We start from the raw sequence: 55,515 nt of genomic DNA on the forward strand, positions 1-55,515 counted from the left end.
CGAGTGGCGTCTGGACGCGCTGCCGGACGAGCAGCTGCGCGCTCGCCTGGTCGCGATGTACCGCGAGAGCGCCGCGCTCATGGGCGCCGACCTCGACGAGCTCTGCGGCCGCGAGGTGCGCTGAACGGCGGCTCCCGCTACCAGATGCCCCAGGGGCGTCGCCGCACGCGCCGCTCGACCGGCAGCAGCAGGCGCAGGAACAGCCGGTAGCGCGGCTCGTCGAGCACCAGGTCGTGGCTCGGCAGGTGATCGACGATCGGCCCGAACAGGCGCTTGAAGATGCCCGGCCCGTGCATGCGATGCGACTCGTCGTCGGCGGCCCACGACGGCGGCGTGGCGTAGGTGTCGTAGACCTCGCGCCCCTGCTCCTTGAACCATTGCATCGCGCTCCAGCGCATCAGGTGCGCGCCGCCGCGGATCGCGCGGTCGGGCACCGAGCCGCCGTCCTTCGCGAGCGCGTAGCGGCCGAACCCGATCATGAACGCGGATGCCTGCGGGCCGTCGTGCGCGCCGTCGTAGCCGAACCAGAAATGGCCCTGCCCGCGATCGCACAGCTCGCCCCACAGCGTGCGGTAGTAGTCGTACGACTTCATCGTGTCGACGCCCTTGCCGCCGGCGACGGTCTGCATGAGCTCATACATCTGCCGGTAGGTCGCCTCCCCCGGCTCCTGCTTCTCGACCCGGTAGCCGTGCTTCACGGCGTTGCGGATGTGGTTGCGCAGCTTCTTGTTGAAGCCGGCGAAGATGTCGTCGACGGACGGCGTGAGATCCACGAGCACGGTGTGGATGTTCTGCTGCACGGTGTTCGCGACGCGGAATCCCGCAGCGCGCAGCGCGTCGCGTCGCTCGGGCGTGTCGAGCTCGTACGGTTCCACCTTGACGGCATACACGCCACGGGTGACGTCGCCGCGCGCGGCGCGCAGGGCATCCGCGATGCCGGGAAGATCCTCGAAGCGTGCCCCGGGTCCGAGCGGCAGGTACCAGAACCTGCCTGCCAGGCTGCGGTGCTCGAGCGCGAGCACGTGCACGGTCGATGGGCCCTCGAGCACGAGGAAGACCGGCCGCAGGCGCTCGCTGGACTTGAGTCGCGCGTACGCGAGTCCCTGCGTCCACTGGCCGCCGTCGGGGTTCGCCTCAACTCGGGCATCCCAGTCGGTGAGCTCGTCCTGCCGTGCTCGGCGGATGGTCCACGGGGTGGTCATGCTGGCCTCCTCATCGCAGTGCGTCGGTGCCGGGCTTGAGGCGCCACTCGATGCGGCGCACGACACGCTCCCACAGGCGGTGCCGGACGGGGCGCAGGATCACGTCGAACGACGGCAGGTAGCTCACCACCGGCCCGAACTTCTTCTTGAACTGGCCGACGCCGTGATACCAGTGCGTCTCGTCGTCCATGTCCTCCGGCTTGGGCGTGCCGCACAGGTCGAACGCGACCTTGCCGTCGGCCGCCGCATCCTGCATCGCCCGCCACAGCAGCAGCGCCGCTCCCCCGGCGATGGCGCGCGAGGGCCGCGAGCCACCATCCTTGTAGACCGCGGTGCGGCCGGCGAGCGTCACGAAGATCGCGGCCTGCGCCGCATCGCCGTCGTCGTCGTAGCCGAAGTAGAAGCGCCCGTTGCCGGTCTTCGCGAACTCGCCCCAGAACAGGCGGTAGTAGGCGTACTCGCGCATCGCGGCGACCCCCTGCCCGCCGTTGATGGTCTTGAGCAGGTCGTAGAAGCGCTCGAAGTCGTGCTCGGTCGCGTCCTGCGCCTCAATCCGCTCGATGCGGTAGCCCTTGTTCTCTGCGCCGCGGATCGAGGAGCGCAGCTTCTTCTGGAACTCCATGATGAGGTCGTCGCCGCGCGTGAGGTCGAGCACCACCGTGTGCGTGAGCAGCTGCATGTCGCGGCTGCGCACGGCGCCCGCAGACTCCATCCGCGCGATCAGCTCCGGGGTGCGCAGCAGGTGCGGCTCGACCTTGATCGCGAGCAGGCCGTCCTGCTGCCGACCGAACTCGCGCATGGCCGCGACCATGCCCTCGAGGTCGTCGCACGTCGGTCCCAGCGGGATGTACCAGTAGCGGCCGAGCCACACCCTGCCCTCGTGGGCGAGCGCGTACACGGTCTCGGCGCCCTCGAGCACGAGGTGCCGCGGCGTGAGGCGGTCATAGCGCTTGATCTCGCCCATCGCGCGCGCGCTCGTCATGATCCCGCCGTCGGGGTTCTGCTCGATGAGCGCGTCCCACCGAGCGATCTCGTCCTCGGTCGCGAAGCGGACCGACGTCATCGCAGCGTGTCCGGGCCGGCCTTGATGCGCCACTCGACGCGGCGCACCACCCGCTCCCACAGCCGGTGCCGCACCGGGTGCAGCACCAGGTCGAACGACGGCAGGAAGCTGGAGACCGGGCCGAAGCGCAGCTTGAACTGCGCCAGGCCGTGGAACGGATGCGTCGGGTCGTCGATGCGCTCGGGCGGCGGCGTGCCGGCGAGGTCGAAGGCGAGCTTGCCGTCTGCGATGCAGTCCTGCATCGCCGTCCACAGCAGCAGCGCGGATCCGCCGTTGATCTTCCTGTCGGGGCGAGAGCCGCCGTCCTTGTAGACGGCGGTCTTGCCCGCGGTGGTGACGAAGATGCCGGCCTGCGGCTCGCCGCTGTCGTCGTCGTAGCCGAAGTAGAAACGGCCGGTGCCCGCGCGGGTGAAGCGACCCCAGAACTCGTCGTAGTAGGCGCGCTCGCGCATGCCCGCCATGCCCTTGCCGCCCGCGACGGTGCCCATCATCGCGAACATGCGATCGAAGGTCTCCTGCGTGGGCTCCGGTCGCTCGACGCGGTAGCCCTTCTTCGTCGCGCCGCGCACCTGGCGGCGGATCATCTGCGAGAACGAGGCGAAGAGCTCCTCCTCACCCATGGTGAGGTCGAGCACGACCGTGTGGGTCATCACCTGCATGTCGCGGCTCTGTTCGAGCCCCATCGCCACCAGCTCGTTGATGCGCTCCGGGCTGCGCTCGAGGTGCGGCTCGATCTTCACGACCAGCAGCCCTCGCTCACGGGACGCGAACTCGCGCAGCGCCTCCACGACCGGGCCCATGCGCGTCGCGGTCGGCCCCATCGGCAGGTACCAGTAGCGGCCGAGCGACACCGAGCCCTCCAGCGCGAGCACGTGGATGCGCTCGGTGATCGGGGCGGCGTCGGCGTCGGCCGCCGGGGTGTCGATGACGAGGAAGACGGGTTCGAGGCCGTCGAATCGCTTGGTCTCGGCGAACGCGCGCGACTGCACCATGTGGCCGCCGTCTGGGTTCGTCTCGATGAGCGCATCCCAGTCGGCGATCTCGTCGGTGGTGGCGCGGCGGACGGAAGCTGCGATGAGCATGGAACCTCTCGGTCTGGCTGACCCCCCAGCCTACGACGCGGCTCGTGGTGCCGCTGTCGGCTCGCCGCGCAGGTCGCGCACCAGCAGCGTCGCGCCGACGATCGCGACCGGCGTCGCCACCACCGCGACCCCGGGGACGAGCAGCAGCAGGTAGGTGACGATGCCGAAGCCGAGGGTGCGCCACGGCCGTGTGCGCAACAGCGCTCGGCGTTCGGCGAGCGACATCCCCCGGGCATCGCCCGCGTGGCCGGTGAGCTCGCGAGCCAGCGCCCGCCCGCCGAGGATCGCCCCGAGCGCGATGCCGACAACCGTGCCCACCACGGGGATGAGGCCGACGACGAAGACCATCATGCCCGTGCCGATCGCCATGCCGATGAGCACCGCCGCGTCGCGCAGCCCCTTCCCCAGCGAGGTCCAGAAGCCCGGCTCCTCGCGTGCGGGCAGGCCGCCGAGCGAGTCCTCCACCGATCGGGAGATGCGCTCGTAGAACGGATCGCCGACGGCGAGCGTCACCGCGGCGAACGTCAGCACGCACAGCACGACCACGCCCACCAGCAGGCCCAGCCCGAGGGCGAGGCGCAGCACTCCCGACCACTGCGCATCCCACGCGTCGGCGAACGGCGTCATCGCCTCGGCCCATCCGCCGACCTGGAAGCCGAGGAAGATCACCAGCGCGAGCATGAGGCTGCCGACGATGAGCGCCGGGACCGCCCCGAGCGCCATGAGGCCGGGGCTCTTCGCCCAGGTGCCGAAGCCGCGCAGGAACAGGCCGGCGCCCGCGAGCAGCTCCGAGATCCGATGTCGCATGCGCACCATGCTGGCACGAGCCGCCGAGCCCTGTCCGTAGGATCGGCGGGTGTCGATCCCCGTGCAGCCGTCTCGGCCGGCGCACGCCGTCGCGGTGCTGCTCGCGGCGGTGCTCTGGGGCACGACGGGCACGGTCGCGCACTTCGCGCCGCCGGGATCCAGCCCGCTGGCGATCGGCCTTGCGACCTTCGGGATCGGCGGCCTCGTGCTCGCGGCGATCTCCGCCCGGCGCGTTGCCGCCGTGCTGCGGCAGCGTGCGCACCTCGGCTGGGTGCTCGCGGGCGCCGCAGGCGTGGTGCTCTACCCCGCGTGCTACTACCCGGCGATGGCGCTCTCGGGCGTCGCCGTCGGCAACGTCGTCGCGCTCGGCTCCGGCCCCATCTTCGCTGCCCTGCTGGAGTGGATCGTCGATCGGCGTCGACCGCAGCTGCGGTGGGCCATCGCGACCGCGGTCGCCGCCATCGGCATCGCACTGCTCGCCGTCGACGGCCGGAGTGCCGCCAGCGATGCGCCAGCGGGCGCGTCCCTCGCACCGGTCGGCATCGCGCTCGCGCTCGCCGCCGGCTTCGGCTACGCGCTGTACGCCTACGCTGGCGCCAAGCTGATCGGCCGGGGTGCCACATCCACCGGTGCCATGGGCTCGCTGTTCCTCGTGGGTGGCGTCGCGAGCCTCACGTGGCTCGCATTTGTCGGCATCGGTCCCCTCGCCTCCCCCGCCGGCGTCGGGACGATCGCCTACCTGGGCCTCATCCCGATGGCGCTGGCGTATCTGCTGTTCGGCTTCGGACTGCGCTCGCTGCGCTCGTCGACCGCGACGACCATCGCGCTGCTCGAGCCCGTCGTCGCCACGCTGCTGGCGGTCGCCGTGGTCGGCGAACGCCCGGGGCCGACCGGCTGGGCCGGGCTGCTCGTCGTCGCCACCGGAGTCGCGCTGCTCTCGGCGTTCCGCAGCCGAGCCGCCGGCGTGCGGTCACGCTGACACTTGACACCCAGCCCGGGCGGCGCACGATAGGGGTACAGCACGACGTGCAGTGACGAAAGGGGATGCTGATGCCGGAGCCGCAGATCAAGGACGAGGAGCTCTACCAGAAGCTCCGCGACGAGGGGAACTCGAAGGAGAAGGCGGCGCGCATCTCCAATGCCGCGGCGCGCGACGGGCGATCGGCCGTCGGTGAGCGTGGCGGCGAGGCTGAGGACTACGAGGATCGCACCGTCGACGAGCTGCGCACGCGGGCGAAAGAGCTGGGGATCGAGGGCTATTCCGACCTCCGGAAGGCAGCGCTGATCGATCGCCTGCGCGACCACTGACGAGCCCGCACCGCGGTGAGAGGATGCCCGTGTGACAGCGCATGCACGCGGACGGGACGAGACGCCCGATGAGCGAGCCGATCGGAACTTCGCCGACATCCTGCAGGAGCTGCGCGTCGTCCTCACCGGCACGCAGCTGATCTCGGGCTTCCTGCTGGCGGTCGCCTTCCAGAGCGGCTTCAAGGATCTGGATGCCGACGAGGTGGTGCACTACCTCGTGCTCGTCGGCGTCGCGGGGCTCGCCACGCTGCTGGGGATGACGCCCGTCGTCGTGCACCGCATGCACTTCGCTAAGCGCATGAAGCGCCACGTCGTGCTGCTCGGCAACAGGTTCCTCATCACGACGCTCGTGGTCGTGTCGGCCCTTGTGGTCGGCGTCACATCGTTCATCTTCGAGGTCGTGCTGTCCTCAGCCGCAGGGCTCTGGGCCGCTGGCGTGACGATCCTCGTGATCGTCGCGCTGTGGACGTTCGCGTGGTCGGTTCGGCGTAGCGCCCCGGACGCGGACGCGTAGCCGATCGGTGCGCGCGGGTCGGCGCTACGATCTGCTGAGATTGCGAACCCGACGGCCGTCGCCGCCGAGGAGGAGGTGGGCATGCCAGAGCAGACGAGGACCGACGGCCCGGACGACTTCGGCGCGGGCCGTGTGCCGCATCCGCCGATCGAGCGCGCGCGCTTCGGCGGCACCGAGCGCGGCGTCGCAAAGCGCCGCCCGGAGGACGAGGCGCCGATCACGCGCCGCGACCTCAGCCGGGGGCCGACGGAGCTCATGGAGCACCGCGAGGCGCGCGTGCACTGGCCCGTGCTGCTCATCGCCTCTGGCGTCATCGTGGGCTTCTCGCTGTGGGCGATGCTGGTGCCGGACCACGCCCAGTCGACGATGCAGACCGTCGTCGGATGGATCTCGACGAACCTCGGGTGGTACTACGTCGTCACCGTCGCGATCGTGATCGGCTTCGTGCTCTGGGTGGCGCTGTCGAAGGAAGGCAGCGTGAGGCTCGGCCCCGACCACTCCCGCCCCCAGTACAACCTGTTCACGTGGGTCGCGATGCTCTTCGCCGCGGGCGTCGGCATCGACATGCTCTTCTACTCCGTCACCGGGCCCGTCGTGCAGTACCTCGACCCGCCCAGCGGCGCAGGCGGCACGATGGAGGCCGCGCAGGACGCCGTGGTCTGGACCATGTTCCACTACGGCATCGCCGGCTGGTCGATGTACGCGCTGCTCGGCATGGCGATGGGCTACTTCGCCTACCGCTGGGGCATGCCGCTGTCGATCCGCGCAGCGCTCTACCCGCTGCTCGGCAAGCGCGTGCGAGGCCCGCTGGGCGACAGCATCAGCACCATCGCGCTGATCGGCACGGTCTTCGGCGTCGCGACCTCGATGGGCATCGGCGTCGTGCTGCTGGGCGTCGGCTTCTCGCTGCTGTTCGGCTTCCCGCAGGGCATCGCGCTGCAGATCGCGCTCGTGCTCGTGGCCGTGCTCCTCACCATCGCCGCCACCACCTCGGGCGTCGACAAGGGCATCCGCTGGATCTCGGAGCTGAACCTCTGGAGTGCCGCCGCGATGATGGTCTACATCCTCGTCACCGGCCAGACCGCCTACCTCCTGAACGCGCTGGTCGAGAACATCGGCCGCTTCATCGTCACGCTGCCGAGCCGCACGCTGCAGACCTTCGCGTACGAGCCGGACGGCGCCGAGTGGATGGGCAGCTGGACGCTGTTCTTCTGGGCGTTCTGGCTTGCGTGGGGGCCGTTCGTCGGCGTCTTCCTCGCGCGCATCTCGCGCGGCCGTACGCTGCGCGAGTTCGTGATCGCCGCGATCACCGCACCCGTGCTGTGCGACTTCTTCATGGTCTCGCTGTTCGGCAACTCGGCGCTGCACGAGGTCATCGTGAACGGCAACGACGACTTCGCGCGCCTCGCCGTCGAGAGCCCGGAGGAGGGCTGGTACGCGCTGCTGCAGATGTTCCCGGGCGCCATGTTCCTCGTCGGGCTGGCGACACTCTCGGGCCTGCTCTTCTACATCACGAGCGCGAACTCCGGCGCGATGGTGATGTCGAACTTCTCCGCGTCGATCCCGGAGCCGTCGCAGGACGGCCCGAAGTGGCTGCGCATCTACTGGGCGCTGCTGACGGCGCTGCTCACCATCGCGATGCTGCTCGCCGGCGGCGTGACCACCATGGAGTACGCGACGCTCATCTTCGCCCTGCCGGTGACGATCATCGCCTACCTGGTGATGCTCTCGTTCTCGAAGGTGCTGCGCATGGAGCGGGCGGAGCGCGAGGGCAGGGTGCTGGTGCGGCGCACGATGGCGTCCACCGGCGGCAAGGCGCCGGAGCGCTCCTGGAAGCAGCGACTCGAGCGCATGCGCGCGTTCCCGTCCAAGCAGCAGGTCGCGCAGTTCCTCGACCGGGTCGTGCGACCGGCGCTGGCGGATGTGGTCGCCGAGTTCCGGGCGCAGGGCTACGAGGTGGAGCAGGGCAGGATGGCCAATGCCTCCACCGGCATCGACGAGCCGATGCTGCGCGTGTCGATGCAGGACTTCCGCGACTTCCACTACCAGGTCGCGCTCGTCGAGGCCCCGGTGCCGATGTTCGGCGGGCGGATGTCGCGCGAGACCGACGTCTACTACCGGCTCGAAGTCTTCACGCAGACCGGGTCGGGCGGCTACGACCTCATGGGCCTCACGAAGCAGCAGCTGATCGACGACGTGCTCGACCGGTACGAGGCGCACCTGGCCTTCCTCGCGGTGAGCGAGGAGTCGGATGTCGCCTCGGTGCTCACGCCGCGCATGAGCGCACAGACGGGTGTCACCCCGGCGCTGCCGAAGGTGGCCGATGACATCGAGGACCTGGGCGAGCGCGACTGACCCCTGCGGTGCTCCTCAAGCCCGCCCGATCTGCATCGGTGGCAAACACTGTTCGCACCTGTGTTTCACATGTGAGTACCCTGGTCATCGACGCAACAGGAGAGGGTCGACGATGTCAGACATCACATTCCAGATCATCGCGATCGGGCTGTACTTCGCAGCCATGATCGCGATCGGCGTGTACGCCGCACGGAAGACCACGGACCACGAGGACTACATGCTCGGCGGTCGCAACCTCAATCCGTTCACCGCGGCGCTGTCCGCCGGCGCCTCCGACATGTCGGGCTGGCTGATGCTGGGGCTGCCCGGCGCGATCTACGCCGCCGGGCTCATCGAGGCGTGGATCGCCATCGGCCTCACGATCGGTGCCTTCCTGAACTGGCAGTTCGTTGCGCCTCGGCTGCGCGCCTACACCGAGGTGTCGAACAACTCGATCACCATCCCCAGCTTCTTCGAGAATCGCCTGCGCGACCGCACGCGGCTCCTACGGCTCGTCGCCGGCGTCGTCATCCTCGTCTTCTTCACCTTCTACGTCTCCTCCGGCATGGTCGCCGGCGGCGTCTTCTTCGAGGCATCGTTCGGCGTCGACTACACCCTCGGCATGCTCCTGGTCGCGGGCGTGACCCTCAGCTACACCCTCTTCGGCGGGTTCCTGGGCGCCTCGTTCACCGACGTCGTCCAGGGCATGATGATGTTCCTCGCGCTCATCATCATCCCGATCATGGCGTTCGTCGCGGTGGGCGGTCTCGGTGGCGTGCAGAGCGGCATCGAGGCGTCGGGTGCAGAGCTCACCGGCCTGTTCCCCGCCGATCTGGACGGCATGGCGGTCATCGGCATCGTCTCTGCACTCGCCTGGGGCCTTGGCTACGTCGGACAGCCGCACATCATCGTGCGGTTCATGGCGCTCAAGGACGTGCATGCGGCGAAGGCCGGTCGCAACATCGGCATCAGCTGGATGGTCATCTCGCTCATCGGGGCGGTCATCTCTGGCTTCGTGGGCATCGCCTACGTCCAGCAGAACGGCATCACGCTCGACAACCCCGAGACGGTCGTGCTGGTCATGGCGCAGGCGCTGCTGCACCCCTTCGTCGCAGGCCTCGTGCTGGCGGCAGTGGTCGCCGCCATCATGTCGACCATCTCGAGCCAGCTGATCGTCTCGTCGTCCGCGCTCGTGGAGGACCTGTTCCAGGTCTTCACGAAGGAGCGTCCGTCGCAGAAGCTGCTCGTCATCCTCGGCCGCGCATGCGTGCTCGCGGTCGCGATCATCGCTGGCCTGCTGGCGCTGAACCCGTCGGACACGATCCTCGGCCTGGTCGGCTTCGCCTGGGCCGGCTTCGGTGCGGCGTTCGGCCCGATCGTGCTGCTGAGCCTGTACTGGCGCAAGCTCACGAACTGGGGCGCGCTGGCCGCCATGATCGTCGGGGCCGCGACCGTCTTCATCTGGGACGCGATCGAGAAGGCCAACACGGTCGACGGAGGCATCGCGCCCGGGTTCGAGATCTTCTCGCTGTACGAGATCGTGCCGGGCTTCCTGCTCGCCCTGGTCGTCGCGGTGGTCGTCAGCCTCTTCACCTACAAGCACAGCGCGGCGATCGACGACGAGTTCACGCAGACCGGCTCGATGGTGGCGCTCGGCAATCGCGGGGCGGCGCAGACCGCCGGTCACCCCAGCGCGACCGCCTCTGCGGATCGCAACGTGCTGCCGCGATCGGGCACCGGTCGGCCCGTCGCTGCTGATCGAACGCGCGGAGGCGCCGAGAGCACCTGGTGCTCTCGGCGCCTCCGTCGTCTGGGGAGCAGGGCCTGCAGGCTCAGTCGGGCCCGCGTCGACCGAGCACGCTGGCGAAGGCCGCGTGCAGCAGGGGGACGACGGACACGATCATGAGCGCCGTGCCGAGCGGCGGGTTCGCGGGCAGCAGCAGCACGCCGCCCACCAGCAGCCCGGCGAACAGGATTGCCGAGACCACGCGCCGGGCGACGCGCTCGAGGCGCGCGAGCGTGCGCTCCACGTTCGGCACGCTGACGCTCAGGCGCCCGTCCTCGAGCCGCGTCACCACCTCGTCGAGCCGCGCGGGCAGGCGGACCATGAGCCGGATCGACGCGATCGCTCGCTGCGCCGCGTCCTGCGCGACATTGCCCGTCTCCTGCCGCAGCAGCTGCGCGGCGTAGGGCTCGACCGAGTTCCAGATGTTGAACGCCGGGTCGAGCGAGCTGCACACGCCGGAGGTGAGCGACATCGCGCGGATGATCAGCAGGAAGTCCTCCGGCAGCTGGAACGGGAGCGTGCGGATCACGTCGCCGAACTCTGCCGCGAATGCCCGGAACTCTCGCTCGTCGACCTCCCGGAGCTCGGCGAAGCCCATGCCGCCGAAGCGATCGAAGGCCTGCGACATCGCGCGCTCCAGCCCTGACGCATCCGCTGACGGCAGGAGCGTGCCGAGGTCGCGCATGCCGTCCACCATGCCCTTGCCGTCGCGAGCAGCCGCAGCGATCAGGATCCTGCGCAGCCCGGCGCGCGTGGCGGAGGGCACCTCCCCCATCATCCCGAAGTCGATGAAGGTGAGCTGCCAGTCGACGCCCGGCGCGACCGCGGCATCCGAGCTGCGGACCGCGGGCGTGACGAAGATGTTGCCGGGGTGCGGGTCGGCGTGGAAGAAGCCGTAGGTGAACAGCTGGTCGAACATGACCGCGGCGAACCGGTCCGCGACCTCCGCCGGGTCGATGCCCGCGGCGCGCAGCCCCGCGACATCGTTGATCTTGATCGCGGAGACATCCTCGAGCGTCAGCACGCGCCGCGTCGTCCGCTCCCACACCACCTCCGGCACCCGCACGCGTGCGTCGTCGACGAAGCATGCCGCGAAGCGCTCGGCGTTCGACGCCTCGTGCACGTAGTCGATCTCGAGCAGGCTCGTCTCGGCGAACTCCTCGACGAGCGCGGGCATGTCCACGCGGCTCGACACCAGGCGGACGTGGCTGAGCCACTGCGCAACGCGCCGCAGGGCGGCCAGATCGACATCGACGATCGCGCCGATGCCGGGTCGCTGGATCTTGACCACCGCGTCGGTCAGACCGGTCTCCGCAGTGTCGATGGCGGCCAGGCTCGCGCGGTGAGCCTGCCCGAGCGATGCCGCGGCGATCGGCTGTGCCTCGACGCCGGCATACGCACGAGACAGCGGCATGCCGAGCTCGCGCTCTGCCAGCTCGCGCAACTGCTCGAACGGCACCGCCGGCACCTCGTCCTGCAGCCCCTCGAGCTCCTTCGTGATCTCCGGCGGGAGCACGTCGAGCCGCGACGACATGAACTGCCCCACCTTGATCATGAGCCCGCCGAGATCGACGGCGAGCACGTGGAACCGTCGCGCAAGACGCTGCAGCCGCGCGCTGCGGCCACGCGCTGCCAGCCGTGACAGCCCGAAGCGGGGCAGCACGAGCTCGAACCACCACAGGATCACCAGGTGGCGGGCTGCGAACCGCATGATGCGGCGGTACCGGGTCCGTGCGCTACGGGAATCGAACATCGAGCTCTCCTCGATCCCGCCGTGCCAGCGGCACGCGGCTCAGTCTTGAGCGAGGATCGAGTAGAGCCTACGGCGCGCTTCTTCGAGCACGGTCACCGCCTGCTGCACCTGCTGCGGCGTGCCGGTGCGTCCCACCTGCGCCGCGGCCTGCGCCAGCTCGATGCCGGCCTTCGGCAGCGTCGAGGAGCCCGACCGATCGTGGTCGCCCTGGGGCAGCCACGCGTGGCGATCCTTGGCCGCATCCGCCTCCTCGCGCCCACCCTCGGTGAGCGCGTAGGTCTTCCGCCCGTCCGCCTCGGAGGCGGTGATGAGCCCCTCGTCGGCGAGCAGCTGCAGCGTCGGGTAGACGGAGCCCGGGCTGGGTCGCCATGCTCCGCCGCTGCGCTCGTCGATCTCCTGGATGATCTGGTAGCCGTGCATGGGGCGCTCGGCGAGCAGCGCGAGCACCGCGGCGCGCACATCCCCACGGCCCATGCGCGATCCGCCCCGGCGGTCGAACGCGGTGCGGAGGTTGTCCATGGCCTCCCACATGTTCGCTCCCGGGCCGCGGTCGAAGCCTCGTGCGCCGTCGAAGCCAGCGCTTCCGAACGTTCCGTGCATGATGTCCTCCTCGACTCACCGACTGTCGGCGATACTCAACGATAGATCGGATGTAGCCGAAGCGGAAGAGGCGATCCGCGACAGAAGAGGTGCCTCGCCATCGGCGCGTGCCCGCGCCATGCTGGGGTGACGGCCGACGCCGACGTCGGGCGCCACGGGGAGGTGCGTCATGACCGAGCGGCTGCCGATCATCTACGTCCGCGGCTACGCCGGCGGGCAGGGTGGGATCGACGACCAGACCGACGACCCGTTCTATGGGTTCAACGTCGGCTCCACCCATGTGCGGGTCGGGGCCCGCGGCACCCCGACGCTCTACCAGTTCGAGAGCCCGCTGCTGCGTCTGATGCTCGATCACGACTACGACCTGAAGGTCAAGGGCGGGCAGCTCGCGTGGCTCGAGGCGCAGGAGAACGGCACTGTCGATCCCGCGACGATCTGGATCCATCGGTTCTACGACATCTCCGCCTCCACGTTCGGCCAGAAGCCGCAGGAGTATCGACTGGAGGACGCCGCAGACAGCCTGCTCGAGCTGATCGAGCTCGTGCGGCGCAAGACCGGTGCGCCGCGCGTCTTCCTCGTCGCGCACTCGATGGGCGGGCTGATCTGCCGATCGCTCATCCAGAAGGTGATCCCCGATCGGCAGCGCGTGCGCGCACAGCCGCGGACGGCGATCGACTACGTCGAACGCCTCTTCACCTACGCCACGCCACACGGCGGGATCGAGTTCGAGCTGGGATTCGGGCTGCTGGAGAAGGCGCGGGATGCGTTCGGCATCAACGGCGCCGACATCTTCGGGCCGCAGCGCATGTGGGAGTTCCTCACGCCGGGCAACGATCCAGGCCCCGTGCCGGACGGCTGGGATCCGCGCGCCGTGCCCGACAGCGCGTTCCCGAAGGACCGCATCTTCACCCTGATCGGTACCAATCCCGAGGACTACGGCGTTGCAGGGGGCCTCTCGGCGCGCGTCGTCGGGTCGAAGAGCGACGGGCTCGTGCAGATCGAGAACGCCTACGTGCCCGGCGCCCGCTTCGCGTTCGTGCACCGCAGCCACTCCGGTCGCTACGGCATCGTGAACTCCGAGGAGGGCTATCAGAACCTGCGGCGATTCCTGCTGGGCGATCTCGAGGTCACCGCAGACCTCGTTGGCGTGCGACTGCCCGGCACCCGTCGTGACGACGTGATCTGGCAGGCCGAGGTCGAGCTGGCGGTGCGAGGGCTGCCGATCCTGATGCACCAGCAGGTGGCCGCGCACCACTGCCCCGTCGTGCTCGAGCTGCCGCGCGACGACACCGACCAGCCGCAGCCGCTCGTGACGACCTTCCTCATCGCCGATCCCACCGCGCGGCCGGAGTCGGCGGAGACCGCACGCTACAAGCTCGACCTGCGGCTGCTCTCGCTGCGGCAGCGGCACGGGGTCTTCGACTTCGGCGACCACCTCGAGGCGACACCGGACTTCAGCGGCACCCTGATCGTCGACATCGGCGCGGCCGAGGGCAGGCTCTCGGCCTGGGCGGTGTGGCAGGCGGATGTTGCCGTGCCGCTGCGCGACTACGTACCGGTGGGCGCCCCGCTGCCCGACGAGGATGCCGCACAGGGGCGCTGGGTATCGAGCGTGCCGCTGCCGGAGCACGCGCGGGCGTTCCTCGGGCCCGATGCCGCAGTCAGGCTCACCGTGCGCGACCGGCACGGGGCCGGCGTCGAGGGGCTCTCGGGGCCCGCGCAGGGGTGACCGGTGCTCCTGGCGGTCGCATCCGGACGCGCTCCCTAGACTGAACCGATCCGACGGGCAGCCACGGGAGGACCGGATGAACGACACGCAGTCGGCAGGTCGCGCCCGCGGCGGCGTGCCCCAGGTGCGAGCCGCGTCATGGTGGCGCGACCTGTGGAAGCCGTTCTGGGCGATCCCGGTCGCGTGCGCCGTCGGTGCCATCGTGCTCGGGACGCTGCTGCCGATGCTCGACAACCTCGTCTCCGACAACATCGCGTTCGTGTTCCAGGGCGGGCCGGAGGGCGCGCGCGGGCTGCTCGCGACGATCGCGACCGGTATGATCTCGATGACGAGCCTGGTGTTCTCCATCACCATGGTCGTGCTGCAGCTGGCGAGCAGCCAGTTCACGCCCCGTGCGCTCGGCGGCTTCCTCGACAGCCGCGTGACGCAGGGAACGCTGGGCGTGTTCACCGCGAGCTTCGTCTACGCGCTCACCGTCACGCGCTCCGTGCGAGGAGACTTCGGCGACACTGGGACGTTCGTGCCGCAGCTGTCGGTGACGGTGGCGTTCCTGCTCGTGCTCGCGAGCGTCGGCTTCTTCCTGGCCTTCATCCACCACATCACCTCCTCCATCCAGGTCGCCCAGGTCATCTCCCGCATCGGCGACCGCACCCTCGCGCTCGCCGACACGATGTATCCGGAGCCCGCGGATGAGCATTCGACCTCCCTGGGCACGACGTGGTCCCCGAAGCAGGATGCTGCGCGCGTCGAGATCTCCACGCAGAAGCGGCACGGCCAGGTCACCTACATCGACTACGGCAGGCTCGTCGACTGGGCGAAGTCGCGGGATGTGGTCATCACGATCGATCGACCGGTCGGCGAGTTCCTCACCGAGGGCCAGAGCATGCTGCGGGTGTGGGGCACGGACGAGCTCGACGAGGGGACGACGGAGAAGCTGTTCGCCTCCATCGGCCTGGGCGCCGAGCGGCAGCTGTGGCAGGACGTGGCCTTCGGCATCCGCCAGCTCGTCGATATCGCCGAGCGTGCACTCTCCCCCGGCGTCAACGACCCGACCACCGCAGTGCAGTGCATCGATGAGCTGCACCGGATCCTCCGGCGCCTCGTGCAGCGGCAGTCCCCGAGCCCGTACATCGTCGACGACGAGGGCGCAGTGCGCATCGTGCACCACCCGCAGGCGATCGAGGACCACGTGCGCCTCGCCGTCGATGAGATCAGCCACTACGGCAAGGACTCGCTCCAGGTGCCGGTGCGGCTGCGCCGCATGCTCGACGACCTGGAGGGCGTTGCGATGGAGCGCTACCTGCCGGCGATCGCCGACGCGCGCGCGGTCGTCGATAAGCACTCGCCGACCGAGCCCGCGTGAGTCGGCGAGCGCGCGTGCGGGAGACCGCGATCGAGCGCCAGCGACGCATCTACGACCACGAAGCGGCCCGCTACGACCGCAGCATGGAGTTCGTCGAGCGGGTCTGGCTCGCGGGCGGCCGAGCGTGGCTGGGTGAGCGGGCCAGCGGGCGCATCCTCGACGTCGCCATCGGCACGGGCCTCACGCTCCCGCACTACCCGGCCGGCGCCGTCGTCACCGGCATCGACGTGAGCAGCGGCATGCTGGCGGTCGCTCGGCGGCGCGCGGCCGAGCTCGGTCGGGCCGTCGAGCTGCACGAGGGCGACGCGCAGCAGCTGCCGTTCGAGGGCGCCTCGTTCGACACCGTCGTGGGCGCGCTCGCGCTGTGCTGCGTGCCCGACCCGGAGCGCGCGGTCGCCGAGATGCATCGCGTGCTCGTGCCCGGCGGTCGCCTGCTGCTGCTCGACCACATCGGCAGCAGCTGGCCGCCGCTGCGCTGGGGACAGCGGCTGGTCGAGCAGGTGACCGTGCGCACCGCGGGCGAGCACTTCACCCGACGCGCGCTGCCGCTCGTCGTCGGGGCGGGCTTCGCCATCGAGCAGGTCGAGCGGCTGAAGGCCGGCACCGTGGAGCGGATCAGCGCCAGCAAGCGCATCGGCGACCAGGGGCGTGGCATCGCGCGCTGACGCGACTCGCCGGGTCAGCGCCGCGGGTCGATCATCGTGATGCCCGCTGCGGTCGAGCGGTCGAACCCGGGCAGCAGCCGTCCCGTCTCCTCGAGGCCTACGGTGCGCTCGATGAGGCGCTGCGGCTCGAGCACGCCCTGGGCGATGAGCTCCAGCATCGCCGGATAGTCGCGCGCAGCCATGCCGTGACTGCCGAGCAGGTCGAGCTCCCATGCGATGACCCGATCCATCGGCACTCGCGGATGCCCGTCGACGGGCGGCAGCAGGCCGATCTGCACGTGCCGACCGCGTCGGCGCAGGCTGAGCACCGCATCCGATGCGGTCTGCTCGCTGCCGACCGCATCGACCGTGACGTGGCTGCCGCCGTCGGTGATCTCGGCGATCGCTTCCGGCACGTCGCGGCCGTCGGCCAACACCACGTGCTCCGCACCCAGCGACTCCGCGAGCTCGAGCGCAGCCGCGTTGCGGTCGACCGCGATGACGCGCGCTCCGAGCGCGCGAGCGATCATCACGACGCTCAGGCCGACTCCGCCGGCACCGATCACCGTCACCCACTCCCCTGTCGCGACGCGAGCGCGCCCGACGAGCGCTCGGTAGGCGGTCGCGAAGCGGCAGCCGAGACTTGCCGCGGTCGCGACGTCGATGCCATCGGGGATCGCCACGAGGTTCACGTCGGCGGCGTGCAGCGCGACCTGCTCGGCGAAGGAGCCCCAGTGCGTGAAGCCGGGCTGCTCCTGCTGCGGGCAGACCTGCGCGTCACCAGAGCGGCACCAGTCGCAGCGCCCGCAGCCGCAGATGAACGGCACGGTCACGCGGTCGCCGACGCACCAGCGCTGCACGCCCCGCCCGACGGCGGAGATGACGCCCGCGAGCTCGTGGCCTGGCACGTGCGGGAACGCGATGTCGTCGTGACCCGCCCAGGCGTGCCAGTCGCTGCGGCAGAGCCCCGTGGCCTGCACCTGCACCACGACGCCGCCCTCCGGTGGAGCCGGGGCGGGAACTTCGCGAATTGCTGGCATGCCGCGGACGGCATCGAGGATGAGAGCGCGCATGCGCTTGATCCTCGCACCGCTCGACGCTGCCGGCGCGCGCCGCTCAGGCGAGCGAGAGGAAGAGGCGCTCGAGCTCGTCGATCCGCTCGCCGTCGCCCGGCTCGTCGGTCAGGCATTCCTTCAGCGCGCCCGCAACCACCAGGAACCCGGCGCGATCGACGGCCTTCGAGACCGCCGAGAGCTGCTGCACGACGTCGCGGCAGTGCGCCTCATCCTCCACTGCCGCGATGACGGCGGCGAGCTGTCCGTGCGCACGCCGCAGCCGGTTCACGATCTTGCGCTTCGCCTCCGGGTCATGCCGGGCCGTCATCTCTGGATCTGTCGCCACGAAGGCCTCCTCGGTTGACATCCACGATACCCCATGGGGTATCGTTTCGATACCCCTGGGAGTATCCAGGCCACGAACCGCCGGGAGGGCGAAGATGTGCAGAGCAGTGACGTGCCGCGTGTGCGGCAAGACGACCTGGGCCGGATGCGGCCAGCACGTGCAGGAGGTCCGCCGCACGGTGCCCGCATCCAACTGGTGCCGCAACCAGCACACGCCGAGCGAGATCGCTGAGTCGAAGGCCTCTCGAGGCGGCTTCTTCGCCCGCCTGTTCAACCGCTGATCCCACGACGAGAGGACATCACGATGTGCGCACGCACCACCTGCAACACCTGCGGCAAGCCGACCTGGGCCGGATGCGGCGAGCACGTCGAGGAGCCGCTCGCCGGCGTCCCCGAGGCCGACCGCTGCCGCTGCTGAACTGACGAGACACGAGGAGGACACCATGCTGCTGGAACGCATCTACGACGAGGACCTGGCGCAGGCGAGCTACGTCATCGGCTGCCAGGCGACGGGCGAGGCGGTCGTGGTCGACCCCCGCCGTGACATCGAGGTCTACCTTCGCTTCGCCGAGAAGCACGGTCTGCGCATCGCGCACGTGACCGAGACCCACATTCACGCCGACTACCTGTCGGGCACGAGGGAGCTGGCCGCGAGGACGGGCGCGCGCATGCACGTCTCCGACGAGGGTGGGCCCGACTGGGTCTACGGGAGCGGCTTCGACGAGGCCGAGCGGATGCACGACGGCGACGAGATCGTGGTCGGCAACGTGACGCTCCGCGCATCCCACACGCCCGGGCACACGCCCGAGCACCTCTCCTTCCTCGTGACCGACGGCGCGCAGGCCACCGAGCCCGGCTTCCTGCTCTCGGGTGACTTCGTGTTCGTCGGCGACATCGGCCGGCCCGATCTGCTCGACGAGGCCGCTGGCGGCGTGGACACGCGCTTCGAGGGCGCGAAGCAGCTCTTCGCGAGCCTGCGCGACCGCTTCCTCACGCTGCCGGACTACGTGCAGGTGCTGCCTGCGCACGGTGCCGGCAGCGCGTGCGGCAAGGCGCTGGGCGCGATCGCCGCCTCGACGGTCGGCTACGAGCGCACCGTCGCCTGGTGGGCCCCGTTCCTGGCCGCTGACGACGAGCAGGGCTTCGTGGAGGAGCTGCTCGGCGGTCAGCCGGACGCGCACGCGTACTTCGCGCGCATGAAGTCGCAGAACCGCAGCGGGCCCGCCTTGCTGGGCGAGCTTCCCGAACTGCGCGAGCGCACCACGGAGGCCGTGCGCGACCTGCTGCGCGACGAGGCAGCGATCCTCGTCGACACCCGCCACCACGATCTCGTGCACGAGGGCACCGTCGAGGGAGCGCTCAACATCCCGGGCCCCGCGAAGGCTGCGAGCTACGGCGCGTGGGTCTACGACCCGCAGAACGAGCACAGGCCGCTCGTGCTGCTGGCCGACGACCTCGAGGCCGCAGCGGCGCTGCGCGACCACCTCGTGCGGGTGGGCATCGACGCGTTCGACGGCTACATCCGCTCGCTCGACGGGCTCGACCTCGTGCAGCCGCGGCTGGTGCAGCCGGAGGAGCTCGACGGGCTCACCGACGCACAGCTCGTCGACGTGCGCGGTCGCACCGAGCACGCCGACGGGCACATCCCCGGCTCCGAGCACCTCAGCGGTGGGCGCGCGCTCTGGCACCTCGACGAGCTGCCCCGCGAGGGCACGGTCGTGACGTACTGCCAGAGCGGTGTGCGCAACAGCGTGGTGGCCAGCGCGCTGCGTCGCGCCGGCCTCGACGTCGTCGAGCTCGACGGCTCGTTCCAGGCATGGGAGCGCTTCACCGACCGCCAGCCCGCCACCGCCTGAGCGCTGACACGACCGAGGATCGAGCCGACCGATGACCCCTGCCGTGCTGATCGCCGTCCTGGCGCTCGCGCTCGTCGTGGGCATCAGCCTGGGACTGCTGGGCGGCGGCGGCTCGATCCTGACCGTGCCGATCCTGACCGGCATCGCCGACGTCGAGCCGCGGGTGGCCATCGCATCCTCGCTGTTCGTCGTGGGTGCGACGAGCGCGGTCAGCCTCGTGCAGCATGCACGGGGCGGCCGCGTCCGTTGGCGCGTCGGCCTCATCTTCGGAGCAGCCGGCATCATCGGCGCGCTCGGCGGCGGGCTGCTGGGTGGTCTGCTGCCGCCCGCGGTGCTCATGCTGCTGCTTGCGGCGACCATGGTCGCCGCCGCGATCGCCATGCTGCGCCGCCGCAAGCGCGACGATGCCGACGACGGCGCCGCACCACACGTGCTGCGCATCCTGCTGCTGGGCGTCGGCGTCGGCATGCTGGCGGGCCTCGTCGGCGCAGGCGGCGGGTTCTTGATCGTGCCGGCGCTGATCGTGCTGGCCGGCATTCCCGCAGCGGCCGCCATCGGCACCTCGCTGCTCGTCATCGCGATGCAGTCGCTCGCTGGCCTCGCCGCCCAGCCAGCGTTCTTCGACATCCCGTGGGCGCTGGTGCTGCCCTTCACCGGGATCGCGATCGGCGGCTCGTTCCTGGGCTCGGCGCTCACCGGCCGCATCCCCGATCGTGCCCTGCGTCGCGGCTTCGCGATCCTGCTGCTCATCGTGGCCGCGGCCATAGCCGTGCAGCAGGTGCTCCGGCTCTTCCCGCTTGCCTGATCCCCCGCTGCTCCCCCATCGAAGGAACACCATGACCACGATCCGCACCGCCGGCTTCACGAGCGTCGCGCTCGCCCTCACACTCACCGCGGCGGGCTGCGCCTCGCCTTCACCGTCGGCAGCACCGCAGGCCGCTCCTCTGCCCGACGACGCGGTCGTGAGCGACGTGCGCACGGCCGAGGAGTACACGGAGGGCCACCTCGACAGCGCCGTGCTGCTGGACGTCTCCAATGGCGACCTCGAAGCTGCGCTCGCCGACCTCGACCCCGCCGTGCCCTACTTCGTGCACTGCCGCTCGGGCAGCCGTTCGGCAGTGGCCGTTGCCATGATGCGCGACGCGGGGTTCGCCGATGTCACCGACCTCGGCTCGCTCGAACAGGCCTCCGAGGCGACCGGCTTGCCTGTCGAGCGCTGAGCGCTCGCGCGCGCGGTCCGAACTCGGTCGCCGCACTCCCCGCAACACCCCCGCAACACTTCGCCTGCTCGCATCGCGGGCCCCACCGACACAGAAAGCAGCTGCACACCATGAGCACGCAAGACATCACCATCGACACCATCGACGCGACGGTCGCCGCTGACGGCATCGTGCTGCTCGACTTCTGGGCCGCGTGGTGCGGTCCGTGCCGCGCGTTCGCGACCGTCTTCGAGCGAGCCGCGGAGGCCAATCCCGACATCGTCTTCGGCAAGGTCGACACCGAGGCCGAGCAGCAGCTCGCCGCATCGTTCCGCATCACGTCCATCCCGACGCTCATGGCGTTCCGCGACGGCATCCTGGTCTTCTCGCAGCCCGGCGCCATGCCGCCGGCGCAGCTCGACAGCCTGATCGCCGGCGTGCGCGGGCTCGACATGGATGACGTGCGCCGCCAGGTGGCCGAGCAGCGCGCGACCAGCGACGCATCATGACCAGGCGTCGCCTGGCCGCGATGTGCAGCCCCGGCACCGCCGAGCGCATCGTGCAGGGCGCAGTCGCGGTGCTGATCGGCGCGTTCGCGCTCGACAGCCTCGAGAACCCGGCGCTGGCGATCATCGCCGGTCTTGTCGCGGTCGTGCTGCTCGCCGGCACCATCGGCGGCTGGTGCCCGGGCGCGCTGCTCGCGCGTCGGGCCGCGGCCGGCGCCGAGCCGAACACGCGCGGCATCCCCGAGGCTTGTCAGCCGCTCGAGCACTGACGCAGCGGTCAACATGCGCATTCCTCAGGTGCCATGCTGAACCCATGGCGCAGTCCACCGACCTCCTCGCTGTCCTCTTCGATGCAGACAACGTGCAGCATTCGCAGGTCGGGTCCGTCCTCTCCAGGGCCGCAAGACTCGGCACGGTCGCGGTGAAGCGCGCGTACGGCGACTGGACGACGCAGACGCTCAATGGCTGGAAGCCCGTCGCGAACCAGCACGTCATCCAGCCGGTCCAGCAGTTCGCCAACACGACGGGCAAGAACGCCACCGACAGCGCGCTCATCATCGACGCGATGGATCTGCTGCACTCCCGCCGGTTCCAGGGCTTCTGCATCGTGTCCTCCGACAGCGACTTCACCAGACTTGCCACACGAATCCGGGAAGAGGGAATCCCGGTCTACGGCTTCGGCAAGACGACGACGCCGGCTGCCTTCCGCAACGCGTGCAGCGAGTTCACCTACCTGGATGCCGTCAAGAAGCCAGCATCCCTCCCGTCGAAGCCCGTCACCGCCTTGACCGCACCGGGAGCACAGGCCACGCAGGCCGTCGGGCAGACGAAGGCAGCTGCCCCGAATGCACAGCCGCCTGCGGCGAAGACCAAGCCCGCTTCCCAGCAGAGCAAGGCGCCCAGTGCCACGACGTCCCGGACGCCGCAGCGCGTCGCCCCCGCGCAGCTGCGCAGCGACGCGCAGCTCGTGTCGGGGCTGCGCAACTGCGTTGCGAGCGCCTGCGGCGACGACGGATGGGCAGACCTTGCCGCGGTGGGGTCGCTCATGAGCACCCGGCAGCCGGGCTTCGCCTCTCGCAGCTGGGGCTACGCGAAGCTCTCCGACCTGATCCGCTCAACCGAGCTCTTCGTCGTGGAAGCACGGCCCGCGGGCGGTGCACGGGTGCGCGACACGCGGAGCGGCGTCTGAGAGGCAGCTGTCGACCCTCCGCGCTCAGCCGTCCTTGCCATGCTGTTGCGATGACCGATGTGGTGCTCGACCTCGACGGCGTGCTCTCGACCCGCGACACGTTCGCGACGCTCCTCGTCGCCGCCGCGGGACGTCGACCCCTGACAGCCCTGCGGAGCGCCCCAGCGCTCGTGCGCTGGTTGCGCGCAGGTCACGATGTGCCGCGGCACGCGGAGGCCTCTCGGGCGGTGGCGCGCGGCCTGCTGCGGGGGATGCCGGAGTCGACCTATGACGTTCTCGCTCGCAGCGTCGGCAGCCGCATGGGTGCGAGTGCCGCGCGCGCATCCATGGTGGACGTTGCCGCCAGGTGTCGCCGCGACGGCGCGCACATCGTGGTCGCCACCGGGTCCGAGCACAGGCTCGCCACCGCGTTCCTCGCATCCGCAGGTGTCGAGCACGACCTGCTGCTCGCCTCCACCCTGCGCTGGACAGCGACCGGGCCGGAATTCGACCGACACATCCGCGGCGAGAGCAAGCTCACGACACTGCAGGAAGCCGGCGTGGATGTGGAGCAGCGCCGCTTCTGGACGGACTCCTACGATGACTATCCGACTGCGCGAGCGGCCGCATCGGTGGTGCTCGTGGCCCCGTCGCGCCACTCCGCAGCGGCGTATCGCGCCTCCGGCCTCGCCACCGAACTCCTACCCTGATTCCGAATGACGACGAGAGGCGAACGCCATGAGTGACCCCAAGAAGCAGGCGCGACGCGCATCGCCGCGCGTGCTGCTCATCGGCTGCGGACGACTGGGCACCCTGCTCGGCACGCAGCTCGTGGCCGAGGGTTGGGAGGTCGTCGCGATGCGGCGGGATCCGTCGATGTTGCCCGGCAGCTTCACCGTCATCGCCGCGGACGTTCGGCAGCCGCTGCAGCAGGCGCTGCCGGCGGTCGACGCGATGGTGATCACGCTGCCGCCCGGAAGCGACCGCTCCGAGGCCGTCGAGGGCTACCGGGCAGTGCTCGAGCACCTCGCGGAGGCGCTGCCCTCGGTGCCGCCACGCGTGCTGTTCGTGTCGTCGACCCGCGTCTTTGACGGCATGCCGGGTCCGCGGCCGATCAGCGAGGCCGACGAGCCCGTGCCTGGGTCCGATCGCGCCCGGGCACTGCGCGAGGGCGAGCTGCTCGCCGTCGACCGCTTCGCCGCGACCATCATCCGGCCGGCTGGCATCTACGGACCCAGTCGTGACTCGCTCATTCGCCGGGTCGCCGAGGGCGCGCCGATGCAGCACGCTCGCCGCACCAACCGCATCCACGAGACGGACCTGGTGCGCGCGCTGCACGCCATGCTGCGGTCAGACGCGCCTCCGGCCGTCCTGCATGCCGTCGACCAGACGCCAGCGCCGCTCGGCGACGTCGCGGCGCATATCGCCGAACGGCTCGGTGTCGCCACGCTCCCTGCGATCGAACCAGCCGTCAGCAGCGGTACGGTGCTCGACGGGGCGCTGATGGCGAGCCTGTTGGGCTCGCTCACCTTCCCGGGCTACCGCGAGGGCTACGACGAGTTGCTTCGGGAGCGGCGCTCACGGCGAATCTAGGGAGCGACGTCCACGAGCTCGAGGGGGAAGTACACCACGGGTGGGGTCGAGGGTGGCCGGTCGACGAAGAACAATGCCGCGTACGATCCGACGATTGCGACACCGACGAGCGCCCAGGCGGTCAGCAGCACGAGACGCCTGACGCGCAGCACGAAGTGCCGATCGTGGCGCTGCCACTGCGTCACCAACCATCCGAGCGCGATCATGCCCAAGACCGCGCCCTGCACAGCAGGCATCACCTGGACGACGACCGACCAGCTCGGTCCCGTCTCACCACCGCCTCCGCCGGACGAGCCGAACGCGCCGGAGAGCAGCCACGCGGCAAGTCCGGCAACCACCAGGAACCGAATTCCCCAGTCCCTCTGCTCGGTGAAGTCCCGCTCGATCTCCAGCGGGGTCGCGGGCTGCTGCGTCGTCATGCCGCCATCCTTGCGGTGGTTCGCGCTGCGAGCAAGAGCGAGAGGCATGCGTCCGCTGGCACCGACGACGTCGGACGAGCCCGGCCGCGAAGCTCTGGCGCCCAGAGCGATCCCCCTCAGAGCGACCAGACCAGTCCGGGCCGCAGATGGCTCGGTACAGCATTGCTGATGCCCGCCGGAACATCGCTCCTCACGCCACCTGGTTCTTCGATCTCATTGGCGATGATGTCGGCCAGGATGTCGTCGTCGACGGGACGGAAGAGCTGGCCGTGCTCGACGACGTTGCGATGGAACGCGTGCAGCACCGGCTCACGAAGCCAGCGGTAGAAAACGATCACGTCGTCGTCGTGTGTCCCGCCCCAGATCCAGGCCACGAGCGAATTCCGCTCGAGGTCTTGGAGAAGCCGCCGAGTCTCTTGCAGCACAGCCTGTGCGTTCAACTTCACGCCGCATCGTCCCACGTGGCGCCGCACGTCCGCCAGAGCTCGTCCTCGATCGCCACTGATGCCGTGCTTGCCGGTCGAACGACAAGCCGGGAGCCACTACGGCGTTGGAATCGTCCGACGCACCGCGACAACGAAAATCCGCGGTCGCCCGCGGATTTTTGGTGGATCTGGGGAGACTCGAACTCCCGACCCCCTGCCGACTGTTCGACTGTCATTTTCCGCTACTTTCTGCCGATTTCGGGCCCATTCAGCCCCTCTCATGCCTACACGATCCCGCTCGTTCCCGCTCAATCTGGACACATTCTTGGACACTTGCCGCCGCTGCTTAGCGCAGTGCACGCGCCGCACTCAAGTCACCTAAGGCGTCGTCCCGCATGCGAAAGAGACCCGCGCGCCCGGTGCGCCAGTCCAGACCCCTCGAGCAGCACCAGTCGGCCGCGTGGCTGCAGGGGCAGCAGGAGCGCGGCGACAGCTACTTTTCCCTCTGCTTCGGCTTCGACTCCGAACCTTGCGGGGTGTTCGAGCCGCACCCGGAAGAGGCCCTCGCCGACGCCGTCATGACGGCCAGAGGTACCGGTGCAGATGAACGTGCGCACCGACGGTGAGCTGCTTGCTCAACTTGGGCTTGTGACCTATGGCGTTAGAACCTTCCAGCTGAATGTCACGTGCTCGTGTACATAGCTGCCGTCGTTCACCTCTTCTTGCACCTCGTCGATCGTGATGACGCACAGTGCGCCCCTTGAGTTGAGTAGTGCCACCATCTGTCCGACCAGCGGCTGAGCGGTTCGTGCAGGAGAAAGAAATTCCTCGACCGTCGCCGGATCGTAGGTCTTACCCGTGATGAGGCCGAGCGCCTTTAGTCCCCCGTCGCTATACACGTACACGCTGTTCGCTCCACGCCCACTGAACTGGACTCTGAACTCGTACTCGTCGTGGCCAATCGTGTAGTGCCGATGGTCGCCATATCGGAAAGTCGTTCTCCCGCTTAGAGCAGGATTCGCGTACTGACCAGGATCGCGGAGTGCGTCGACGCGTTCGAGTCGCGCCGCGCGCCTGCGGATTTCCGCTAGCGGGACGGCTTCCGCTGCACTTGCGGGCAGCCCCTCAACCCACCGCCAGATCGCATCGAGCTGGCTGGCGCCGGGAAAGTTGTTGTCGTCAGGCCTCGCGTTGAAGTCAAAGCCCTTAGGTTCCACGCCATCGAGCCATAATGGTAGGGAGCGGCCCGGATTGCGTACCCACACGACAGATAGCCACGTCGCAGGCTTTTGCGCATAGACCGCGCTGATCCACTTAGTCTCGATGCCTACGCCCGACTCTGGCATGCGATCCGCACGCTCGACGTAGTTCTCGTCCACGACTAGCAATACGTGTCTCGCGTTGATCACCTCACGCATGAAGCCGCTCAGGCTGGAACCATAGTCGACAGCTTCGTCAATCTGGACAGCGTATCCGAGTTGATGAAGCTGACTGGCAAGCAGACGGACCCACTCACGATGCTCACCCGAGGTCCAAGCGTAGGAGACGAAGACGTCAGCACTCATTTCGCCTTTAGACTATCCGACTAGGTCTGGCCTCGGGCTTCACGGGTACGATCTCGTCGACCTCGGGGTAATGGTCGTCGTGGTGGTGCCGGCGGTCAGCGAGGGCGACGTTCAGCCACTTCGTCGACCATGGGCAGTTCGGCCAGCAGCAGGCGCCGGCGGCGGGGAGCGTTCCCGACCGGGTACGTCTAGGCCCGTTCATTGAGCGCTCAGCGTGTCGCGCGAACGACCGTCCGCGACAAGACCCTGATTCCGCGGCACGCCGTGCGGCAAGCCGCCGCGACTGCCTCAGGACTCGCTCTTCGCGGCATCACCGTCTGCTGCATCGCGCCTCCCTTCGTTTCCCAGCATCCGTTGCCAGGTCTCCTGGTTGGTCTGAGTATCCGCGCTTGCCTGATCAAGCATCCCGCTGATGATCTCTTTGGCCCGTTCCGGGTGGACGCCATCAACCTGCGCAACCGTCCCGTGTGCGTTCTCGATACGAACGGAGCTGGTCTTGTGACGCTCGATCAGCGCCACCAGGATCGGCGAGACCTTGGCGATCAGCACAGAGACCCCGGCCGTGGCTGGTCCCGCTATGGCGAGGATCGAGAGCCACTGGTCTGCTGAGAGCTCGACGACACGACTGGTCAGGATGCCCGCGCGCGCAAGGTCATCCTCGAGTTCGTCCGCGATCTCGGGACTGACGCGAAGATAGAAGGGGTAGTCGGCTACCGGACTTGCCGACGTGCGGATGACGATCGCGGATGATGCGGACACGCTATTTTCCATAGCCGATGATGGCATCCGTAGCCGGGAGATGCGCGTCGTGAACTCCGACTTGGTTGCCCAACTGTCGGCGGGACCAGATGCTTGAACCGTCCCCGGTTCTCTGCCGCTCCTATGCGGGTGCCAGCACCGGGTGGGATGGCGTTTCGAGGTCAGCGTAATACGCGGCCTCGAACTCCTCGGGAGGGACGTCGCCGAGGGTCGAGTGCAGGCGCCTGGCGTTGTACCAGTCGACCCATTCAGCGGTGACCCATTGGACGTCCTCGAACTGCCGCAGCGGACCGGCCCGGAACGGCGAGTCGTCGCGCATCGCTTCGGTCTTGAGCAGGGTGACGGCGCTCGTATTCAGCCAGCGACTGTCGGGAGAGTCGCGCGTTGAAGACCACGCGCACGCCGTCGCGCTCGACCCGCGCAGGCGCAGGTCGATGCCGACGATGCGTAAAGCGTTGGTACTCGCGAGCCGAAGTGGACACGACGGTTTGAGCGGGAAAATCTACTCGATCGCGAGCTCTCGGCCTCGCATCAGGACGAAAGACACCGCGCTAGACTGCCGGGCCTTCACCTCACTCGCTCCTCACGCTCAGTACCCGACGATCAAGCGCCGGTCATTCTCAACGATTTCGAAAGCTTGCAGCGAATGCGTTAATGAAGTCTCGAGCCCCGCGCGATCCCCGCTGCCTGAGCCGGTTTCGGTCGGTTCCGCGCCTTCCCACCCGGGGCCAACGCCGTGAATTGCGTCGTGGTCCCGCCGAATGTCTTGCAGCAGATGACACAAGCGGGTCGCGCCGGGAATCAAGTGCAGGTCCAAGTCTTCAGCGGAGATTTCAGCCGTGGGTTGGCCAAAGCCAGGATTGGCGGAGAGATACCGATGCAGTGCGTCCGCACGAACGCACCACGCCCAGTGATTGAACCAAGGCTGAAGGCGCGTCTCTACCGGAGCCGAGGCGATGGGTTGGCGCGTGCCCGCCCAGCGGCGGCGGTAGGCCGCTCCCTCAGATCGGGGCGGATTCACACACGCTCGACAATAGCCAGAGGCATCGGGATCCACGCGACACGTACGCAGCCACGGCGCCGTTCTAGTCGTTGGTGATGCGGGGAGGACGTAGATGAGCGCTGCTTGACCGTGAGCCACATAATCGGCCAACTGTCGTCGCGGAACCCGAATCACCCAGTCCGTAGGGCGAGCGTGAGATGCGTAAAGAGTCTTGCACTCGAAGACGAAGGTCCGCGTCGCGCCCCGTAGTTCGTGATCCGGCGTTCGCGGGCCAGCGTTATTGTTCGGAGAGATGACGACGGCCGTCGGAGCAACTGAGATTAGCTCAAAAACGAACAGGGAGTCAATCGTTCGTTCCGCCACAACAAGAGGCATCCGCCACATCCTTGAATGTCGTACTTGTTTTCGTCAACTCCGCGAACTCCCATTGAGCGCACTTCAACAGATTACGACAAGACCGGCCGCTGCCAGCGCTGCGGCGCGCATTGCCGAGTCGCGCGCCGTGACCTCGGATGGCACGAGTCGGTCCCGCTACCACGGCTGCGACAGCCGGCGGGCCGAACAGGTCGATCGGCCGAAGCCGGATGGGGGCACGCGAGGCTATGCGAGCGCTCGCTTCAGCGGGTGCCGTCATACGAAAACGGTAGCCGGAGGCGGGCCCCACCATCGGCGCTCTCCGCAGGCGTCATGCGCCGCGTGCTGCGGCGCTCGACGTCGCCTCACGCGCTCTTGCGGTAGGTGGCGCGAAATACTTGGTCTTCGAACCACTGCTTGAAGTCGACGTTGTCGGAGTACTCCTTATACAGTTGCGTCTCGTCCTGCACCAGGCTCAGCATGACCTTGCCGAGCGCGTCAACCATTGCGACCTTGGCGTTGGCCCGATCGTTGTTCGCCATCGCTGTCTGGTACACCGGATCCTCAGCGACCTTGGCCGGCACCTCTTCGCTGACCCGCTGGCGGATGCGCTCCTCGTCCTGCCACGAGATGTTGCCAAACAGCGCGTTGAATGAGGCAAGAATCTCGCTGAGCCGCTCCATCTCGGGCTCCGGACGCCCACTGGCTCCCGCGCCGGGCACCGGCTCAATCTCGGCTTCCCCATCCGCGAGGGCGATCGCCATCGCGGTTCGCTTCTCAACGCGGAAGGAGTCGAGATCGATGCTCTCGAGCACGCCCACCGACAGGTCCTCGCCCTCAGGCGAGGGCAGCTTCGGCACCAGGAAGCCGAGGTAGATCGAGAGCTTCTCCCACCACACGTTCGTGTACGGGAGGATCGCGGACAGGAACCCGTAGGTGCGCACGAACGCCTTGGCGGCACCCTTGAACGCGACCTGCTCGTCCTCGTCCATGGTCTCGACGTACTCCGACACTGACGCGTCGAGCAGGGGGTGCAGCTCGTCGATGCCTGCGTCTGCGAGGTATCGCGCGACGAAGTGGTCGACACCTTCCTGGGTGAAGACGGCGGCGTTGACGAGGTCGGCGGCGAGATCGTTGAGCTTGTCGGGGTCGGTCTCGTCGGCCAGCACGGTGGTCTGGTGGTAGTCCTGGAACGCAAGCTGGATCGTGTCGACGTCGTTGGCGAAGTCGAGCACGGCGCAGTCGTGCTTCTGGGGATGCGCGCGGTTCAGCCGCGACAGCGTTTGCACGGCCTTGACGCCCGACAGCGGCTTGTCGACGTACATGGTGTGGAGCAGTGGCTCGTCGTAGCCGGTCTGGAACTTGTCGGCGCAGATCAGGATGCGGTACGGATCTTCCTGGATGCGAGCCGGTATCTCGGAACTGGCGAACCCGTTGAACTGTGCCTCAGTGACCTTGTCGCCCGCCTCGTCCTTGAAGTCGGAGAACGCGACGATGGCCTTGTAGGGCCGCTTGGTCTCGACCAGATGCGCGCTCACCGCTTCGAAGTAGTCGATGGCGCGAGCGATCGAGGAGGTGACGATCATCGCGCGTGCCTGGCCGCCGATCTTGCGGGGCTGGAAGACCTGCGCCTGGAAGTGGTCGACCATGATCTCGGCCTTCTGCCGGATCGCGTGCTGCTGGCCCTCGACGTAGGTGCGCAGCTTCTTCGATGCTCGCCGCGCGTCGAACTCGGGGTCGCTCTCGACCGTCTTGACGAGCTTGTAGTAGGTGTCGACCGGCACGTAGTTGGCGAGCACGTCGAGGATGAACTTCTCCTCGATCGCCTGCCGCATCGTGTAGCTGTGGAACGGGCGATGCTTGACGACGCCGTCCACCGCGTAGGAGTGCCCGAACGTCTCGAGCGTCTTGTTCTTGGGCGTCGCCGTGAAGGCGAAGTACGACGCGTTGGGCAGCATCTTCTTCGATTCCATGAGCCGGTTCAGCGCATCCTCGGTGTCTTCGACACCGACATCGAGCCCGTCCTTCGACAGCGCGGTGGCGAGCGCCGCCGAGACCTTGCCGCCCTGGCTCGAGTGCGCCTCGTCGATGATGATTGCGAAGCGCTTCTCCCGCTGCGCGCCCTGGATGCCCGCGACGATGTAAGGGAACTTCTGCACCGTCGTGATGATGATCTTCTTGCCGGCTTCGATAGCCTCGCGCAGGTCCTTCGAGCTCTCGGCGTGCTGCACGGTCGACTTCACCTGCGTAAAGCCCTTGATGGTGTCGCGGATCTGGCTGTCGAGGATCACCCGATCGGTGACGACGATGACCGAGTCGAATGCGCGCTCGCCCTGATACTCCGCGCCGGTCAACTGGTGCGCCAGCCAGGCGATCGAGTTGGATTTGCCGGAGCCGGCCGAGTGCTGGATGAGATAGCGGACGCCGCTGCCGCGCGCTTCGACGTCGGCGACCAGCTTCCGCACCACGTCGAGCTGATGGTAGCGGGGGAAGATCACCGACGACGCCTTCTTGCCCGTCTTCTGATCCTTGGTGGTGAGGACAGCCGCGAAGTTCTCGATGATGCCCGCGAGGCTGCGGGGCTCGAGCACCCGCTTCCACAGGTAGTCGGTCATCACGCCGTCGGGATTGACGGGATTGCCCGCTCCCCCGTCGTTGCCCTGGTCGAAGGGCAGGAACCACGACGACGTGCCCGCCAGCTTCGGGCAGAAGCGCACGTGGTGGTCGTCGACGGCGAAATGCGCCATGCAGCGGCCGAACGCGAAGATCGGTTCGCGCGGATCCCGATCGGTCTTGTACTGCTTGACCGCGTCCTCGACCGTCTGGTTCGTGATGTGGTTCTTGAGCTCGAAGGTCGCGATCGGCAAGCCGTTGACGAACGCGACGAGGTCGAGCGACTTGCTTGCGTCCTTCGCGCTGTAGTGCACCTGACGGGTGATCGTGAAGCGGTTCTGCTCGAAGAGCGCCGCGGCTTTGGCGTTCTGCGCCGCCGGGGTCGGGTAGTAGAGGTCGATGTGGTGCGGACCGTGCGCGATGCCGGCACGCAGGCTCGCGACGATCCCGTTCTTCGTGATCTCACCCTGCAGTCGCGCGAGCAGCTTGTGCGTCGTGGGCGAGTCGCCGTCGAGGTCGAGGTCGTCGACGAGGTGCGGCTGGGTATCGTGGATGAACCCGCGGAACGTGGGCAGGTCGAGGCAGTACGAGGCGTTGAAGTCGACTGCGGCACCCTCCACCCAACCCGGCGTGCCGCCGGCGGCGACCATGTCGGCGACGATCAACGCTTCGAGGGTCGCCTCATTCAGGCTCGTCGGCGCCATGCGGCTCTCTCCTGTTGCTCTTCGCGAGGTTCTCGAGGGCGGTCAGCGCTGCCGTGTCGTGCTCTTCCTCGAGCTCGGCTTGTGCGGCTTCTCGAGTGCGGCGGTGCTGCTCGTACGCGGCGTAGCGCTCAGCGGTGACCCGGTCGGCGTCGCGCGCCGACACGGTGCCCGGGCCGGACAGGATGCTGCGCTCGTCGAACGTAAGGAAGCGGTCGGTCTGCGCAATCCACTCCGCCATCGTGATCTGCTGGCGCCTGCGGGCTCGGTCTTCCGCGAAGTCGAGGAAGCGCGTCGTCAGCAGGTTGAGCTCGCTCAACTCGTCGGGCGTGAGGTAGTTCTTCGAGATCGCGACATCACCCTTGCGCACCGCGGGCCCCTTCCAGCTGGTGAGCCCCATGTTGTCAGCAGCGGGGTCGGAGCGTTCGACGATCAGCTCGCCGGCCGTGCGGCCGGTGACGGCGAACAGCAGCTTGTTCTGCACCGTGGCGAAGAAACCGCGGGCGGTGTCGCTCGTTCCGACGTAGTCGACGCTCGTGGCCGAGAAGATCTCGCGCACCTTCTGATAGAACCGCTTCTCGGACGAGCGGATGTCGCGGATGCGCTCGAGCAGCTCATCGAAGTAGTCGACCGCCGCGGGGTCCTTCAGTCGCTCGTCCTGCAGCGCGAAGCCCTTGACGAGGTACTCGCGCAGAACGCTGGTTGCCCACTGTCGGAACTGCACGGCTCGCGGCGTGGTGACGCGGTAGCCGACAGCCAGCACCATTTCGAGGTTGTAGACCGTGACCTCGCGGCGCACCTGGCGGCCGCCCTCGTCACGAACCATTAACTCTGAGTTAATGGTTGCCTCCGTCACTTCGCCATCGGCGAGGAGGCGTCGGATGATCTGGGCGATGTTCGGTACCGACGTGCCGTAGAGGTCTGCCAACTGCGCTTGAGTGAGCCAAACGGTGCCGTCGACCGCACGGAGCTGCACCTCAGCACCGTCCGGGTCGGTATAGAGGATGATCTCGCCGGAGCCGCCGTCACTCATCGACGCTCTCCGGCTCGAGCTCCCTCTCAAGCAGTCCTTCGAGCTCGTCATCGAGTTCGAGCGCGGGGTCGTCGTCGCTGAGGGCGGGCAGCGTCGCCGCGATCTCGCGCACGTCGACCTGCCCGGTGACGACATCGGACGTGAGCCGAGTGCGGAACTCGCGGAGCAGCTCCATCTCGCGACGGGCGCGCTTCACGATCGCAGTCGACGCCTGTTCGGTGGACGCGATGTGATCTGCGATGGCTTCCTGCTCCTCACGGGGCGGCACAGGAAGCCAAATGCGACCGAAATCCTCGGAGTAGAGCCGCATAAAACCAGATTCTCCGGTACCAAGGCCGCTGGAATGGTTGCGGAACTCCGCCATCGCGGCACGGGTCTTGAAGAGCCGAAGGTAGTAACGCGAATCGACTGACTCGGACACCATCATCGTCGAGTAATCGGGGCTCACAAGACCCGCCGAGTCGGCGATGGCGAAGAGGCCGGACGCCGCACGCATGCGGTTCATCACGAAGACGCCGGGGTGAACCTTCTTGTAGTTGACGAGGGCCTCTTGGTCGATCGGCCTGTTGGAGACCTCGTCGTGAAACACCAGTCCAGTAGCGGCTCGCAAAGACAGGAGACGTTCCGCACCAGTGCCGGATCGCGCATCAAACTCGCGAAACACGTATTTCGCCCTACTGGCCTCCCAGTGCGCGGGCACGTCTCCCAGCCACGGGATGCCTGAGCCCTTGAGGGGGACCGACGGATCGAGACCACAGGTGACCGCCTGGTAAATAATCGCCTGCTTCTGCTCTTCGAGCAACGCGACGAGTCTACGCTTGGCGGCAATCGCTCGATCGATTCGCGCGTGCGCGTGCGCGAGGTACTTCACGATCGCTGCCTGCTCGTCGGCGGGCGGAAGCGGAGTCCTCACAGAGAGCAGGACGTCGGTGCGAATCGACTTCCGCAGACCGGTGTAGAGCGGACGCAGCCCCTTCTGGTCGTCGACGGAGGTGTAGAAGTACGCCAGGAACTCTCTGTCAATCTCATCGCTCACCTCAAAGCGTGTGTAGGCGCTCGTGATCATTCCGGGCTTTGGAACTAGCCCAAGAGTTCGGGGAGTTTCATCGATGTCGAACAGACAGAAGACAAGATCTCCCTCCGCCACGAACTGGTACCCGTCGAATGTCGCGGGAATCTTGCCCTCGAGATTGTCGATGTCTCGAGGCACGACTCCTGCCTTCGTGAGTGCCAGCAATCGCTGAGAAGCCGACGCCTCTCCGACGATCTCTTTCCGGCTGACCATGAAGGACTTGTTGCGAACGAGCTTCCAGTCAGCAGGGATTTGAGGCGCCCACTCAATGCCAGAAGGAATCCGATCGCGCTGCTTCAGATCTCGGAACATCAGCCGACAATCTCGCTGAGCAGGTCGTCCGTCTCAGCCTCGAGCGCGCGGATGTCCGCACGGATGTCATCGAGCGTGCGCATCGGGGCCGGCTTATAGAAGTGGCGGGTGAAGCTCACCTCGTAGCCGATCTTCGTCTTCGACTCGTCGATCCAGGCATTCGGAGCGTAGGGCAGCACCTCACGTCGGAAGAAGCCTTCGACGGCGCTCACATACTCCCTCGCCGATTCGGTGAGCGGGATCTGCTCGGTGTCGCTCAGGTCGGGGTCGCGCTCATACTCGACCACCCTCGCCTTGCCGTCGATCTCGATCTCGAACAGCCCGTGGAGCGGGTCGGCGGCCGTACCCGGCTTGTGCACCTTCTTGATCACCGCGGGCGCGTCGTCGGACCGCTCACTGCTCGCCTTGAGCGCCTTCAACTCCGCGGCCGTGTAGACGCGGCCGGGCACGGCATCCGTCAGTCGCAGCGGTCGGTCAACGGCCACCTTGCGGTAGCCGAAGTCGGCGTTGTCGAACACCTTCGACACCTCGTCATCAGCCGTATCGAACGCGTGGAACGTCGCCATCACCCTCTCGATGTCGGCGGCGGATAGCTCACAGTTCTTGCTGCCGAGGTTCTTGCGCAGCGGCGTGAACCACTTCGTCGCGTCGATGAGTTGCACCCGGCCGGCGCGGCGCTCCTCCTTGCGGTTGCTGAGCACCCAGATGTACGTGGCGATACCGGTGTTGTAGAAGAGGTTGAGCGGCAGCGCGACGATCGCCTCGACCAGGTCGTTCTCGAAGACGTAGCGGCGGATGTTCGACTCGCCCTGGCCCGCATCTCCGGTGAACAGCGACGAGCCGTTGTGGATCTCGGCGATGCGGCTACCGGTGGTCGTGCTGTCCTTCATCTTGGCGACGAGGTTGGCGAGGAAGAGCATCTGCCCGTCGCTCGACCGGGTGATGAGGCTGAACTCAGCGTCGCCCGCGTGCTCGACGACGAAGCGTGGGTCGGTGATCTTCTTCGCGCCGCCCATCCGCTCCTGGTCGGTCTTCCACGACTTGCCGTATGGCGGATTCGAGAGCATGAAGTCGAACTCGCGGCCCGCGAACGCGTCGTTCGAGAGGGTGGAGAACTCCGGTCCGCCCTTGATGTTGTCGGCAGCCCGACCATCGCCCTTCAGGATGAGGTCGGCCTTCGCGATCGCGAACGTCTCCGCGTTGATCTCTTGCCCGTAGAGGTGCGTGTCGATCTTGCGACCCTCGGTGAGCTCGACCAGCGTGTCTTCGGCCACCGTGAGCATGCCACCGGTGCCCATCGCGCCGTCGTAGAGGAGGTACGTGCCGTCAGGGATCGTGGCGGCGATCGGCTCGAACATGAGCCGTGTCATGAGCTTGACGACATCGCGCGGCGTCCAGTGCTCGCCTGCCTCTTCATTGTTCTCCTCGTTGAAGCGGCGCACCAGCTCTTCGAAGACGCTGCCCATGCCGTGGTTGTCGAGGCCCTTCGGCGAGAGGTCGATCGTCGGATCGAGGAACTTCTCGAGCAGCGTGCCGAGTGCATCGGCCTTCGACAGGCGCGGGATCTGGTTGCGGAACTCGAAGTTCTCGAGAATCTCCTGCACGTTGGGCGAGAAGCCGTCGAGGTAGGCCTCGAAGTTCTGGCGCAGCTGCATCTGCGTGCTGGCCGCCCGGAGATCTTTCATGAGGAACGCGCTGGTGTTGTAGAAATCTTGACCAGCCGCCTGCCGCAGTGCGGCGTCCTGATTGACGATGCCCGCGGCATCCAGCGTCTTCTTCGTGCTCAGGACGTTCTGCTTGGTCGTCGCCAGCACGCTGTCGAGGCGGCGCAGCACGGTCATCGGCAGGATCACATCGCGGTACTTGCCGCGTACGTAGAGGTCTCGCAGCACATCGTCGGCGATGTTCCAAATGAGTTGAGCGAGGCGCTGGTTGGTCGTGCTGTTCACCCGATTGACCCTATGCGAAGGGGGCGACGTGGGCAGTGCCTAGAGCGGCGTGCCGCCTCGGCCGGCATGCGCTCGACCTCCCCGCTGCCAGCTCAGTCCCTCGGACTGTCATATCCGTCAACGGGCGCACGATACGGCATGCTGATCGAGGCGGCCGGACCCCCATCAGACCGATATTTCTGCGAGGCCGCCTCTGAGTAAGTCCAATGCGGTCAGTTTCGTGCAACCCGCGCGACGGCTCAAACGCTCGACAGGACGGCGCCGCATCCCGGAGTCCGAATACCGCTGGCGCCTACCGCTGCCCTGCAATATTCTCCGAGACAGAATCGCTCACGACGCAGGCGCGGCAAGGCCGAATGCTGGAGGCTAACAGCGCGTCAGTCCTCGTCTTCCTGGTCCTCAAGCCAGCGCGTGACGTCGCCAACCTTGTACTTGACCACACGGGCGTAGCGCATCGCCTTCGGACCCCGATTGGCATCGCGCCAGTTGCGGAGCGTCTTCACGGAGATACCGAGCACCGCGCTGAGGAACTCTGGATCAACCAGGGTGCCAGGAGAGATCGCGAACAGGTCCACGTCGGGAGCATGGACTGGGGTGGAAGTGGTTGCCATGCGAAGTACATCTGCGGGAGCAAGCGGACAAGACTCAAGGGAGCAGTCCGGCTGCAATTGCTGCGCCTCCAACGACCGGTCTACGCCGGCCCAGAGCGAGCGCGCCGGCGGCTCATCGCCCTTCCGCCACTTCGAAGTCCGCATGGCCGGATCGGTGGCAGCCGACAGGCAGTGCGGCGACGACGGGCGCTGACGGGCGGCGAACTGGGCGCCGGATGATGCGTTCCCGCTGCCGGCAGCGAAGCGGCGCCGCCTGTCGCAGTTGCAGGCGATGCCCGACCACATGGCGCAGCGGCGAGCGTCTTGTCGAGGACGCCTGTCAGCTTCGCTGCACGTAGGCGCGCGCCACCGCTGCAACTTCTTCGATCCGTCCTTCCGCGATGACTTCGGCCGGCGAGTAGTCGTCAAGCGCGTCCTTCATCCCTATGAACCACGCCCGGACGGTTTCCGACGCTTCTACTTCAGCCACGATCTTCCAGACGGTGAAGGCGCCGATGAGCCGCACCCGCGAGCGAGGCGATGGACTGGAACTCTTCCTGAGCCAGCTCGCAAGCGTGCGACGCCGCACGCCAACCGTGCGCGCCAGCAGCTCCCGCCCTAGTCCGTCGCTGAGGAACCGCACGATCTCGTCGACCGTCGGCTCAGCCGTGCTCAAGCGCCGCGCCATCTTCATCCTTGCCGTCCTGGTCGGCGCCACCTGAGGTGAGAGCGGGGGCGACGGCGAATAGCGAGTCGATGAGCGCCGCAGACGCTTCTCCAACCACAGGCGCGGGCGTGACGTAGTGCCGCTCTGTGGTGAGGACGGAAGCGTGACCCAGCTGTTCCGTCGCGCGGTAGATCCCCGCCTCGTTCGCGATGAGGGTGGCCAGCGTACGCCGGAGCAGGTGCGCAGTGACCTGACCATGCCGGATGCCGGCTCGCTCCAAAGGCTCCCTCCACTCATCGCGGAAGTTGCGGAGGATGCGACGCACGTTGCCGGGACGGCTCCATCCCCCGCGCCGGTTCGGGAAGATCGGAGAGCGACTCGCGCTGCCGTCGTCGTACGGTCTAAGTGCCGTGACGGCGAGCGCCGGCAGCACGATCGTGCGTTGCTGGCGGGCGGCTTTGGGGTGCGGCTGCCAGACCGGCTCGCCCTTCTCGCCGTCCGTCAGCGTCGCCCTGAGGTGAAGCGTCGGCGTGGGGTCGTCGAGGCGGAGATCGCAGTGGCGCAGCGCGAGCAGCTCTCCGATGCGCAGCCCCAAGGCGAGCAGAACGTCGAGCATGTCCGCCACTCGCGGATCCGGTTTCGGCCCCGGCTTGTCGCGCTGGCTGAGCCATTCACGGTACGCGCCGCTCAGTATCGCCGCCTGCTCGGGCGCGAGCGTGTAGATCTCAGCCTTCGGCAGCTTGGGGGCCGCGAATGCTGCAAGCGGGTTCGTCTTGCGCGCGTCGACTCGGACCGCGTCGGCGAGCATCGCCTTGAGGGTCTTGTGCACGCGCCGCGCAAGTGGCGCGTCGCGCTTCGCGAGGGTGCGGATGATGGCCTCCGAGCGGGCGATCGTCAGTTCGCTCAGCCGCAGCTTGCCGAAGTGCTCGACGACGTGCTTGGCGTCGGTGGTGTAGTTCTCCAGCGTGCCGCTAGCGAGGGCGCCGAGCGCGCGCTTGCGGTCCAGCCACCAGAGTGCGAGCTCGTCGACGGTGGAATGGTCGGAGACGTAGGCGTCCTCGCGCGTGAGGAACGCCATCCGCGCGCGCAGCGCGGCCCCCGGCTTCCGGCGAGTTCGCGATCGCGCTGGGGCGACGGTCGCGGCCGTCGAGCTCGCGGAAGTGCCCGCGGGCCTGGTAGCGCCCGTCGGGCAGCGGTGTGACGTTGATGACGCCCCAGGTGCCCGGCTCGAGCCGTGGCCTAGGCACGGTTCTCCTCGATCCAGGCGACCACGTCGCCGGCGTAGTACCGGACATGTCGTCCCAGCCGGAAGAATCGCGGACCCGTCCCGTGCTGGCGGTGGTATTGCAGCGTCTTGACGCTGAGGTGCAAAGCCGCGGCGACTTCGCGTTCACGAAGGATGACGCCGGGCGAGAGCTGGAGCAGGTCGATGGGCACGAGGAGGACTCCGGTGGGAGCGGATGGGGCGCTGGTCACGCTAACTGCATAGACGGCGCGCGCCAGGCCGATCCGGCGAAGTCGCGGAGCTACCGGGACTGAAAGGGCATGGCCGGGACGTACCGGGACATCAGTGCCCGGCCACGCGAATCGTGCTGCGAAACCTGACGTCCACGCGTCCTCGAAGCAAGTGCTCCTACGCGAAAACCCGCGGGATCCCGCGGATCCTTGGTGGATCTGGGGAGACTCGAACTCCCGACCCCCTGCATGCCATGCAGGTGCGCTACCAGCTGCGCCACAGACCCTCTGCTGCTCTCGGAGCAACCAGATTACTGTACTACATGATCCGGCCGCGCGTCACATCGGGCGTGGTCCCGGGTGCCGCTCGGCAGGCGTATGCTCAGCCCTCGTGCAGACCGCGCAGCGCCCCCGACGGGGGCTCATCCAGCTCTGGGAGCGACAGCACCCCGCGAGGCGCATCTTCACCGGATTCGTGGCCCTCAACCTGGTCGGCTGGGCGCTGCTCATGCTGCCGATCTCGAAGCAGGGCCCGGGCGGCGCGAACTCGATCGAAGCGCTGTTCACCGCCGTCTCCGCCGCGTGCGTCACGGGCCTGACGGTCGTCGACACGGCGCTCTTCTGGACGCCGTTCGGCCAGGTGGTCATCCTCGTGCTGATCCAGCTGGGCGGCCTCGGCGTGATGGTCTTCGCGAGCCTCGTCGGCATCGTCGTCATGCGCCGCCTCACGCTCGGCACGCGACTGACGACCGCGAGAGAGGCCCACGCGAGCGGCATCGGCGAGCTGCGCTCGCTCATCACGAGCATTGCGATCATCGCCGCCGTCGTCGAGGGCAGCGTGGCGGTCGTGCTGTGGCTGCGGTTCTGGCTCGGCCGCGGCGACGACCCGCTGCACGCGCTGTGGCTGGGCGTCTTCCACGCCGTCTCCAGCTACAACAACGCCGGCTTCGCGCTCTTCAGCGACAACCTGATGGGCTTCGTCGACGACCCGTGGATCCTGCTGCCGCTCGCGACCGCGACGATCGTCGGCGGCCTCGGCTTCCCCGTCATCATGCAGGTGCTCAAGCACGCGCCGCACCCGCGCCGCTTCTCGATGCACACCTGGCTCGTGCTGGTCGGCACGGCGGCGCTGCTGCTCATCGGCACGCTCGCGATCGCGCTGCTCGAGTGGAGCAATCCGGCCTCGCTCGGCGCCCACCCGACCGGCACGCGCATCCTCGACGCGTTCTTCCACTCCGTGCAGACGCGCACGGCCGGCTTCAACGCGCTCGACATCGGTGCGTTCCAGCCCGAGACGCTGCTGGTGATGGATGTGCTCATGTTCATCGGCGGCGGACCCGCCGGCACCGCGGGCGGCATCAAGATCACCACGTTCGGTGTGCTGGCGGCGATCATCCTCGCGGAGGTGCGCGGCGACCCCACCGTCACGCTCTTCGGCAAGCGCCTCTCGCGCGCCGTGCACCGGGAGGCGCTCACGGTTGCGCTGCTGTCGGTCGGGCTGTGCTTCGTGGCGACGCTCGCGATCATGCACCTGACCGACGTCGACCACGACCGGGTGCTGTTCGAAGTGATCTCCGCCTTCGGTACCGTCGGCCTCTCCACCGGCATCACCGCATCCGTCGGCACGCCGAGCCAGCTGATCCTGATCCTGCTCATGTTCATCGGCCGCGTCGGACCCATCACCGTCGCGACCACCCTCGCGCTCCGACCCCGCAGGCTCGTGTACGAGCTGCCCAAGGAAAGGCCGATCATTGGCTAGGCTCCGCAATCCCTTCGACCCGGCGACCGTCGGCTGCGCCGCATCCATCGCCGTCATCGGCCTCGGCCGCTTCGGCACCGCCCTCGCGCTCGAGCTCATGCGCCACGGCACCGAGGTGCTCGGCATCGACACCGACGAAGAGCTCGTGCAGTCGCTCAACGGCCACCTCACGGCCGTCGTCGCCGGCGACGCCACGAAGCCAGAGCTCATCGAGCAGCTCGGCCTGGCCGAGTTCGACCGCGTCGTGGTCGCGATCGGCACCGACGTGACGGCGAACATCCTCGCCACCAGCCAGCTGCTGCGCGTGGGCGTGCGGGAGGTGTGGGCGAAGGCCATCGATGAGCGGCACGCGCTCATCCTCGACCAGCTGGGCGTGCATCACGTCGTGCGCCCCGAGGCCGATATGGGCCGTCGCGTCGCCCACATGGTGCGCGGTGCGCTTGAGGACTTCACCGAGATCGAGCCGGGCTATGCGGCTGCCCGACTCGAGGTGCCGGAGCCGCTGCTGGCCGTGCCGCTGCGCGAGCTCGGCCTGCAGGCGAAGCACGCGATCGGCATCGGTGCCGTGAAGCGTGACGGACGGTGGATGCTCGCCAACCCCGAGACGCGCTTCGAGCACGGTGACACCGTGCTCGTGCACGGGCTGACGGCAAAGGTCGAGGCGTTCGCGGTACTGCTGGCGAAGCAGCGCGGCGGAGGGGTCGATCGACGGCGCAGCTGAACGCTGCGGTCGAGCGCGCGAACCGATCGGGGCGGGCCGAGTGCGTCAGCGCCGCGCGTCGGTGGCGCCGGCACGCGCGACCACGCTCCTGGCGTGCCGCAGGATCGGCTCGTCGACCATGCGGCCCTCGAACGAGAACACACCAGGCGTGGCGTCGGCAGCCGCCAGGATGCGGTGCGCCTCGTCGAGCTGCGCAGCGCTCGGCGCGAACGCGCGGCGGTAGGGCTCGATGTGGTTCGGGTGGATCGCGGCCTTCGCGCCGAAGCCGCTCGCGGCCGCGTCGAGCGCCTCCGCGTGCGCGCCGTCGAGGTCGGCGATGTCGGTGCGGATGGCGTCAATGGCCGTCACACCGTAGGCGCCGGCGGCCAGCAGCACCCGGCTTCGCGCCTGCAGCGCCACGTCGCGGTATCCGCCTGATTCGTCGCGGCTCGAGGTGCCACCGAGCGACGCCACCAGATCCTCCGCGCCCCACATGACGCCCACGACCGCCGCGTGCGCGACGAGCGCCTCGACGGCGAGCACGCCGCGAGCGGTCTCGACCAGTGCGACGACGCGAGCACCGGGCACCCCGGCGACCACCCGATCGACCTGCTCCACCGACTCAGCCTTCGCGAGCATCACGGTGCGGAACGGCGACTCGGCCACGGCCGCGAGGTCGTCCTCGAAGTCGGCGGCGGATGCGTCCTGCACGCGCACGATGGTGCGCGCGGGGTCGAGCGCTGCGGTGCGGACCGCGACACGGGCGGCGGCCTTGGTGCTGGCTCCCACGGCATCCTCGAGGTCGAGGATCACCGCATCCGACCGGTCTGCGGCCTTCTCGAAGCGATCGGGCCGGTCGCCTGGGCAGAACAGCAGCGCCGGGCCCATGCCGAGCGCATCCATACCGGCGCTCATGCGTTGCCCGTCGTCGCGGCGCTCGGCGAGAGCTGCATGAGCACGGTGCGCACGGCCTTGGCGACCAGCTCGCCGCGCTGGTTCAGCGCACGGTGCTCGAAGGTGGCGATGCCCTGACCGGGGCGCGACGCGGATTCACGCTTGCCCGTCACGCGCGTCTCGCAGTAGATCGTGTCGCCGTGCCGCACGGGCGCCGGGAACGCGATGTCGCTGAAGCCGAGGTTCGCGACGATCGTGCCCTGCGTCAGCTGCCCCACCGACAGGCCCACCATGGTGGCGAGCGTGTGCATCGAGTTCATGAGCGGCTCGCCGAACTCCGTCGTCTCGCTCCACGCGCGGTCGAGGTGCAGCGGCTGCGTGTTCATCGTCAGCGTCGTGAACAGCACGTTGTCGGTCTCGGTCATCGTGCGACCGGGACGGTGCTCGTAGACCACGCCCTCCTCGAGCTCGTCGAAGTAGAGGCCGCGCTGCGTGATGCGCTGCTCGGCCGCACGCGGCTCAGTGTTGCCCTGTCCGGCGCTCCCCTGCTCGCTGCTGCTCTGCTCGCTCATGCGCTCTCCCCCTCGGCTGGCGTGACGGTGGCGAGCTCCTGCCCGCGCGTGACCTGCTCGCCGGCGGTGGCGTGCAGGTGCACGGTGCCCGCGACGGGTGCGCGCAGCACGTGCTCCATCTTCATGGCCTCGACGCTGATGACCGCCTGGCCCGCCGCGACCGTGTCGCCGTCGGTGACGTGCGCGGCGACGACCGTGCCGGGCATGGGGGATGCGAGCGTCGGCTCTGCGGGGCCACGACCACGGCGGATGCGCGGCGGAGCCTCGACCAGGAAGTCGCCATCGGGCGTGCGCACCCAGGCGCCCTGCGCCGTCTGCTGCACCCACTGCTCCTGCGGCGTGGGCAGCTCGTCGACGGTGCCGTCGGCGCGCGTGACGATCGTGCGCTCCCCCAGCACCTGCACGCTCGCCTCACCGTCGCCATCGCGCAGCCGGGTGCGGCGACCGATCGCGCCGCCGATGCGCCAGCCGTCGTGGCGCCAGGCGCCGAGGGGGCCGATGCCGGGTGGCACCTCGCTCGCAGCGACCATCGCCAGCACCGCGCTCGGCACGCCGCTGCCTGCGATCCGCTCCGCCTCGCGGTCGATGAAGCCGGTGTCGAGGTCGCCCGCGCGCACGCTCGGCTCGTCGAGCAGCGCACGCAGGAAGCCGCGGTTCGTGACCACGCCGAAGATGCTCGTCTCGGCCAGCGCGTCGCGCATGCGGTCGATGGCCTCTGCGCGCGTTGCGGCATGCACGATCAGCTTCGCGATCATCGGGTCGTAGCTCGAGCCGACCTCGCCGCCGCGCTCGACGCCCGCATCGATGCGCACGCTGCCGTCTTCGAGGCCGTCGTACGGCCAGTCCAGCTCGAGCACGGTGCCGCCGGTCGGCAGGAAGCCCGCCGCCGGATCCTCGGCGTAGATGCGGGCCTCGATCGCGTGGCCGGTGAGCGTCACGTCGCCCTGCGCAATCGCGAGCGGCTCCCCCGCGGCGATGCGCAGCTGCTGCTCGACGAGGTCGACGCCTGTGACCATCTCGGTGACGGGGTGCTCGACCTGCAGGCGCGTGTTCATCTCCATGAAGAACGGCTCGTCGGGCCGGTCGCCCGCGACGATGAACTCCACCGTGCCGGCGCCGACGTAGCCGACCGACCTGGCGGTCTCGACCGCTGCCTCGCCGATCGCGGCGCGCTGCGCCTCGGTGAGCAGGGCGCTCGGCGCCTCCTCGATCACCTTCTGGTGGCGGCGCTGCAGCGAGCACTCGCGCTCTCCGAGGTGGATGACGTTGCCGTGCGTGTCGGCGAGCACCTGCACCTCGATGTGGCGGGGGCTCGTGACGAAGCGCTCGATGAACAGCGTGTCATCGCCGAACGACGACGCGGCCTCGCGTCGCGCCGCGGCGAGCGCGGGCGCGAGCCCCGCCGCCTCGTCGACGCGGTACATGCCCTTGCCGCCGCCGCCGGCGGCCGGCTTGATGAGCACCGGGAAGCCGACCTGCTCGGCGCCCGCGATGAGCGCCGCATCGTCGAGGCCCGGCTCGGCGATGCCCGGCACCGTCGAGACGCCGCGCGACTCGACCGCGTGGCGTGCGGAAATCTTGTCGCCCATCGTCTCGATCGCAGAGGCGGGCGGGCCGATGAAGACGATGCCGGCATCGGCGCACGCCTGCGCGAACGCGGCGTTCTCCGACAGGAAGCCGTAACCCGGGTGGATCGCCTGCGCGCCCGTGTCCTTCGCGGCGGCGATGATCTTGTCAATCGACAGGTAGGTGTCGCGCAGCGGCCCGGAGCCCAGCGAGACGACTTCGTCGAAGTGCTCGGGGTGCGGCGAGGGGTCGTCCTCGGCGCGCACGGCGACGGCGCGGATGCCGTGGTCGCGCAGCGTTCCTGCAATGCGGATGGCGATCTCGCCACGGTTGGCGACCAGCACGGTGTCGAACATCTCGGTGTTGGTCAACTCGGTGCTGGGCATCTCGGTGCTGGGCATGTCGGGCATCCGGGTCACATCCTGAAGACGCCGAAGCGCGGCTCGGGCAGCGGCACGGCGGTCACGACGTCGAGCGCCATGCCGAGCACGCGGCGGGTGTCTGCGGGGTCGATGACGCCGTCGTCCCAGAGCCGGGCGGAGGCGTAGTAGGGGTTGCCCTGCCGCTCGTACTGCTCGCGCACCGGCAGCTCGAACGCCTCCTGCTGCTCGGCCGTCCACTCGTCGCCGGCGCCCTCGATCTGCTCGCGCTTCACGGTGGAGAGCACGGATGCCGCCTGCGGCCCACCCATCACGCTCACGCGCGCGTTGGGCCACAGCCACAGGAACCGGGGATCGTAGGCGCGGCCGCACATCGAGTAGGTGCCGGCGCCGAAGGAGCCGCCGACGACGACGGTGAGCTTCGGCACGCGTGTGGTGGCGACGGCGGTGACCATCTTCGCGCCGTGCTTGGCGATGCCGCCACGCTCGGCCTCGGAGCCCACCATGAAGCCGGTGATGTTCTGCAGGAAGACGAGCGGCACGCCGCGCTGGTCGCACAGCTCGATGAAGTGCGCGCCCTTCATGGCCGACTCGCTGAAGAGCACGCCGTTGTTGGCGATGATGCCGACCGTGTGGCCGTGCAGCTGGGCGAAGCCGGTCACGAGCGTGTCGCCGTAGCCGGCCTTGAACTCGTGGAACTCACTGCGGTCGACGATGCGCGCGATGATCTCGTGCGCGTCGTAGGGCGTCTGCAGGTCGGGCGGGATGGCGTCGTAGAGTGTCGCGGGGTCGACGGCGGGCGCCTGTGGATCGTCGTCCGACGCCGGCCCGGGGAACGGTGCATACGCGAACCAGCCGAAGCTGGCAGTGCCGTGCGGTCGCATGCCGGAGATGCCGCGATCCTCGTGCGGCAGCGACGCGACCATGTCGCGCACGATCTCGAGCGCGTGCGCGTCGTCGTCGGCGAGGTGGTCGACGACGCCGGAGACCTCGGCGTGCAGCACGCCGCCGCCGAGCGACTCGGCGTCGATGACCTCGCCGGTGGCGGCCTTCACGAGCGGCGGGCCACCGAGGAAGATGGTGCCCTGGTCGCGCACGATGACGGTCTCGTCGCTCATCGCCGGCACGTAGGCGCCGCCGGCGGTCGACGAGCCCATCACGGCCGCCAGCTGCGGGATGCCGAGCGACGAGAGCTGGGCCTGGTTGAAGAAGATGCGACCGAAGTGCTCGCGGTCGGGGAAGACCTCGTCCTGCATCGGCAGGAAGGCGCCGCCGGAGTCCACCAGCGCAATGCACGGCAGCCGGTTCTCGCGCGCGATCTGCTGCGCGCGCAGGTGCTTCTTGACCGTGAGCGGGTAGTAGGTGCCGCCCTTGACGGTCGCGTCGTTCGCGATCACCATGACGTGCCTGCCGTGCACGAGGCCGATGCCGGTGACGATGCCCGCAGAGGGCGCATCCTGACCACCTGCGTCGTCTGCATCCTGGCCGTCGACATCCTTGCCGTACACGCCCCAGGCTGCCAGCGGCGCGACCTCGAGGAACGGGCTGCCCGGGTCGAGCAGCGCGTCGATGCGGTCGCGCGCCAGCAGCTTGCCGCGCTCCACGTGCCGCTGCCGGCTCTTCTCGGGGCCGCCCAGCGCCACGCGGCCGAGCCGCTCGCGCAGCTGGCCCACGAGCGCCTCCATGGCCGCACGGTTGGTCGTTGCGGCGTCCGACGTGCTGTCGACGCGCGTGGTCAGCTGCTGCATGTGCCTACCGTGCCAGATCTCGCGTGCAGCGTGCTCAGCGCGCGAGCGCGAGGCTCGGCCGCTCGAGCACGGCGACGATGTCGGCGAGGAACCCGGCCGCCTCGCGGCCGTCGAGCACGCGGTGGTCGAACGAGATCGTCACGGTGCAGATGTCGCGCAGCACGATTTCGCCCCGATGGTTCCACGGCAGCTTGCGGATCGCGCCGAGCGCGATGATCGCCGACTCCCCCGGGTTGAGGATCGGGATGCCGCCGTCGACGCCGAACACGCCCACGTTCGAGATCGTGATGTTCGACGAGGTGAGCTCCGCCATCGACAGCTTGCCCTCGCGGGCGCGCACGGCGCGGTCGCGGATCTCGCTCGTGAGCTGCACGGCATCCATCGTCTCGGCCTCGTCCACCGAGGCGACCACGAGGCCGCGGTCGGTCGAGACCGCGATGCCGAGGTTCACATGCGCGAAGCGCTCGAGCTCGTTCGTGTCGGCGTGGAAGGCGGAGGTGACGTCGGGCCAGCGCTTCGCCGCGAGCAGGATCGCGCGGCTGGCCAGCGCCAGGAACGAGGCGTCGCTGCTCTTGGCGAGCGCGAGCGTCTCGGTCACGTCGACCTGGTGGAAGGTGGCGGCGTGCGGCACGGTGAGCGCCGACTGCGTCATCGCCGCGGCCGTGTGCTTGCGAAGCCCCGTGACCTTCTCGCGCGTCGACGCGGGTACCTGCGCGGGAGCGGATGCGGATGCGGTGCCCGCGCTCTCGATGTCGGCACGGGTGACGAGGCCGTCGGCGCCGGTCGGGCGCACCGACTGCAGGTCGATGCCGCGCTCCTTCGCGAGCTTCCGCACCGGCGGCATGGCGCGGTTCGGGCCGCGCTGCTGAGTGCTCTCCACTGCAGCGCGGTCGAACGGCTCGACATCCCAGGTGCGCTTGGCGCGCGTGGGCTTGCCGCCGTGCACGGTGATGTGCCCGACGAGCACCGACACCTTCTCGGGCTTGTCGTCGGCGGCGGCCTCGGCCTGCGCCGCGACGCTCTGCTCGGCGTCGCCAGCCGTAGCAGCGGGGCCGCTCACGACATCCGGCTCCTGTCCGACAGGGCCGGGCTTGGCTGCCTCATCGGCGTCGTCGGATGCGGGAACCGACGACGAGGTCGCAGCCGGCGCATCCGACGCCCCTGCGGCGCTGTCGTCTCCGCCCAGATCGAAGTCGATGAGCGGTGCGCCTACGTCGACCGTCTCGCCCTCGCCCGCGTGCAGCTTGGCGATGGTGCCCTCGTATGGGCTTGGCAGCTCGACGACGGCTTTGGCCGTCTCGATGTCGGCGAGCGGCTGGTTGAGCTCGACCGTGTCGCCCTCGGCGACGCGCCAGGCGACGATCTCGCTGTCGGTCAGGCCCTCGCCCAGGTCGGGCAGCATGAAGGTCTTCATCGTGCGGCTCCAGCGGTCATGGCGCCCTCGAGGGCGCTGTAGTCGAGGTCGGTGCGCGAGTTGCGGCGGCCGAGGGTGCGGTCGACGGCGTCGAGCAGCCGGTCGAGGCTGGGCAGGTAGTCATGCTCGACGGCCGACGGCGGGTACGGGGTGTCGTAGCCGGTGACGCGCTCGGGTGCGGCCTCCAGGTGCTGGAAGGCGCGCTCGGCGACGGAGGCGACGAGCTCGCTCGAGACCGACGACTCGCCGGCGGCTTCGTGCGTGACGATCAGGCGGCCGGTGCGGCGCACCGACTCGACCACCGTGTCGACATCCAGCGGCGAGATCGAGCGCAGGTCGATGACCTCGATCTCGATGCCCTCGTCGGCGGCGGCGATGGCGGCGCGCAGCGCCGTGTCGACGGTCGGCCCGTAGGCGGCGATCGTCACGTCGCGACCGCTCGCCACGATGTTCGCGGTGTCGAGGTCGCGCACGACGGTGCGGTCGACCTCGCCCTTCGTGTAGTACTTGCCCTTCGGCTCGAAGAACAGCACCGGGTCGTCGCTCTGGATCGCCGCGCGCAGCGTCGAGTAGGCCTCCTGCGGCGTCGACGCGGTCACGACGCGCAGTCCCGCGGTGTGCGCGAAGTACGACTCCGGCGACTCCGAATGGTGCTCGACCGAGCCGATGGCGCCGCCGAACGGCACGCGGATCGTGAGCGGCATCGGCACGCCGCCCTTGGTGCGGTAGCGGAGCTTCGCGACCTGCGCGACGATCTGGTCGAACGCGGGGTAGATGAAGCCGTCGAACTGGATCTCGGCGACCACGCGGTAGCCGCGGTAGCTCATGCCGATCGCCGTGCCGATGATCGCCGACTCGGCCAGCGGCGTGTCGATCACGCGCTCGGTGCCGAAGCGGGCCTGCAGGCCGTCGGTGACGCGGAAGACGCCACCCAGCTTGCCGATGTCCTCGCCCATGAGCAGCACGCGGTCGTCGGCTTCGAGCTCGTCGGCGAGCGCGCCGTTGACGGCCTTGGCCAGGTTCAGTGTCTCAGTCATGCCTTTGCCTCGATGCTGGCTGCGAATGCGCGGTGCTCCAGGCGCTGGCGCTGGAGTCGCTTGGTGGGCTGCGCGTAGACCTCGTCGAAGATCGAGTCGGCCACCGGCGGCACGGCCTGCTCGCATGCGGCGCGGAACTCCTTCGCGAGCTGGTCGGCGCGGATCTTCGCCTCGGCGCGGACGGCCTCCATGTTGGCGCCCATGAGCTCGAGCGCGCGCTCGACGCGCTCGAGCGGATCCTTCGCGACCCACGCCTCGAGCTCTGCGTCCTCGCGGTAGCGCTTCGGGTCGTCGGTGCTGGTGTGGGGGCCGCGGCGATAGGTGACGGCCTCGATGAACGTCGGTCCGCCTCCCGAGCGGGCGCGATCAAACGCGAGGCGGGCTGCGGCGTGCATGGCGAGCACGTCGTTGCCGTCGACGCGCATGGAGGGGATGCCGAAGCCGGTGGGGCGCAGCGCGAGCGGCACGCCCGACTGCAGTGCGACCGGCTCCGAGATCGCGTACTGGTTGTTCTGGCAGAGGAAGACGACGGGCGCCTTGAAGCTCGCGGCCCACACCAGCGCCTCGCTGACGTCACCCTCGCTCGTGGCGCCGTCGCCGAAGGCCGTCAGTGCCACCTCGTCGGCGCCGTCCATCTTGGCGGCCATGGCGTAGCCCACGCCGTGCAGCGTCTGCGCGCCGATGATGATCTGGGCGGGCGCCATCCGGATTTCCTGCGGCGACCAGCCGCTGTGCGCGTGCGCCTTCCAGATCCGCGAGAACTCCGCCATGTCGGCGCCGCGCAGCAGCGCGAAGCCGTGCTCGCGGTAGGAGCCGAAGACCCAGTCCTTCTCACCGAGCGCCGTGGCGGGACCGACCTGGGCGGCTTCCTGGCCGAGCAGCGGCGGCCACAGCACGAGCTGGCCCTGGCGCGTGAGGGCGAAGGCTTCGGTGTCGAGCCGGCGCACCCGCACCATGTCGACGTAGAGGCTCGTGAGCGCCGACTCGTCGATGTCGGTGAGGTGCGGATCGAGCAGCTCGTTCGGCAGTCTGCTGCCGTCGAGGTCGAGCACCTGCAGCGGCGAGTCGAGCCCGGCGGCGAGCGCAGGGTCGGGGGCGGGAACCGTGATCGACACGATCGAACCTCCTTGTTCGAAGCGCCTTCTGGGCGCCGGTCGGATCCGCAGGACGGGTCGTCCGAAGATCGTGCTGTCGAACGTAGTCGCAGGAGGCACTTCGCGCAATCAGCGACACGCTTCCTGCGCGGGCCGCGCATTTCCTTTGCTGGCACCCTGCGCTAGATTGCGCACTATGCGCATCGTCGATGACACAGACCGGAGGATCCTGCTCGAGCTCACCAGGCATCCCCGCATCACCAATGCTGCGATCGCCGAGCAGCTCGGGCTCGCGCGCAACACGGTGCAGAACCGCGTCGCCGCGCTCGAGGCATCGGATGCGCTGCAGGGCTTCGACCGCCGGTTCCACGCCGCGGCTCTCGGCTACCCGCTGACGGTCTTCATGGCGACCCACGTCGATCAGCCGCGCATCGACTCGGTCGTCGAGCAGCTGCGCGAGATCCCCGAGGTCGTGCAGGCCTTCGGGCTCTCCGGCCAGGCGGATGTGCTCGTGCGGGTCGTGTGCCGCGACGCGGAGGATCTCTATCGCGTCAACAAGCTCGTGCTCGCCTGCCCGGGCGTCGAGCGCACCGAGACGTGGCTGTCGATGGGCGAGCTCATCCCGTTCCGGCTCGCGCCGGTGCTCGAGCGCGACCTCGGGCGGCGGTAGCGACCAGCCTGCGCCCGCCGCGCCCAGGAATGGCTCAGCGTCGACGACGTTGACTCTGACGGAGGAACCGATGACTACGAAGCCCGATCTGCTGCCGGATGAGACCGCTATGGGCCCGGTGATGCTGAAGACCGCAGCGCTCGCTCCCCTGGCGCATTGGTACACCGCCGGTGTCGGCCTGCAGCCCATCGCAGAGCGCCCCGGCGTCGTGGAGCTCGGCGTCGACGGCCGTGCGATCCTCGTGCTGGAGGAGGCGCCCGATCTGCGCGGCCCCGACCCTGCCGATGCGGGACTGTTCCACACCGCGATCCTCTACCCGACGCACGCTGCCCTCGCGGCGGCCGTGGTGCGCATGAGCCGCCTGCCGGGCATCCGGTTCGCGGGCACCGGTGACCACCACGTCTCGGAGGCCTTCTACTTCGCCGACCCCGACGGCAACGGCGTCGAGCTCTACGTCGACCGGCCTCGCGAGCAGTGGGTCTGGCGAGACGACCGCGTCTTCATGACCACCGAGTTCATCGATCCGAACCGCTTCGTCGCCGAGCATCTCGACCGCGGTGCACCCGACGACGCGGCGCTCGCGCCGTCGGGCGCCAAGGTCGGTCACGTGCACCTGCAGGTCGGCGATATCGCCACCGCGCGTGCGTTCTACGTCGGTGCGCTGGGCTTCGCCGAGACGGCCTCGCTCGCGGGCTCGGCGCTGTTCGTGAGCGCCGGCGGCTACCACCACCACATGGCGATGAACGTGTGGAACTCACGCGGCGCGGGCCGCCGAGTCGACACGCTCGGCCTCGGCCGCGTTGCGATCACGGTGCCCGACGCGGATGCGATGGGCGCCGCACGCGAGCGACTCACGGCGGGGCGCATCGCGGTCGCCGACGACGGTCGCAGCCTCCGCTTCGACGACCCGTGGGCCAACGTCATCACCCTGACGCCCGCCATCGCGGACTGACGCCGCGGGGCGCGCATCGATCGGGTGCTGCCCGTGTCGATGCGCGCCCCGGATGCATCCGAACGGCGTACGGATCCGCTACTTGATGAACAGCGCCTTGGTGTCGAGGTCGCCGTGGTTCACGCCCTTCGGCAGCACCTCGCCGCGGAAGAACGCCGGCGACTTCACGCGCATCACGAGCATGAGCACGACGCCCAGCAGCAGCATGAACACACCCAGGATGCCCACCAGGCCGACACCGCCGATCTCCGAGCCCGAGCCGTAGGCCGGGTCGAAGCTGTCGACGAGCGTCTGCACGAACAGCACCATGAGCGCCACGCCACCCAGCAGCGGGCTCAGCATCTGCGTGAGGAATCGCTTGAACGAGGTGAGCGCCGTCACCCGGAAGTACCAGACCGCACTCAGCGCGGTGATGCCGTAGTAGAAGCACACCATCATGCCGAGCGCCGTGATCGTGTCCCACAGCACGTTCTCGCTGATGAAGCGCATCACGGCGTAGAAGACGCTCGCGACCAGCGCCGACATGACCGCTGCGAAGCCGGGCGTCTTGAAGCGCGGGTGCACCGCCGCGAACCGGGCCGGCACAGCCTTGTAGTGGCCCATCGCCAGCAGCGTGCGCGCCGGCGACAGCGCGGTCGACTGCAGCGAGGCTGCCGACGACGAGAGCACCGCGAGCGAGATCAGCCAGCCGAGCGGGCCCATGATCGGATCGGAGAGGAAGAAGAGCACGTTGTCCTGGATGTCGGGGTTGCCGAGTCCCAGGCCGGTGTCACCGTTGCCAGCGAAGGTCAGCAGTCCGATCGCGAGCAGCAGGTACAGGCCGAGCACGATGACGATGGTGATCGCGGCAGCCTGACCGGGTGTGCGCGCAGGATCCTTCGCCTCCTCGTTCATGGTCAGCACAACGTCCCAGCCCCAGAAGATGAAGATGGAGAGGGACAGACCTGCGACCACCGAGGTGACCGAAGGGGCCTGCAGCACGTTGAACCACGAGGGGTCGATCGGCGTGTGCTGGATGGCGTCGCCCGACTGGGCGCGCACCAGCGCCGTCACACCGAAGGTGACGAGCACAAGCAACTGGAAGCCGACGAACCAGTACTGCACCTTCTGCGCCGTGCTGATGTCGCGGTAGGAGATCCAGGTCGCGCCCGCCATGAAGGCCAAGCACACGGCGACATTGATGAACGGGTTGCTGGCCATCTCTGCGATCGCTCCGTTCCCGGTGATCTGGGCGATCAGCAGGAAGAGGAAGTCGACCGCGATGCCCGCCAGGTTCGAGAGCACCAGGACGGTGGCGATGATGAGGCCCCAGCCACCCATCCAGCCCACGTAGGGCCCGAACGCGCGCGTCGCCCACGTGAACGAGGTGCCGGCGTCAGGCATCGCCTTGTTCAGCTCGCGGTAGCCGAAGGCGACCAGCAGCATCGGGATGAAGCCGAGCAGGATGATCGCCGGCACCTGCACACCGACGGCGCTGACCGTCGGGCCGATCGCGGCGGTGAAGGTGTATGCGGGAGCGATCGTCGAGATGCCGATCACCACCGCACCCAGCACCCCAACGGTGCCGGGCGCGAGGCCCTTGCTCGAGATGCCGGTGTCGGACTTTTCCGTTGCAGTCGTCATTGACTTCTCCGTCGTGCGTTCTGGCTCGACGCCGGTCAGGCGCCGAGCGTCCCGATGATCTCGTCGGCGGCTGCCCATCCGCGGCGGATGGCTCCGTCGACGTGCTGGTAGCCCTCCGCGGCGATGTCGCTGCACGCCCAGTGCAGGGCTCCGTGCGGTGCGCGCTGCAGCGCTCCGTAGCGCGACAGGCCACCGATGTCGAAGCTCGCGGCGTAGGCGCCGCGCGTCCACTCCTCCTCGCCCCAGTCCGAGAGGTAGAACACCTCGGGCTCGAGCGCCTGCGGGCCGAAGTAGCTGGCCAGCTGCTCGAGGATGGCGGCGCGCTGCGCCTCCGGGCCCCGCCCGAACGACGCGTCGGCCTCGAGGTCGGAGATGAAGGCGACGAGCGTGCCCCGCGCATCCTCGTGGTTGGTGTTGTCGTAGACCTCGTGCACCGCGTTGTACGGGGCGAACACCGTGCCAGAGAGCCCTGCGTCGCGCCAGAACGGCGTCGCGTACACGGCGTGCACCTTGATGACGAGCCCGAGCGAGAGGTGCTGATGCATCTGCTGGCGCAGGCGCGGCAGCGAGGGCTGGAAGTCGATGCGGTCGTAGAGGTTCGGCGGCACCGCGACGATCGCGCGTCGTGCACGCACGACCACGCCGCCGTCCGCGACGGCGACCACGCCGTCGGCGGTGTGCTCGAGGCGGCGCACCGGGGCGTTGAGGACCACGTCGCCACCGAGGGAGGCCGCGAGCCGCTTGGAGACCTCCTGCATGCCGCCGACCACGCGGCGGTCGAGGATGAAGCCCTCGTCGACGAGGTTGGAGAAGCTGCCGGCGGATGCCGCCATCAGCAGTGCCTGCAGCAGGCTGAACGAGTAGGCGGGCTTGGTGAGCATCGCCTCGGCGACGAAGATCGAGACGATCTCGCACGCGCGCTCGTCGTCCGACTGCGTGCGCAGCCAGTGGTGCCAGGAGATCGCGTCGTACTCCGCAGCCTTCGCGTGCGCCCAGGGCTCGTGTGCGCCGACGTCGGCGACGAGCTCATCGAGGACCCCGATGAGCCGCTCGATCTCGGCCTCGGTGCTTGCGCCGGCCGGGAAGATGTCGCCGGAGTAGCTGTGGCGCTCCCCCGCGTGGTCGACGTAGATGCTGTCGCCGTCGCGGTACCGCTCGAAGGTGTCGAGCCCGAGCTGCTCAAGCGTCTCGATGAGCGCGCTCTGGTCGGGTGAGACCCACTGGCCGCCGATCTCGAGCGTCGCGCCGTCGATGTCGCGCGTCCAGGTCCTGCCGCCCACGCGGTCTCGGGCCTCGAGCACGGTCACCGAGTGACCCGCTTTCTTCAGGCGCGTTGCCGCGCTGAGGCCGGCTGCGCCTGCACCGATCACGACGACGTCGCTGGTGATCTCCGCCATGGTGTGCTCCCACTCCGTCTGCGACGCTGCTCCGCGTCGACGACGTGACTATTGCACACTATTGTTTAGGCGGTCAATAGGACGTGCGGCGCACATCGTCCACGGGGATGCGCAGCAGCGCCGAGACGGTCGTGATCACGTAGTGCGCGGTCTCGGCCTCGTAGCCCGCCCACACGGCCGATTGCGCACTGAGGCCGTCCGTCGCTCCGACCACGAAGCGTGCGAGCGCAAGCGGCTCGGGTGCGCTGAACGCGCCGGCGGCGTGCCCGCGCTCGAACAGGTCCGCGACGAACTCCTCCCACGCGCGCGCCTCCTCCACGAGCACCGCCGCGAGCTCTGCGTTGCGACGCGACAGGCTCCAACCGTCCAGCCACACGAGTGCCACATCGCGTCGGAAGTCATGGATGAGCTCGCGCAGCAGCACGAGCACCTGCTCGACCTCGCCCCCCTCGACCGCGTCGACGCTCTCGCGCACGCTCGCGAGCTCCTCCTGCGCGATCTCGCGGAAGACATCGGCGACCAGCAGCTCCATGCGGCTCACGTAGTGCGTGACCAGGGCGGGTGCGACACCGACACGATCGGCGACGGCGCGCTGCGTCACCGCGCTCAGACCGGACTCGAGCGCGATCGATCGCGCAGCGTCATGCACTTCCGCGCGACGCTGCTCGGGGGTCTTCCTGACACGCTTGGGGTTCGTCATTGCATCCTTGCCGCGTCCACAGTAACTTGTCGTACGACCCACCTATTGACCATTGGGTCAATTGAGTCGACGAAGACCCTGGAGGCGATGATGGCCTGGACCATGCCCGCGGAATCCGCACCGCACGAGCGGCTCTGGATGGCGTTCCCTCACGGACCGAACGCCGGCGCCACCCAGGAGGAGGC

General features: G+C 68.8%; 55 protein-coding genes and 1 tRNA gene (2 of these 56 running past the window's edge). 24 read left to right on the forward strand and 32 right to left on the reverse strand.

Translation table 11 applies throughout. The features are described 5' to 3' along the window. Positions 1-124, forward strand: partial view of a phosphohydrolase gene (locus tag ACJJVL_RS02485; RefSeq protein ID WP_405216652.1) — the end only. Its footprint begins 341 nt before the window's first position; 124 of the gene's 465 nt are visible here — the last part of the coding sequence; its start codon lies beyond the left edge, outside the window; the stop codon is at positions 122-124. Positions 125-137: 13 nt separating this feature from the next. Here ACJJVL_RS02485 and ACJJVL_RS02490 read toward each other — a convergent pair whose 3' ends face one another. From ACJJVL_RS02490 to ACJJVL_RS02505, 4 genes are read right to left on the reverse strand one after another with little or no spacing between them, the layout of a single operon-like run. After that, positions 138-1,202 (reverse strand): lipid II:glycine glycyltransferase FemX, encoded by a 1,065-nt coding sequence (locus tag ACJJVL_RS02490; RefSeq protein ID WP_405216654.1) that lies wholly within the window; start codon positions 1,200-1,202, stop codon positions 138-140. Positions 1,203-1,212: 10 nt separating this feature from the next. Beyond that, the gene (locus ACJJVL_RS02495; protein ID WP_405216656.1) at positions 1,213-2,265 is read right to left on the reverse strand and encodes a lipid II:glycine glycyltransferase FemX; all 1,053 of its coding nucleotides are present in this window, start codon (positions 2,263-2,265) and stop codon (positions 1,213-1,215) included. Then, the gene (locus tag ACJJVL_RS02500) at positions 2,262-3,347 is read right to left on the reverse strand and encodes a lipid II:glycine glycyltransferase FemX (protein ID WP_405216658.1); all 1,086 of its coding nucleotides are present in this window, start codon (positions 3,345-3,347) and stop codon (positions 2,262-2,264) included. Before ACJJVL_RS02500 ends, ACJJVL_RS02495 begins: the two co-directional genes overlap by 4 nt. Before the next feature lie 30 nt (positions 3,348-3,377). Further along, on the reverse strand, positions 3,378-4,154 hold the full coding sequence (locus tag ACJJVL_RS02505) for an EI24 domain-containing protein (protein WP_405216660.1): 777 nt from the start codon (positions 4,152-4,154) through the stop codon (positions 3,378-3,380). A gap of 49 nt (positions 4,155-4,203) precedes the next feature. Between ACJJVL_RS02505 and ACJJVL_RS02510 the strand changes: the two genes are divergently transcribed. The 5 genes from ACJJVL_RS02510 to putP all read left to right on the forward strand — a co-directional run bounded on the left by ACJJVL_RS02510 (position 4,204) and on the right by putP (position 10,216). Continuing rightward, the gene (locus tag ACJJVL_RS02510; protein WP_405216662.1) at positions 4,204-5,133 is read left to right on the forward strand and encodes a DMT family transporter; all 930 of its coding nucleotides are present in this window, start codon (positions 4,204-4,206) and stop codon (positions 5,131-5,133) included. A 71-nt stretch (positions 5,134-5,204) separates the two neighbouring features. After that, positions 5,205-5,462: a Rho termination factor N-terminal domain-containing protein gene (locus ACJJVL_RS02515; protein ID WP_405216664.1), complete on the forward strand. Its 258-nt coding sequence runs from the start codon at positions 5,205-5,207 to the stop codon at positions 5,460-5,462. A gap of 31 nt (positions 5,463-5,493) precedes the next feature. After that, positions 5,494-5,976: a DUF6328 family protein gene (locus ACJJVL_RS02520; RefSeq protein ID WP_405216666.1), complete on the forward strand. Its 483-nt coding sequence runs from the start codon at positions 5,494-5,496 to the stop codon at positions 5,974-5,976. An 81-nt stretch (positions 5,977-6,057) separates the two neighbouring features. Then, positions 6,058-8,331, forward strand: a complete 2,274-nt coding sequence (betT, locus tag ACJJVL_RS02525; RefSeq protein WP_405216668.1) for a choline BCCT transporter BetT — start codon at positions 6,058-6,060, stop codon at positions 8,329-8,331. A 112-nt stretch (positions 8,332-8,443) separates the two neighbouring features. Next, positions 8,444-10,216, forward strand: a complete 1,773-nt coding sequence (gene putP / locus ACJJVL_RS02530; RefSeq protein ID WP_405216670.1) for a sodium/proline symporter PutP — start codon at positions 8,444-8,446, stop codon at positions 10,214-10,216. Here putP and ACJJVL_RS02535 read toward each other — a convergent pair. Together ACJJVL_RS02535 and ACJJVL_RS02540 are read right to left on the reverse strand one after the other, a co-directional pair. Further along, positions 10,143-11,849, reverse strand: coding sequence for an ABC1 kinase family protein (locus tag ACJJVL_RS02535; protein WP_405216672.1), 1,707 nt, complete (start codon positions 11,847-11,849; stop codon positions 10,143-10,145). The genes putP and ACJJVL_RS02535 overlap by 74 nt on opposite strands. Before the next feature lie 39 nt (positions 11,850-11,888). Continuing rightward, the gene (locus ACJJVL_RS02540) at positions 11,889-12,449 is read right to left on the reverse strand and encodes a PadR family transcriptional regulator (RefSeq protein ID WP_405216674.1); all 561 of its coding nucleotides are present in this window, start codon (positions 12,447-12,449) and stop codon (positions 11,889-11,891) included. A 169-nt stretch (positions 12,450-12,618) separates the two neighbouring features. Here ACJJVL_RS02540 and ACJJVL_RS02545 point away from each other — a divergent pair, with 169 nt between their 5' ends. From ACJJVL_RS02545 to ACJJVL_RS02555, 3 genes are all read left to right on the forward strand, one after another. Continuing rightward, positions 12,619-14,178 carry a lipase family alpha/beta hydrolase gene (locus tag ACJJVL_RS02545; RefSeq protein WP_405216676.1) on the forward strand — a complete coding sequence of 520 codons (1,560 nt, stop codon included), beginning with the start codon at positions 12,619-12,621 and terminating at the stop codon, positions 14,176-14,178. 76 nt (positions 14,179-14,254) lie between these two features. Next, on the forward strand, positions 14,255-15,541 hold the full coding sequence (locus ACJJVL_RS02550) for a DUF2254 domain-containing protein (RefSeq protein ID WP_405216678.1): 1,287 nt from the start codon (positions 14,255-14,257) through the stop codon (positions 15,539-15,541). Next, the gene (locus ACJJVL_RS02555) at positions 15,538-16,206 is read left to right on the forward strand and encodes a class I SAM-dependent methyltransferase (RefSeq protein WP_405216680.1); all 669 of its coding nucleotides are present in this window, start codon (positions 15,538-15,540) and stop codon (positions 16,204-16,206) included. Before ACJJVL_RS02550 ends, ACJJVL_RS02555 begins: the two co-directional genes overlap by 4 nt. Before the next feature lie 14 nt (positions 16,207-16,220). Here the strand turns inward: ACJJVL_RS02555 and ACJJVL_RS02560 are convergent, their stop codons facing one another. Further along, positions 16,221-17,258: a zinc-dependent alcohol dehydrogenase family protein gene (locus ACJJVL_RS02560; protein ID WP_405216682.1), complete on the reverse strand. Its 1,038-nt coding sequence runs from the start codon at positions 17,256-17,258 to the stop codon at positions 16,221-16,223. A 43-nt stretch (positions 17,259-17,301) separates the two neighbouring features. Then, on the reverse strand, positions 17,302-17,568 hold the full coding sequence (locus tag ACJJVL_RS02565; protein ID WP_405216789.1) for a metal-sensitive transcriptional regulator: 267 nt from the start codon (positions 17,566-17,568) through the stop codon (positions 17,302-17,304). Positions 17,569-17,680: 112 nt separating this feature from the next. Between ACJJVL_RS02565 and ACJJVL_RS02570 the strand changes: the two genes are divergently transcribed. From ACJJVL_RS02570 to ACJJVL_RS02610, 9 genes are all read left to right on the forward strand, one after another. Continuing rightward, positions 17,681-17,866, forward strand: a complete 186-nt coding sequence (locus tag ACJJVL_RS02570) for a hypothetical protein (protein ID WP_405216684.1) — start codon at positions 17,681-17,683, stop codon at positions 17,864-17,866. Between the two features lie 162 nt (positions 17,867-18,028). Continuing rightward, positions 18,029-19,441, forward strand: a complete 1,413-nt coding sequence (locus tag ACJJVL_RS02575; protein WP_405216686.1) for a rhodanese-like domain-containing protein — start codon at positions 18,029-18,031, stop codon at positions 19,439-19,441. A gap of 31 nt (positions 19,442-19,472) precedes the next feature. Continuing rightward, positions 19,473-20,246, forward strand: a complete 774-nt coding sequence (locus tag ACJJVL_RS02580) for a sulfite exporter TauE/SafE family protein (RefSeq protein ID WP_405216688.1) — start codon at positions 19,473-19,475, stop codon at positions 20,244-20,246. Positions 20,247-20,277: 31 nt separating this feature from the next. Next, a complete protein-coding gene (locus tag ACJJVL_RS02585) occupies positions 20,278-20,661 on the forward strand; it encodes a rhodanese-like domain-containing protein (protein ID WP_405216690.1) in 384 nt (127 codons plus the stop codon). A 110-nt stretch (positions 20,662-20,771) separates the two neighbouring features. Next, positions 20,772-21,149, forward strand: coding sequence for a thioredoxin family protein (locus ACJJVL_RS02590; RefSeq protein ID WP_405216692.1), 378 nt, complete (start codon positions 20,772-20,774; stop codon positions 21,147-21,149). Beyond that, the gene (locus tag ACJJVL_RS02595) at positions 21,146-21,415 is read left to right on the forward strand and encodes a DUF2892 domain-containing protein (protein ID WP_405216694.1); all 270 of its coding nucleotides are present in this window, start codon (positions 21,146-21,148) and stop codon (positions 21,413-21,415) included. The genes ACJJVL_RS02590 and ACJJVL_RS02595 overlap by 4 nt, the downstream gene beginning before the upstream one ends. 44 nt (positions 21,416-21,459) lie before the next feature. After that, on the forward strand, positions 21,460-22,335 hold the full coding sequence (locus ACJJVL_RS02600) for an NYN domain-containing protein (RefSeq protein WP_405216696.1): 876 nt from the start codon (positions 21,460-21,462) through the stop codon (positions 22,333-22,335). Positions 22,336-22,385: 50 nt separating this feature from the next. Then, on the forward strand, positions 22,386-23,024 hold the full coding sequence (locus ACJJVL_RS02605) for an HAD family hydrolase (RefSeq protein WP_405216698.1): 639 nt from the start codon (positions 22,386-22,388) through the stop codon (positions 23,022-23,024). Positions 23,025-23,052: 28 nt separating this feature from the next. Next, positions 23,053-23,907: a sugar nucleotide-binding protein gene (locus ACJJVL_RS02610; protein WP_405216700.1), complete on the forward strand. Its 855-nt coding sequence runs from the start codon at positions 23,053-23,055 to the stop codon at positions 23,905-23,907. On the opposite strand, the gene ACJJVL_RS02615 is transcribed toward ACJJVL_RS02610, so the two are convergent. Then, the gene (locus ACJJVL_RS02615) at positions 23,904-24,326 is read right to left on the reverse strand and encodes a hypothetical protein (protein ID WP_405216702.1); all 423 of its coding nucleotides are present in this window, start codon (positions 24,324-24,326) and stop codon (positions 23,904-23,906) included. The genes ACJJVL_RS02610 and ACJJVL_RS02615 overlap by 4 nt on opposite strands. A gap of 116 nt (positions 24,327-24,442) precedes the next feature. Beyond that, the gene (locus ACJJVL_RS02620; protein WP_405216704.1) at positions 24,443-24,772 is read right to left on the reverse strand and encodes a hypothetical protein; all 330 of its coding nucleotides are present in this window, start codon (positions 24,770-24,772) and stop codon (positions 24,443-24,445) included. Positions 24,773-25,146: 374 nt separating this feature from the next. On the opposite strand from ACJJVL_RS02620, the gene ACJJVL_RS02625 reads away from it, so the two are divergent. After that, positions 25,147-25,377, forward strand: a complete 231-nt coding sequence (locus ACJJVL_RS02625; RefSeq protein ID WP_405216706.1) for a hypothetical protein — start codon at positions 25,147-25,149, stop codon at positions 25,375-25,377. Positions 25,378-25,404: 27 nt separating this feature from the next. Here the strand turns inward: ACJJVL_RS02625 and ACJJVL_RS02630 are convergent, their stop codons facing one another. The 12 genes from ACJJVL_RS02630 to ACJJVL_RS02685 all read right to left on the reverse strand — a co-directional run bounded on the left by ACJJVL_RS02630 (position 25,405) and on the right by ACJJVL_RS02685 (position 39,111). Further along, positions 25,405-26,316 carry a toll/interleukin-1 receptor domain-containing protein gene (locus tag ACJJVL_RS02630; protein WP_405216708.1) on the reverse strand — a complete coding sequence of 304 codons (912 nt, stop codon included), beginning with the start codon at positions 26,314-26,316 and terminating at the stop codon, positions 25,405-25,407. A 288-nt stretch (positions 26,317-26,604) separates the two neighbouring features. Further along, entirely contained in the window at positions 26,605-27,075 is a 471-nt protein-coding gene (locus ACJJVL_RS02635; RefSeq protein WP_405216710.1) for a hypothetical protein, read from the reverse strand. A gap of 121 nt (positions 27,076-27,196) precedes the next feature. Continuing rightward, positions 27,197-27,394, reverse strand: a complete 198-nt coding sequence (locus ACJJVL_RS02640; protein WP_405216712.1) for an integrase core domain-containing protein — start codon at positions 27,392-27,394, stop codon at positions 27,197-27,199. A gap of 1,403 nt (positions 27,395-28,797) precedes the next feature. After that, complete coding sequence (locus ACJJVL_RS02645; protein WP_405216714.1) at positions 28,798-31,749, reverse strand: type I restriction endonuclease subunit R; 2,952 nt, start codon at positions 31,747-31,749, stop codon at positions 28,798-28,800. After that, the gene (locus tag ACJJVL_RS02650) at positions 31,727-32,779 is read right to left on the reverse strand and encodes a virulence RhuM family protein (RefSeq protein WP_405216716.1); all 1,053 of its coding nucleotides are present in this window, start codon (positions 32,777-32,779) and stop codon (positions 31,727-31,729) included. The genes ACJJVL_RS02645 and ACJJVL_RS02650 overlap by 23 nt, the downstream gene beginning before the upstream one ends. Then, positions 32,772-34,163 carry a restriction endonuclease subunit S gene (locus ACJJVL_RS02655; RefSeq protein ID WP_405216718.1) on the reverse strand — a complete coding sequence of 464 codons (1,392 nt, stop codon included), beginning with the start codon at positions 34,161-34,163 and terminating at the stop codon, positions 32,772-32,774. The genes ACJJVL_RS02650 and ACJJVL_RS02655 overlap by 8 nt, the downstream gene beginning before the upstream one ends. After that, positions 34,163-36,112, reverse strand: coding sequence for an N-6 DNA methylase (locus ACJJVL_RS02660; RefSeq protein ID WP_405216720.1), 1,950 nt, complete (start codon positions 36,110-36,112; stop codon positions 34,163-34,165). The genes ACJJVL_RS02655 and ACJJVL_RS02660 overlap by 1 nt, the downstream gene beginning before the upstream one ends. A 377-nt stretch (positions 36,113-36,489) precedes the next feature. Beyond that, entirely contained in the window at positions 36,490-36,687 is a 198-nt protein-coding gene (locus ACJJVL_RS02665) for a helix-turn-helix transcriptional regulator (protein ID WP_405216722.1), read from the reverse strand. Positions 36,688-37,042: 355 nt separating this feature from the next. Further along, a complete protein-coding gene (locus ACJJVL_RS02670; RefSeq protein ID WP_405216724.1) occupies positions 37,043-37,378 on the reverse strand; it encodes a hypothetical protein in 336 nt (111 codons plus the stop codon). Continuing rightward, entirely contained in the window at positions 37,365-38,447 is a 1,083-nt protein-coding gene (locus ACJJVL_RS02675; protein WP_405216726.1) for a tyrosine-type recombinase/integrase, read from the reverse strand. The genes ACJJVL_RS02670 and ACJJVL_RS02675 overlap by 14 nt, the downstream gene beginning before the upstream one ends. Before the next feature lie 161 nt (positions 38,448-38,608). Then, a complete protein-coding gene (locus tag ACJJVL_RS02680; protein ID WP_405216728.1) occupies positions 38,609-38,845 on the reverse strand; it encodes a helix-turn-helix transcriptional regulator in 237 nt (78 codons plus the stop codon). Positions 38,846-39,035: 190 nt separating this feature from the next. Continuing rightward, positions 39,036-39,111 (reverse strand) — tRNA-Ala (locus tag ACJJVL_RS02685). A 104-nt stretch (positions 39,112-39,215) separates the two neighbouring features. On the opposite strand from ACJJVL_RS02685, the gene ACJJVL_RS02690 reads away from it, so the two are divergent. Both ACJJVL_RS02690 and ACJJVL_RS02695 read left to right on the forward strand, forming a co-directional pair. Next, positions 39,216-40,583, forward strand: a complete 1,368-nt coding sequence (locus ACJJVL_RS02690; protein WP_405216730.1) for a TrkH family potassium uptake protein — start codon at positions 39,216-39,218, stop codon at positions 40,581-40,583. Then, the gene (locus ACJJVL_RS02695; protein ID WP_405216732.1) at positions 40,576-41,304 is read left to right on the forward strand and encodes a potassium channel family protein; all 729 of its coding nucleotides are present in this window, start codon (positions 40,576-40,578) and stop codon (positions 41,302-41,304) included. The genes ACJJVL_RS02690 and ACJJVL_RS02695 overlap by 8 nt, the downstream gene beginning before the upstream one ends. Positions 41,305-41,349: 45 nt before the next feature. On the opposite strand, the gene ACJJVL_RS02700 is transcribed toward ACJJVL_RS02695, so the two are convergent. The 7 genes from ACJJVL_RS02700 to ACJJVL_RS02730 are packed head-to-tail and all read right to left on the reverse strand — an operon-like array spanning position 41,350 to position 50,009. Continuing rightward, positions 41,350-42,198 (reverse strand): HpcH/HpaI aldolase/citrate lyase family protein, encoded by an 849-nt coding sequence (locus ACJJVL_RS02700; protein ID WP_405216734.1) that lies wholly within the window; start codon positions 42,196-42,198, stop codon positions 41,350-41,352. Further along, entirely contained in the window at positions 42,195-42,749 is a 555-nt protein-coding gene (locus tag ACJJVL_RS02705; protein ID WP_405216736.1) for a MaoC family dehydratase, read from the reverse strand. The genes ACJJVL_RS02700 and ACJJVL_RS02705 overlap by 4 nt, the downstream gene beginning before the upstream one ends. Next, entirely contained in the window at positions 42,746-44,716 is a 1,971-nt protein-coding gene (locus ACJJVL_RS02710) for an acetyl/propionyl/methylcrotonyl-CoA carboxylase subunit alpha (RefSeq protein ID WP_405216791.1), read from the reverse strand. Before ACJJVL_RS02710 ends, ACJJVL_RS02705 begins: the two co-directional genes overlap by 4 nt. Positions 44,717-44,730: 14 nt before the next feature. Continuing rightward, a complete protein-coding gene (locus ACJJVL_RS02715) occupies positions 44,731-46,443 on the reverse strand; it encodes a carboxyl transferase domain-containing protein (protein WP_405216738.1) in 1,713 nt (570 codons plus the stop codon). A gap of 34 nt (positions 46,444-46,477) precedes the next feature. Then, a complete protein-coding gene (locus ACJJVL_RS02720) occupies positions 46,478-47,857 on the reverse strand; it encodes a dihydrolipoamide acetyltransferase family protein (protein WP_405216740.1) in 1,380 nt (459 codons plus the stop codon). After that, positions 47,854-48,894 carry an alpha-ketoacid dehydrogenase subunit beta gene (locus tag ACJJVL_RS02725; RefSeq protein ID WP_405216742.1) on the reverse strand — a complete coding sequence of 347 codons (1,041 nt, stop codon included), beginning with the start codon at positions 48,892-48,894 and terminating at the stop codon, positions 47,854-47,856. The genes ACJJVL_RS02720 and ACJJVL_RS02725 overlap by 4 nt, the downstream gene beginning before the upstream one ends. Next, positions 48,891-50,009, reverse strand: coding sequence for a thiamine pyrophosphate-dependent dehydrogenase E1 component subunit alpha (locus ACJJVL_RS02730; protein WP_405216744.1), 1,119 nt, complete (start codon positions 50,007-50,009; stop codon positions 48,891-48,893). The genes ACJJVL_RS02725 and ACJJVL_RS02730 overlap by 4 nt, the downstream gene beginning before the upstream one ends. 175 nt (positions 50,010-50,184) lie before the next feature. Between ACJJVL_RS02730 and ACJJVL_RS02735 the strand changes: the two genes are divergently transcribed. Then, positions 50,185-50,658 (forward strand): Lrp/AsnC family transcriptional regulator, encoded by a 474-nt coding sequence (locus ACJJVL_RS02735; RefSeq protein ID WP_405216746.1) that lies wholly within the window; start codon positions 50,185-50,187, stop codon positions 50,656-50,658. Positions 50,659-50,728: 70 nt separating this feature from the next. Next, positions 50,729-51,610: a VOC family protein gene (locus ACJJVL_RS02740; RefSeq protein ID WP_405216748.1), complete on the forward strand. Its 882-nt coding sequence runs from the start codon at positions 50,729-50,731 to the stop codon at positions 51,608-51,610. 78 nt (positions 51,611-51,688) lie between these two features. Here the strand turns inward: ACJJVL_RS02740 and ACJJVL_RS02745 are convergent, their stop codons facing one another. From ACJJVL_RS02745 to ACJJVL_RS02755, 3 genes are all read right to left on the reverse strand, one after another. Further along, complete coding sequence (locus ACJJVL_RS02745; protein WP_405216750.1) at positions 51,689-53,233, reverse strand: APC family permease; 1,545 nt, start codon at positions 53,231-53,233, stop codon at positions 51,689-51,691. 35 nt (positions 53,234-53,268) lie between these two features. Continuing rightward, positions 53,269-54,630, reverse strand: a complete 1,362-nt coding sequence (locus ACJJVL_RS02750; protein WP_405216752.1) for a flavin monoamine oxidase family protein — start codon at positions 54,628-54,630, stop codon at positions 53,269-53,271. A gap of 73 nt (positions 54,631-54,703) precedes the next feature. Next, positions 54,704-55,330 (reverse strand): TetR/AcrR family transcriptional regulator, encoded by a 627-nt coding sequence (locus ACJJVL_RS02755; protein WP_405216754.1) that lies wholly within the window; start codon positions 55,328-55,330, stop codon positions 54,704-54,706. Positions 55,331-55,420: 90 nt separating this feature from the next. Here ACJJVL_RS02755 and ACJJVL_RS02760 point away from each other — a divergent pair, with 90 nt between their 5' ends. Next, positions 55,421-55,515: the beginning of an agmatine/peptidylarginine deiminase gene (locus ACJJVL_RS02760; protein ID WP_405216793.1), read on the forward strand. The gene runs 928 nt beyond the window's last position; the window shows 95 of its 1,023 coding nt (coding positions 1-95); the start codon lies at positions 55,421-55,423; its stop codon lies beyond the right edge, outside the window.

The organism is Agrococcus sp. Ld7 (assembly GCF_045064095.1).
Taxonomy (GTDB): Bacteria; Actinomycetota; Actinomycetes; order Actinomycetales; family Microbacteriaceae; genus Agrococcus.

What these genes read in the sequence shown, in the direction of transcription:
- ACJJVL_RS02605 (WP_405216698.1), top strand. Translation starts at nt 22,386, where the DNA reads ATGACCGATGTGGTGCTCGACCTCGACGGCGTGCTCTCGACCCGCGAC.
- ACJJVL_RS02585 (WP_405216690.1), top strand. Translation starts at nt 20,278, where the DNA reads ATGACCACGATCCGCACCGCCGGCTTCACGAGCGTCGCGCTCGCCCTC.
- ACJJVL_RS02600 (WP_405216696.1), top strand. Translation starts at nt 21,460, where the DNA reads ATGGCGCAGTCCACCGACCTCCTCGCTGTCCTCTTCGATGCAGACAAC.
- ACJJVL_RS02500 (WP_405216658.1), bottom strand. Translation starts at nt 3,347, where the DNA reads ATGCTCATCGCAGCTTCCGTCCGCCGCGCCACCACCGACGAGATCGCC.
- ACJJVL_RS02710 (WP_405216791.1), bottom strand. Translation starts at nt 44,716, where the DNA reads ATGCCCAGCACCGAGATGCCCAGCACCGAGTTGACCAACACCGAGATG.
- ACJJVL_RS02720 (WP_405216740.1), bottom strand. Translation starts at nt 47,857, where the DNA reads ATGAAGACCTTCATGCTGCCCGACCTGGGCGAGGGCCTGACCGACAGC.
- ACJJVL_RS02535 (WP_405216672.1), bottom strand. Translation starts at nt 11,849, where the DNA reads ATGTTCGATTCCCGTAGCGCACGGACCCGGTACCGCCGCATCATGCGG.
- ACJJVL_RS02630 (WP_405216708.1), bottom strand. Translation starts at nt 26,316, where the DNA reads ATGAGTGCTGACGTCTTCGTCTCCTACGCTTGGACCTCGGGTGAGCAT.
- ACJJVL_RS02490 (WP_405216654.1), bottom strand. Translation starts at nt 1,202, where the DNA reads ATGACCACCCCGTGGACCATCCGCCGAGCACGGCAGGACGAGCTCACC.
- ACJJVL_RS02700 (WP_405216734.1), bottom strand. Translation starts at nt 42,198, where the DNA reads ATGAGCGCCGGTATGGATGCGCTCGGCATGGGCCCGGCGCTGCTGTTC.
- ACJJVL_RS02735 (WP_405216746.1), top strand. Translation starts at nt 50,185, where the DNA reads ATGCGCATCGTCGATGACACAGACCGGAGGATCCTGCTCGAGCTCACC.
- ACJJVL_RS02705 (WP_405216736.1), bottom strand. Translation starts at nt 42,749, where the DNA reads ATGAGCGAGCAGAGCAGCAGCGAGCAGGGGAGCGCCGGACAGGGCAAC.
- ACJJVL_RS02675 (WP_405216726.1), bottom strand. Translation starts at nt 38,447, where the DNA reads ATGGCGTTCCTCACGCGCGAGGACGCCTACGTCTCCGACCATTCCACC.
- ACJJVL_RS02560 (WP_405216682.1), bottom strand. Translation starts at nt 17,258, where the DNA reads ATGCGCGCTCTCATCCTCGATGCCGTCCGCGGCATGCCAGCAATTCGC.
- ACJJVL_RS02495 (WP_405216656.1), bottom strand. Translation starts at nt 2,265, where the DNA reads ATGACGTCGGTCCGCTTCGCGACCGAGGACGAGATCGCTCGGTGGGAC.
- ACJJVL_RS02610 (WP_405216700.1), top strand. Translation starts at nt 23,053, where the DNA reads ATGAGTGACCCCAAGAAGCAGGCGCGACGCGCATCGCCGCGCGTGCTG.
- ACJJVL_RS02615 (WP_405216702.1), bottom strand. Translation starts at nt 24,326, where the DNA reads ATGACGACGCAGCAGCCCGCGACCCCGCTGGAGATCGAGCGGGACTTC.
- ACJJVL_RS02550 (WP_405216678.1), top strand. Translation starts at nt 14,255, where the DNA reads ATGAACGACACGCAGTCGGCAGGTCGCGCCCGCGGCGGCGTGCCCCAG.
- ACJJVL_RS02540 (WP_405216674.1), bottom strand. Translation starts at nt 12,449, where the DNA reads ATGCACGGAACGTTCGGAAGCGCTGGCTTCGACGGCGCACGAGGCTTC.
- ACJJVL_RS02515 (WP_405216664.1), top strand. Translation starts at nt 5,205, where the DNA reads ATGCCGGAGCCGCAGATCAAGGACGAGGAGCTCTACCAGAAGCTCCGC.
- ACJJVL_RS02715 (WP_405216738.1), bottom strand. Translation starts at nt 46,443, where the DNA reads ATGCAGCAGCTGACCACGCGCGTCGACAGCACGTCGGACGCCGCAACG.
- ACJJVL_RS02650 (WP_405216716.1), bottom strand. Translation starts at nt 32,779, where the DNA reads ATGAGTGACGGCGGCTCCGGCGAGATCATCCTCTATACCGACCCGGAC.
- ACJJVL_RS02570 (WP_405216684.1), top strand. Translation starts at nt 17,681, where the DNA reads ATGTGCAGAGCAGTGACGTGCCGCGTGTGCGGCAAGACGACCTGGGCC.
- ACJJVL_RS02595 (WP_405216694.1), top strand. Translation starts at nt 21,146, where the DNA reads ATGACCAGGCGTCGCCTGGCCGCGATGTGCAGCCCCGGCACCGCCGAG.
- ACJJVL_RS02725 (WP_405216742.1), bottom strand. Translation starts at nt 48,894, where the DNA reads ATGACTGAGACACTGAACCTGGCCAAGGCCGTCAACGGCGCGCTCGCC.
- ACJJVL_RS02640 (WP_405216712.1), bottom strand. Translation starts at nt 27,394, where the DNA reads ATGCGCGACGACTCGCCGTTCCGGGCCGGTCCGCTGCGGCAGTTCGAG.
- putP (WP_405216670.1), top strand. Translation starts at nt 8,444, where the DNA reads ATGTCAGACATCACATTCCAGATCATCGCGATCGGGCTGTACTTCGCA.
- ACJJVL_RS02625 (WP_405216706.1), top strand. Translation starts at nt 25,147, where the DNA reads ATGCGAAAGAGACCCGCGCGCCCGGTGCGCCAGTCCAGACCCCTCGAG.
- ACJJVL_RS02645 (WP_405216714.1), bottom strand. Translation starts at nt 31,749, where the DNA reads ATGGCGCCGACGAGCCTGAATGAGGCGACCCTCGAAGCGTTGATCGTC.
- ACJJVL_RS02505 (WP_405216660.1), bottom strand. Translation starts at nt 4,154, where the DNA reads ATGCGACATCGGATCTCGGAGCTGCTCGCGGGCGCCGGCCTGTTCCTG.
- ACJJVL_RS02655 (WP_405216718.1), bottom strand. Translation starts at nt 34,163, where the DNA reads ATGTTCCGAGATCTGAAGCAGCGCGATCGGATTCCTTCTGGCATTGAG.
- ACJJVL_RS02590 (WP_405216692.1), top strand. Translation starts at nt 20,772, where the DNA reads ATGAGCACGCAAGACATCACCATCGACACCATCGACGCGACGGTCGCC.
- ACJJVL_RS02750 (WP_405216752.1), bottom strand. Translation starts at nt 54,630, where the DNA reads ATGGCGGAGATCACCAGCGACGTCGTCGTGATCGGTGCAGGCGCAGCC.
- ACJJVL_RS02545 (WP_405216676.1), top strand. Translation starts at nt 12,619, where the DNA reads ATGACCGAGCGGCTGCCGATCATCTACGTCCGCGGCTACGCCGGCGGG.
- ACJJVL_RS02575 (WP_405216686.1), top strand. Translation starts at nt 18,029, where the DNA reads ATGCTGCTGGAACGCATCTACGACGAGGACCTGGCGCAGGCGAGCTAC.
- ACJJVL_RS02740 (WP_405216748.1), top strand. Translation starts at nt 50,729, where the DNA reads ATGACTACGAAGCCCGATCTGCTGCCGGATGAGACCGCTATGGGCCCG.
- ACJJVL_RS02565 (WP_405216789.1), bottom strand. Translation starts at nt 17,568, where the DNA reads ATGACGGCCCGGCATGACCCGGAGGCGAAGCGCAAGATCGTGAACCGG.
- ACJJVL_RS02580 (WP_405216688.1), top strand. Translation starts at nt 19,473, where the DNA reads ATGACCCCTGCCGTGCTGATCGCCGTCCTGGCGCTCGCGCTCGTCGTG.
- ACJJVL_RS02745 (WP_405216750.1), bottom strand. Translation starts at nt 53,233, where the DNA reads ATGACGACTGCAACGGAAAAGTCCGACACCGGCATCTCGAGCAAGGGC.
- ACJJVL_RS02755 (WP_405216754.1), bottom strand. Translation starts at nt 55,330, where the DNA reads ATGACGAACCCCAAGCGTGTCAGGAAGACCCCCGAGCAGCGTCGCGCG.
- betT (WP_405216668.1), top strand. Translation starts at nt 6,058, where the DNA reads ATGCCAGAGCAGACGAGGACCGACGGCCCGGACGACTTCGGCGCGGGC.